Here is a 57671-nt window from a genome sequence, read left to right on the forward strand (position 1 = left end):
GAAGTACATTACAAATGAGCATGTAGTTTTTTCTAACTTGATTTGACAATTCAGGTTTATTTTATTCAGCACCAAAATTACGTCAATGCTTCACATTATCTCACGTTACTCGAAAATTATGACCTGACTGAAAATCTGGTCTACGAAAAGTTGTTACTCACATTTTTTACCAATCTCAAGAAATTATTACTCCATCAACCAGCCAATACTTGGCGCCGTCCATTAACTAAATGCATTGCGACCGCTAAATTTCTCGATATGCCTAATTTGGCTGAAAAATTTGAACAGACCATTTTACAGATAACTAACTAAAAGCAGGTAGCCTCCCGTAGCAAGGAAGGCTACCTGCTTATTTGATCTACCACATAAATAGTGGACCAAAAACCATAAAGATCTCTGATCCACCACTTATCTTATAGTGCACTAAAAACAAACATAGCCTGAGCTCGGACGATCTACTGGATGGGTGTACTGCCCGACCTAGGACCAGCAACGTCACCATTTCTTGTAAGCTACTCAACAAATGTCTCAGTCAAATGCTCATTCATCTCCCTAAGATATTCCCTAATTAGCAATATAGTACTTGCTAACATCTTGATTATAGTCGCTAAAACTTTATTTATCTGCTTTTTCTTCAAAAAAGATACAGGTGTATCATTTTTGAGACACTATCTGCTACTTATTTTGCTTCACTGCCCTTTCCGTAGCCTTACGCATCCAAATCCTTCATTTTTACCCTTAATCATAGTTTTTCATGCTACTTCAAACAATATTTTTGTTTGAACGTGCATTTTACACTTATAAATTCTCGTTTATTCCACTGCCCAGTATCCCTAATACTGCCAATAGCATTAAACTCCCCGCATTTTTGTATATACACAAAAACCCCCAGTCATTCAACTGGGGGAAAAGATTATTTTGTGATCTTTACCTTGCTTACAGTATCCGCTGTCGTGTCTTCTGGGAAGTACACTTGATACCATAAGATGAAGGTGTAGATAGTGAAGATCTTTTGCATTGAAGACTTACCGTTAATATGTTCTTGTAAGATCTCAAGTAAGGCCTCTGGTTCGAAGAATTTCTTAGCTACATCAGAAGTAAAGGCTTCTTCGATCCGCTTTCTGAACTTGTCTTCTTTGATCCAGCTAGCAATTGGGGATGGGAAGCCAAGTTTTTCCTTGTTTGCCACATCTTTTGGTAATTCAGCTGCAGCTGCCGTCCGCAATGAGACCTTGGTTTCATCGCCACGGATACGTGTCTTGATCGGCATTGTAGCCGCAAAGGCAGCCACTTCTTTATCAACTAATGGTGTCCGCACTTCAAGTGAGTTACACATACTCATCCGGTCAGCCTTATGCAAGATATCAAATGGTAACCAAGTGTTGATATCAAAGTATTGCATTTGCGTCATTTCATCTTTATCTTTAACGTCATCAAAAATATGCTTGGTGTAAGCACCGGAATCAACGTTTAAGTCCTTGTTCTTCAAGATCTTGTCTCGATCATGATAGTTAAAGACATAGTTTACCCGGTAGTAGCGTTCGCTCAATGGTTGTGCCCCACGGACCAAGAAACGTTGGCCATGGAAACGAGGTAAGTTGATCACCATCTTAGCAAGTGCGCTCCGCAAACCAGCTGGAACATATTTTTGATATTTTTCAAATGGACGAGCTTCTAAGTAAGTGTTGTAACCACCGAAGAATTCGTCAGCCCCTTCACCAGAAAGCGCAACTTTAACTTGTTTTCTAGTTCCCTTGGAAAGGTAGTAAAGTTGCATTGCTGATGGGTTAGAAAGTGGTTCGTCCATGTAGTACATGATCGTTGGTAAGATGTCGAAGTAATCATCGCCATCCATCGTGATCCGCGTATTTTCTTGACCGATCTTTTTAGCAAAGCGAGAAGACCAATCTAATTCACTATATTTGGAGTTGTTGAACCCAAGTGAAAATGACTTGATCGGTTTTAACTTAGCAGCTTCGTTCAAAACATAACTTGAATCGACACCACTGGATAAGAAACTACCAACCTCAACGTCTGCGACCATGTGAGCCTTGACTGAGTTGTCGACTAAGCCTTGGATCTTCTTAGCATCGCCTTCGATCGTTTGATTTTCATCAATGTGATCGTAGTTGAATTTGTAGTATTGATGGATCTCTGTTTTGCCATCTTTGTGGATAAAGTAATGACCTGGCAAAAGCTTGTAGACATTTTTGAACATCGTTTCCTTAGAAGGGATAAATTCAAAACTCAAATGAATTGGTAAAAGTTTTTCATTAAATTCCTTCACAAATTTTGGATGATCTAAGAAAGCTTTGATCTCAGATGCCCACAAGAAACTTTGGCCATCATCATAGTAATACATTGGCTTGATACCAAAGTGGTCACGTGCCCCAAAGACTTCTTTAGTCTTGCGGTCATAGATCACAAAAGCATACATTCCACGTAGTTTATCTAATAATTTAGGACCCCAAGCATCATAACCATGGATCAAAACTTCTGAGTCAACATCTGTTCTAAATTCGTACCCTAAAGCTTTCAACTCTTCACGAATTTCGCGATAGTTGTAAATTTCACCATTGAAGGTCAAGACTTTAGTTTCATCACTGTTATACATTGGTTGCTTACCATGAGCCAAGTCGATGATCGAAAGGCGACGGAATCCCATTGCAGCCCCTTCGTCTGCAAAATATGCTTCATCGTCTGGACCACGGTGACGGATACGATCCGCCATTTTTTCAATTGTGTTATCTGGAATATCAGTTTGGTTTACATACCCAACAAAACCACACATAATGTTTGTTCTCCTTTTACTCTGTTTACTGCCTTAGATTACCCTTTATTACGCCAATTGTCAAAAACTTACTGCGGTTCTGGCGTATAGGCAATATTGGCAAACTTATTATATGATTTGATAAATAAAAGCTTAACCGTTCCACGCGCACCGGCACGGTTCTTTTCGATGATCAGTTCAACTTCACCGACATCTTGATTTTCCGGTTGGCCATCGTTGTCTGTATCATCGTCATCCCCGTCAGCTCGCTCATAGTAGTCATCCCGGTAAAGGAACGCTACGATATCAGCATCTTGCTCGATCGATCCAGATTCACGGATATCGGACAACACCGGCCGTTTATCTTGGCGCTGTTCGACCCCACGTGAGAGCTGGGATAAGGCGATGATCGGAACTGAGAGCTCTTTTGATAATTTCTTTAATTGACGCGAGATCTCAGAAACTTCTTGTTGACGACTTTCTTTGTTAGAGCCTTCGATCAACTGTAGGTAATCGATCACGATCAGACCGAGATCGCCTTTTTCCTTAGCTAACCGCCGACTCTTGGCACGGATCTCAGACATCTTGATCCCTGGCGTGTCGTCGATATAAATACTCGTTTTTGAAAGGGCCCCGACTGCCACGATCAGATTAGCCCATTCTTGCTCATCTAATTGCCCGGTGCGCAAGTGATTAGCACTGATCGACCCTTCTGCACATAACATCCGGTTAACTAGCGATTCCGCACTCATTTCTAAAGAGAACAATGCGATCGTCTTATCAGTCGAAGTCCCGATATTTTGCGCGATATTCAAGGCAAAGGCCGTCTTACCCACGGCCGGGCGGGCAGCCAAGATGATCAAGTTATCTGGCTGTAGCCCAGCTGTCATATGGTCAAAATCTTTATAGCCCGTTGCAAGCCCGGTGATATCTTCATCTTGTTGCGACAATTTATCGATCTCATCTAAGGAATCAGTCAAAACTTTACTGATCTCTTTAAAGCCACTTTGAGTGCGATTTTCCGCCACTTCCATGATCTGCCGTTCTGCCGATTCTAAGATATCGGCAACGGGCTCATCTTGTTCTTTGGCTTGGGTGATGATATTGGTTGCCGCTGCGATCACCCGGCGGAGGACAGCTTTTTCTGCCACCAATTTGGCGTAATATCCCACATTGGCTGCTGTCGGCACGGATGAAGCCAATTCAGCAATGTAGGCGACCCCACCGACATCATCGAGTTGGTTGTTCATCTCAAGGCGGTTATTGACCGTTAAAACATCAATTGCTTCTCCATCGTCGTTTAAATCGATCATTGCTTGGAACAACAATTGATGGGCACGCCGGTAAAAATCTTTAGCTTCCACAAATTCCATCGCATCAGCTAAAGCATCAGGACTCAAGAAGACAGCCCCTAAAACAGCTTGTTCCGCTTCAATATTTTGCGGTGGTAAGCTGTCATTTAAAAGTTCATTATCCAACCAGCTTCATCCTTTCTGTAATTTAAGTGTACAACTTGAAATTATAACATAAAAAATAGGCTGGTCGAATCTATTGTTACCTATATATCACTGACCCCCAAAATTTAAAAAATATTGCCTTGTTTTATATCACGATCAGTTCTACACTAAAGAAAATACGCAAACGATATCCGACAGCTTATATCATGCCCGATCAAGGAATGTTTGAGCCACCATTTGACAGTAGATGGACTATTATCCAGTTTGAAGATTGCTATCTACTAGTAGCACGTGGTCGACTTCCATATAGTCCTAAACAATATTTCATTTTACCTAGTGTTATTCGCTACTTGGTAACTATCCTACCTAAATCACTTGCACTGAGTAAATTAGAAAATCCGACTATGCAACTTGCTGCCAAAGAACTTATGGTCCCTGATCTTCGTCGAACCCAGTTTTTTCAAATGGCAAAATACCGCTTAACTTTATTGTAAATAAGCTTAGATAGTCCACAAAAAACCAACAGTTCAACTATGCTTTTTATATCCTCACTCTCCCTACCACCTACACAAATAGCCCGCCAGATCTACTCTAGCGGGCTATTATTAAGCTATTTTATTGTTCTGAGATGTGCACGCGGATCTTAGCAGAAACCTCATTGTGCAACTTAACAGGGACATTGGCGTATCCCATCGCACGGATCGGTGCTGCTAATTCCATCTTGCGCTTGTCGATCTTTAAGCCGTGTTGTTTTTCCATAGCTTGGGCGATCTGCTTGGATGTGATCGAGCCAAATAAACGACCATCTATCCCAGCTTTTGCCTTGATCTCAACGACATAATTGCCAGATTCTAATTTTTCTTTGAGGACCTTTGCTTCGGCTAATTCTTCAGCCTCTTTTTTGGCTTCGGCTCTCTTTTGACCACGTAATTGGCTCATCGCTGCTGCATCAGCTTGCTTAGCCTTATTGCTCTTGATCAAGAAGTTTGCGTATCCATCTGGAATTTCCTTAACTTCACCGCGTTTGCCTTTACCGCGCACGTCTTGTGTAAAAATGATTCTCATAAAAAAATCCTCCCATACGTAGTTCTTCTACTCTTTATTTTCCTGCTCTTGTTTAAGAATTGCAAGCAGTTGTTCTTTGACCGCACCCACAGTCGTATCAGCGATCTGGGTCGCAGCATTGGATAAGTGACCGCCACCACCCATTTCTTCCATGATCACCTGCACGTTCTTAGTCCCATTGCTTCGCGCTGAAACGCCGATCTTGCCTGAAGCCCGCTTAGTGATCACAAAAGAGGCCTCCACTCCACTGACATTTAACAGTGAGTCAGCAACTTGAGCGGCGATGACTGGATCATAGACTCGATCTTCTTCACCACAGCAGATCGCGTCTCCCTCAGTAAATTCAGTCCGTTCGACCAAATGGTTGCGTTGCATATAGCTATTGACGCTTTCTTTCATGAAATGCCGTGCCATCACCAGATCAGCCCCAACTGAACGTAAATAGCTCGCTGCATCAAAAGTCCGCGTTCCTGTCCGCAAAGCAAATGATTGTGTATCAATGATGATCCCTGTCAGCATTGCCGTGGCTTCCAATTTATTGATCGGCTCACTGTCTTTTGATTGATACTCAAAGAGCTCAGTGATCAACTCACACGTCGAACTGGCATACGGTTCGATGTAGACCAAGATCGGGTTATCGGGAAATTCTTCGCCCCGGCGATGATGGTCGATCACCATGACACGATTTTTGAGCTTATCGTAGAGCGGTCGTGCGATCGACATTGATGGTTTCGAGTGGTCAGCCATGATCAAAAGGCTATCCTTAGTAGCTTTTTCCAAGGCCATTTCCGGGGTTATAATTGAACCCTTGATATTTGGATACTGTTCCAATTCCTCTAACAAACGCTCAATGTCTGAGTGGAGATCTTCTTGATCTAAGACGATCCAACACTGCTTGCCATTCATCGCCGCGATCCGACGCACCCCTAGGCAGGCGCCCAGAGAGTCCATATCTGGATGGCGATGGCCCATCACAAAGATCTGGTCGGCTTGATTCATCAATTCGGTCAACGCTTGTGAGATCATCCGTGCCCGAACTCGGGTGCGTTTTTCCATCGGGTTGGTCTTGCCCCCGTAGAAACGGGCTTGGCCATCGACCGCTTTGACGACGACCTGATCTCCCCCACGTCCCAAGGCAAGATCTAAGTTATTTTGTGAGAGCTTTGCCAGTTGGGTCAGATCAGAACCACCGTATGCGATCCCTACACTAAGCGTTACTGGCGAATTTTGCTTGGACGTCCACTTGCGCACTTCATCTAGGATCTTGAATTTTTCTTCTTCTAATACTTTGAGCGTCTTAGCATACGTCAAGATAAAGAAGTGATCTTCATCAACACGTTTGAGGTAAATCCCAAATTCGCGCGCCCAATCTGATAAAGCATTCGTCACGAAATTTCCCAGGTTAGAAATATCTTTATCGTTCATCGCACTGGTAACTTCATCGTAATTATCCAAGAAGATCTGTCCGATCACTAACCGCGTATCTTCGTATTCTTGTCGGATCTCGGCATAATGCGTCACATCCATCAGGTACAGCGCATCAATGTCTTTTTGGACCATCAGACTAAAGGCTCGTCCATGCAATTTGACTTCGATATCTTTGTCCTTATTGTCTTGTTTAGCCTCGAGTTGCTCATAGAGCTGATGATCGACCTCTTTTAACGGCTTACCCAGCACCTCTTGATTATCAAAATAGCGTTGCATATAAGGGTTGATCCATTCGATATGACCCTCTTTGTCGTAAAATAAGATCCCGATCGGCATTTTGATCAACGCATCCTGTTCACCGCGTTTGATCCGATAAGACAGATCAGAAATGTATTCAGTTGTATCTTCAGTAATTTGTTTTAAAGTAATATAGGCAACTACGGTCACAATAAGTGTAAAGACCATGCTGATATATCCTAGAATAATATTGGTTCTAAAGGCCAGGATCACACAAATGACCGCTACAAACGCCAACATCCAAGCTAACACACGCAAATGTCTGTCATACATGAATTCAGGCAGTTGCCAAAAATCTTTGTTAAAAAATTTTTTCACTGGTTTATCCCCGCATTCCTTTCCCAATTCTTAACCTAATTTTATACTTCTGCTATTTATTCTATCACAAACGAGTTTGACTCTCAGTAAGTATGACTATAATAGCTTGAAAAATCAAGTTGCTTTGCCCAAAATAAAAAGCCACGGGCTGACCCGTAGCTTAGTGTTATGAGTTAAGTTATTCACTTAGTTTAAGTATACGCCCGCGACTATTTATTGTCAGCCATTCAAAACTAAATTTTAAGCTTTCTTTGAGACTTCCCCTCTAAACCAGCTGTTCTCGCTGAAAAAGGCATACATATCATTTAAGAAAAAGACACTGTAACTAAAGATCAAGGCAAAATTCCCATCACCTTGCAACATCGTTTGGACCCATAAAGCGATCGTAAAGACTGATGCCAGTGTGAAAACATAGTATTGTTCACGTTTACGATTCAATTCCAATAATGCCCCCGTGATCGCCATTGCTAAGTTCAAGCTATCCAAAAAGACCCGGGGATCATTCGTAAAGCTAAAGATCGTATAGGTGCATAACCAAGCAACTACAAAAAATAAGCCATATTTGATCCATTCAAGCCCACTTTCTAGTTTTTCCGCTTGGATATCATCGTTCCATTTTGGATCTAAAATGCAAAAAATATCTAAAAAGATCAAATAACCGATCTGTTCCCAAGCGGTCGCATAATTTTTTGCCATAAAACCTGTTGCTGCGATACAAATAGCTGAGATCGCACCACACCAGCCTTGGATCCCGGATAAGTTCGAGATCCCGATCACACATGCCACGGACAGATTGCCCCCAACAAAGGCTAACAGTGACTGGACTGGCGTTTGGCTAAAAGAATCGACCAACGAGATAACTTGGAGCACAAAGTTGAACGCCAATAAGAAGTAACTAAAATACCCCCAACCTTTACATTGATTCAACAACCATTTGAAATATCCCTTCCGAAATACATTCTTGGAATATTCTGGCAAATGGGTCAATACATCTTGATAACGTTCAAACATCTAAAAACTTCCTTCCGATAGACAATAATTTCTTGCATTTAAAAATTGCAATGTAACTATTATAGCCATGCATTCTGACTAAATTCAACCGAAAAAACACAATATATTGTAATTCTAATTTTATTAAATCTATATATTGTGTGTGATTTGATTTTCAAACGTTGATTTTCCTAAGTTTTTCTTACGATATTTATATCTTTTTCTTAAAAGACAAGAATTGATTTCTGGTGGTAAAATTAAAATGTAGCTAGATATAAAATTAATGAGGTGTTTTAGAGATGAAATTAAAAAAATTAGCAACTGCATTCTTGGCAGGGCTGACCTTTTTAGGGGTAACTTTGACCAGTGCTCCCAAGGCTTTAGCCGAAAGTAGCAGTAATACGCATACGTTAAATTCCGCTTATGTCGTCTATGGAGCCGGCACGAGCCAAGAAGCACGCCAAAATTTAGCTAAAGTATTTGAAACTGATTCTTCGTTCAAGACTTTGACCGCTACCGCCGCTGATTACAACAAATATATCGCTAATGGCTCTAGCAATACGACTGACGCTGCAATGATCAGCTCAGTTGCGATCGCACCCGGAGATCCTGGTTCTGGGGTCAAGGTCAACATCAAAGACTACAATGGTTCTAACAATATCACCCAAGTAACTTCCCAACAATACGCAATGGTCGCTCAAATGGCGGGGGTAACAGATGTCAGCATCGTTGTGACCGCTAATCGTCCTGTTTCAGGTGAATCAGCCTTGACTGGGGTCTACAAGGCCTTAGCCGAAGATGGCGTTTCATTGAACACAGAAAACACAGCGACAGCCAATGAGATGCTTTCAGCGACCCAACCGGCGATCGACGCTAACAAAGATGACAAGACCTATCCTGGGAAACTGATGGCAGCTATTGGTGATGTTTCCAAGCAATTGGCCCAACAAAAACAAGACAACCAAGAACTAGCTACAAAACAAGACATTGAAGATATGTTAAATAAGGCTTTGGCTGACCGTGGCATTCAAAACCAAACGACCTCAGAGCAAGTAACACAGATCTCAGGCGCTTTGGTAAACTTCCAAAATTCACCGATCAGCTCAAGCAAGACATATATCAATAACGTGACAAACACGATCAATAACGTTAAAGATTCGACGGGTAATTTGATGAATAAGGCTAAAGACTGGGCCAACAGTGCTCAAGCTAAAGAAGCCGTTGAACAAGCAAAAGGCTGGTTTGCCCGCTTCATCGAATGGATCAAGAGTCTGTTTAATTAATAAGACCATACGGGAGAGCCCCCCAGCAGATACATTTGCTGGGGGGCTCTTTGCAACTAGGAACTCATATCGCAACCTATGCACCCTGTAATACGCCTAAAGCCGAAAAGATCCCAAGAGCGCACAATAAACCACCACTGATGATCCCTAACCACAAACGGCCACCAGAAAGCATATTTTTTCGATCTGCCACGACTAATTTGTGATAGTAGCGATATGTAGCATAAAGTTCAAACACTCCTAGAACAAAAATTATTGCACTTAAAACCAATCCTTTGACCATTTTTTCACCCTCGTTGCTATTTTATTCCATAATACCACATTTCTTCTATAAAGAGTGCTTGTCTCACCTTGGCGATATCACATATTATTATGGTGGGGCTAGTGTGCAGAAGATGACATTTATAAATTATGCTAGTTAATTCATAGAAATGAGGTCTAAGATGAAAAAAATCATTTTTACCAATTTAGCTACTAATTTGTATGCCGCTCCATTTTTCACTACACTTGAATTTAATGGGCGGACATTTTACGGAACCAATCGCTAACTGCCACTTGCAATTTTATTTCGTAAAAATTCACTTGCTTTTGCGAAAACACAGTTTGAAGCAACACATCTCAAGCTCTTCGATGACCGCGACAATTTAATGCTTACCCTATTACCCGACCAGATCACCCAGGCTTGTCTGGGAATGTATTTGGCTAAGATCACGCTCCGACCGTTACCCAAACTGACTGAGCGTTTTATCTTTTCACTGATACTCGAGTTAGCTGACGACCGCCAGATCCAACTGTTAAATGGCGAGACTCAGGCGATCCCACAAGTGATATCTTGGCTTACCGACCAAAATATCAAAATCAATGATCCAATGCACCTAGCTTCTAAACTTGATGCGTCGACCACGATCGACTTTAGAAACTTTACCGTACTTTCAAACGGAACTGAATTTGCTAGGACTCTCGAGCTAAGCTAATTGAGCTATCGTCATCACTGAGCATGTGAGAACGCGGGATCTACTACAATGCTTTTACATCGTGGTAGATCCCGTGTTTTGTATTCGCGAACATAAAAAAACTCCGTGATCGGGGAAAATCACGGAGAAAAAGGTTATGTTATTGGGGAAATACTATCCTAAAGTAAATCTAAGATAGTTATCACTTACTACATAAAAAGGGGAGAAGATTGATTCATCATCAATCTACATATTTATAATACACCTAAATGACCCAAAATGGCTAACTTTTTTATTGATTTTTTCTTAAGAATTTAAATTATATTTTTTTCATAATAGATAACGTTCGGTTATTACATTTGAGTTTTCCACAACTTTATCCACACATAGGTCTACACCTTCATAAACCAAAGATTTACCACTAGAATCTTTAAAATCATTTTTCACTCTTTAACTTATAAATCGTATAATACCCAATAAAAAAATATAATAGTTCGTCTTTAAAAACGAAATTTTTAAAAACTTTTTTCAAAAAAATCGGCCAAACAAAAAAACGCCTCGCAATGAGACGTTTTTTGATTAATCTTCGGCAACGAATGGCAATAAGCCCATGATACGTGCACGTTTGATCGCAACTGTAAGTTTACGTTGGTTCTTTGCGCTAGTACCTGTTACACGACGTGGCAAGATCTTACCGCGTTCTGAGATGAAACGCTTAAGAAGATCTGTATCCTTGTAGTCGATGTATTCGATGTGGTTAGCAGCGATGAAGTCAACTTTACGACGGCGACGTCCGCCTCTTCTTTGTTGTGGCATTAGATTTCCCTCCTGTCAATTTTAGAATGGTAAGTCATCATCTGAGATATCGATCTGTTGACCACCGGCAAATGGATCAGCAGCATTGTTACTATTGTTTGTATTGGTATCAAAACCATTACCACCAAAAGCATCATTGGTCTGATTATTTGCTGGAGTCCCAAATGGATTAGATGACTGCATATCATTTGAAGGAGCTGAACCTTGCACATTAGCGTTACTGTTGCCGTGTTGGGCACGATACCTTTCTGATTCAGCCTTGGATTCCAAAAGTGAGAAATTCTCAGCTAAAACTTCAGTAACATAAACACGTTGACCTTGCTGATTTTCATAAGAACGGGTTTGGATCCGTCCTTCGATCCCAACTAAGGAACCTTTGTGGGTAAAGTTAGCAAAGTTTTCGGCTGCTTTACGCCACATTACGCAATTGATGAAATCAGCTTCACGTTGACCTTGTTGGTTAGTGAAACGACGGTCGATCGCGACAGTAAAGCTTGCCACGGCTGCCCCTGAAGGCGTGTAGCGCAGTTCAGGATCTCGGGTCAAACGACCTACTAGAACAACTGAATTGATCAAAGTTCATTTCCTCCTTTACTTTATTTATAGTCTATCTTAGTCTTCACGTTTAACGATCATGTGGCGTAAGATACCATCATTGATCTTGGAAAGACGGTCAAATTCGTTGATAGCGTCTGCGTTTTCAGCTTTGATGTTTACGATGTGGTAGACACCTTCTGTGAAACCACCAATTTCGTAAGCAAAACGACGCTTAGACCAGTCTTTTGATTCTACGATTTCAGCACCATCATTTTTCAAGATGTTGTCAAAGCGTTCAACTAATTCATTCTTAGCTGCTTCGTCAAGTGATGGGTTGATGATGTAAGTAATTTCATAATTTGTCATGACTGTTTGCACCTCCTTATGGACTATTGGTTCTTTATCTAATGTAAGAACAAGGAGAATCTAAAGCTAATTTTGTTTAGATACTCACGAAATAGAATTATAACATTATTAAAACTATTTTGCAAGGGATTTTGAACTACGGCTACACTTTATAAATACGCAATTGCTGGCGAAAATTTTTTCTTTTTTCAAAAAAATTTATTTCCGATAATTATAGGTAAACACAAAAAAATAAAATATTTTTTAGTTGTAATGATTGACATTACATTTATAAAAAGATAAACTAAACTCATCAAGCAAATGTAACAAAAACAATTACAACCAAATGGAGGAATTTATTATGACAAAAGTTGCTGTAATTAGTGCTAACGGACGTGTTGGGAGTTTAGTCGTCAAAGAATTAGTCGAGCGTGGTTATGACGTAACTGGTTTTGGTCGTAAAGCGCAAAATACTACGGTCGCTCAAACATATATCCAAAAAGATCTGTTTGAGCTCACTAAAGCCGATCTTGCCGAATTTGAGGTCGTCGTTGATGCTTTTGGGACTTTTGCGCCTGAGACCCTTCATTTACACGTTGAAGTCATCAAGCACTTGACCGCTCTTTTAGCTGGGACCAAGACTCGTTTGCTCATCGTTGGTGGCGCTGGTAGCCTCTATGTTGACCCAGAACACAAGACTCAGTTAGTCGACACGCCAGATTTTCCAGCCGAATTTTACGCTTTAGCCAAAACTCAAACTGATGCCTTGACCGAACTACGCAAACATGATGATGTTGATTGGACCTTCATCAGCCCCGCCGCTGATTTCCAAGTTGACGGAAAACGTACGGGTAAATATATTCTTGCTGGTGAAGAATTGACCCTTAACGACCGTGGCGAAAGCATCATCAGTTATGCTGATTACGCCCTTGCCATGGCCGATGAGATCCAAAACGGTGACCATATCAAAGAACGTATCAGCGTTGTCGGCAAATAATTATCTATAAACGCAAAAAATCCACAGCACTCCTAGGAGTACCGTGGATTTTTTTGTGGATAAATTATTTTTAGAATGAATTTTAGTTATCCACAGTTTTATTCTTCAGTCGTTTCTTCTTCCTCAGTGGATTCAGCTTCAACTTTAGCCATCGTTGAAACCTTAGCATCATCGTCTAAGTTGATCAACTTGACCCCAAGTGTTGCCCGGCCAGTTTGAGAAACATTAGCGAGGTTAAAGCGGATCATGACACCCTTATCTGTGATGACCATGATGTCTTCATCCCCATTGACCATTGTCATACCAGCGAGGTTACCGTTTTTAGCCGTGATATTTGTGGTCTTGATACCTTTACCACCACGCCCTTTAATCGGATATTCGCTAGCCGGTGTCTGCTTACCGAAACCTTTTTCAGAGATGACAAAGACTTTACTGTCAGGCCGTAAGATCGAGGCCCCGACAACATGATCTTCATCACGCAAGCGGATACCGCGGACCCCAGCTGCTGAGCGTCCCATTGGGCGGACAGCTGTTTCGGCAAAGCTGACGGCATAACCACCATGCGTTGCGATGATGATGTTTTGTTCACCATCTGTGATCGAAACATGGATCAATTCATCGCCATCGTGTAAGGAGATCGCCTTTAACCCATTCTTTCTGATATTGCCAAATTCAGTCACGAAAGTCCGTTTAACTGTACCTTTGACCGTAGTGAAGAATAAGAAGTGCGAATCGTCACGCTTATCAGCTTCAACGTTGATCACTGTTTGGATCTTTTCTTCTTTATCGAGATCTAGCAAATTGATCACCGGGATCCCTTTAGCAGCTCGACCATACTCTGGAACTTCATAGCCCTTCATGCGATAGACTTTACCCACATTCGTGAAGAACAACAATTCATCATGGGTCGAAGTCGTGATCAAGTGTTCAATGAAATCATCATCGTGCACGCCCATCCCTTGGACACCACGACCACCGCGCCGTTGTGCTTTAAAATCACTGGTTGGCAAACGCTTGATGTAGCCGTTATGCGTCAAGGTGATCACAACATTTTCTTCTTCGATCAAGTCTTCATCTTCAATGCTCAAGACTTCGCCGACCATAAGCTCAGTCCGACGATCATCTCCAAAGCGCTCTTGGATCTCCAATAATTCTTGGTAAATGATCTGATAGATACGTTCTTCGTGCGCTAAAATATCTTTGTAATCGGCGATTGCTTCCATCGTCTTTTGATATTCAGCTTCAACTTTTTCACGTTCCAGACCGGTCAAGCGAACTAAACGCATATCTAAGATCGCTTGGGCTTGTTTATCACTCAAATGATATTCATTCATCAAACGATCTTTAGCGATATCACCACTCTTAGAATTACGGATGATGTTGATGATCGCATCGATATGGTCTAGGGCGATCCGTAGACCTTCTAAGATATGTGCTCTTGCTTGCGCTTTTTTCAAATCAAATTGGGTCCGCCGCCGGATGACTTCTTCTTGATGCTTCAAGTAATATGTCAAGATCTGCTTTAGGCTCAAGACCCGCGGCGTTCCATTAACGATCGCCAACATGTTGAAGTTGAAGGCAGTTTGCATCAAAGTCAATTTGTATAAATTGTTCAACACAACTGAGGCACTGACATCACGGCGCACATCGATCGTGATGCGCATCCCTTCACGGTCAGATTCATCCTTGATATCGGTGATCCCTTCGATCTTCTTATCGCGCGCTAATTCAGCGATCCGTTCGATCAATTTAGCCTTGTTGACCATGTATGGTAACTCATGCACAATGATCTGTTCACGGCTATTTTTTAATTCCTCGATCTCAACTTTAGCCCGTAAAGTAACTGAGCCTTTCCCAGTCTCATAAGCTTTTCTGATCCCAGATTTGCCCATCACGATCCCACCAGTTGGGAAATCAGGCCCGGGCAAAGCTTCCATCAAGTCAGCCGTCGTTGCATCGGGATTTTCCATCAACACATGTAAGGCTGAGATAACTTCAGCCAAGTTATGGGGTGGGATATTTGTCGTCATCCCGACGGCGATCCCAGTTGCCCCGTTGACTAATAGGTTAGGGAAACGAGCAGGTAAAACTTCGGGTTCACGTTCGGTGCCATCATAGTTTGGCTGAAAATCGATCGTGTCCTTGTTGATATCACGTAACATCTCCAACGTGATCTTAGACATCCGCGCTTCGGTATAACGCATCGCAGCAGCCCCGTCACCATCGACCGAACCAAAGTTACCGTGACCATCGACTAAGAGATAACGGTAGCTAAAATCCTGCGCCATCCGGACCATCGATTCATAGATCGCCGAGTCCCCATGAGGGTGGTACTTACCCATAACATCCCCAACGATCCGGGCTGATTTCTTATATGGTTTATCCGGAGTCACACCTAATTCATTCATCCCGTATAAGATCCGGCGGTGAACAGGCTTCAAGCCATCACGCACATCAGGCAAAGCGCGCGCAACGATAACACTCATCGCATAATCTAAAAATGAGGTCCGCATGACTTTGGATAAATCAACATTGTTAATTCTGTTAGGTACTTCTACCACGTCCTGTGCCTCCACTTCTTTTCTTACTTTTTACATAAATTTCAAACTTATACACAGTTTATTCACACTAAACTGTGCATTATGTGCAGAACTTATTGCTCTGCTCTCATTAAACGTCCAAGTTATCTACGAAAGTCGCATTCTCTTCGATGAATTGACGTCTTGGACCGACTTGATCGCCCATCAACATTTCAAAGACTTCATTTGCTTCCATCGCATCCGATAATTCGACCCGCAAAAGGCGGCGGTTTTCTGGATCCATCGTAGTTTCCCACAATTGTTCAGCATCCATTTCACCCAGACCTTTGTAACGTTGGATAACTGGTTTTGGACTTGGTGGTAATTGACCTAATACTTCTTCTAATTCTTCATCAGTGTCGATGTAACGGATCATCTTGCCTTGGCGCACTTGATACAATGGTGGCTGTGCGATATAGACATAGCCCCGTTCGATCATTGGGCGCATGAAGCGGTAGAATAACGTCAACAATAAGGTTCTGATATGAGCTCCATCGACATCGGCATCGGTCATGATGATCAATTTGTGGTAATTTACTTTATCCACATCAAAGTCATCCCCAAAGCCTGTGCCTAAAGCTGTGAATAAGGAACGAATTTCTTCGTTGGCCAAGATCCGATCTAATGTAGCTTTTTCCACATTCAAGATCTTCCCACGGATCGGTAAGATAGCTTGGGTCAAACGTGAACGCCCTTGCTTAGCCGAACCACCCGCGGAGTCCCCTTCGACGATGAATAATTCTGAGATCTCAGGGTCTTTGCTGGTGTTATCCGCCAATTTTCCTGGCAAGTTTGAGATCTCGAGACCATTTTTCTTGCGTGTAACTTCACGTGCTCGTTTAGCTGCTACCCGCGCTTTGGCTGCCAACATCCCTTTTTCCACGATCCGGCGTGCTACATTTGGATTTTCCAGCATAAATTTGCTGAAAGTTTCGGAAAATGTCTTATCGGTCGCCGCTCTAGCATCGGAGTTACCCAATTTAGTCTTAGTTTGTCCTTCAAACTGTGGATCAGGGTGCTTGACGGAAACGACTGCGGTCAAACCTTCACGTACGTCTTCACCCGACAAGTTCGGTTCATTTTCCTTTAACTGCCCAGATTTGCGCGCATAATCGTTGATAACACGCGTCAAAGCAGTCTTGAACCCCGATTCATGGGTCCCACCTTCATAAGTGTGGATATTGTTGGTAAAGGTCAACAAGTTGGAGTGGAAATCATCTGTGTATTGTAATGCTACTTCAACTGTGATGCCTTTTTGTTGGCCTTCCACATAGATCGGTTCATCAAACAGAACTTCTTTGCCCTTGTTTAAGAATTCCACATAGTGTTTGATCCCACCAGCATAGTGGAATTCTTCGTGGGTCGGTTCTTCGGGACGCATGTCATCGATCGTGATCTTTAAGCCCTTGTTCAAAAAGGCTAATTCCCGGATCCGCGTCGTCAAAACTTTGATGTCATAGACAGTCGTTTCTGTAAAGATATCTGGATCAGGCAAGAAATGCACGGTCGTCCCGTGTTCATGTGGTTGACTTTGCCCCACGACTTCCATCACATGGTCGACTTTACCGAGTTTAAAGTCCATTCCATAGACGTTCGTATCGCCTTCACGTCTAACTTGAACATCTAAGCTCGTTGAAAGGGCGTTAACAACTGAGGCCCCGACCCCATGAAGACCACCGGAGACTTTATAACCGCCACCGCCAAATTTACCACCGGCATGAAGCACAGTAAAGACGGTTTCTAACGCTGGCCGGCCCGTTTTTTCTTGAATATCGACCGGGATCCCACGTCCATTATCTTTGACCGTGATACTGTTGTCTTTTTCCACGATCACATTGATCTCGTCGGCAAAGCCCGCTAAAGCTTCATCGATCCCATTATCAATGATCTCCCAGACTAAGTGGTGCAGACCTTGTGAGCTAGTCGAGCCAATGTACATCCCAGGACGCTTGCGCACGGCTTCTAAGCCTTCAAGGACTTGGATCTGACTGGCATCATATTCTTTGGCTTTTTCTTCCTTTACTTCTTCAAGCGTTTCTTTTTCTGTCACGTTTAGTACCCGCTACATCTCTTATGTAGACTGTCCTTTCTTGGATTTTTCATTTTTTGGATAAAATGTAACAACTTTATTTTTGTCTTCTGAAACCCAGTCGATATGATTTTCAGCCATTTCTGAATTTTCAGAAATCTGGCCATCATCAATATGAAAAATCTTTGGTTCTTTGATCAACTGTTGCGTAATATCATTTAATCCAGGTGTCGTTAAAAAGGTCTGGACGCGCCCTTGGATCGTCTTTAACAAATGAGTTTGACGATTGCCGTCAAGCTCAGACAACACATCATCAAGTAATAAGATCGGATATTCGCCCGTCTTATTTTTCATCAATTCGATCTCTGCCAATTTGACCGATAAAGCTGTGGTCCGCTGTTGTCCCTGTGAACCATAGATCTGAACATTTTGTCCGTTGATCTTAAAAACAACATCATCGCGATGTGGGCCTAAAAGGGTCGTCCCTTGAAAAATTTCTTTTTGTTGTAAATCTGCAAAACCTTTTTTTAATGCTTCGGTAATTTCATTTTCAGTAGCCTCGCTTGGTTCTTTCAAGCTACTTTCATAACTAAAAGCTAACTGCTCTTTGTCCTGTGTTATCTGACTATGGATCTCTTTTGCATAGCGCTCAAGTTCCGCTAAAAATTCTAGTCGTTTCACAATGATCGCCCCAGCAAATTGGGCTAATTGTTCCGATAAGACCTCTAAATAGAGCGTATCCGTCGCCTTTTTTTGCTGGAGTTGTTTTAGATAATTATTTCGTTGCTTTAAGATCGTGCGGTACCGCGTTAAATTATAGAGGTAGCGTGGATCGATCTGACCAAATTCCATATCGATGAACCGCCGTCTGATCGCAGGTGATCCCTTGACCAAGCTGAGGTCTTCGGGCGCAAATAAGATCACGTTCAAGTTACCGATATACTGAGATAAGCGAGCTTGCTCGAGATGATTGACTTTGGCCTTCTTACCCTTACGGCTCAAACTGATCTCTAAGGGTAAGCAGCCTAACTTCCGCATCACCCGTCCACTTAAATATGCCTCTTTTTGTTTAAAGCTGATCAACTCACGATCATTATTGGTCCGGTGGCTACGCGCCATTGCTAAAACATAGATCGCCTCTAACAGATTAGTTTTGCCCTGAGCGTTTTTTCCGATCAAGACATTTATCTGGGGTGAAAATTTGACCGCTACCGTTTGATAGTTACGGAAATTGCGAAGTTCCAGCTCTTCTAAATACATTGTCTTAGCTAGCTTTCTTTCAATAGATAGCTGCCTTGATCTTTGATCTCAACACTATCCCCAGGATAAAGCTTGCGTCCACGGCGGTTTTCTGGCTCACCATTGACCAAGATGTCAGCAGCGTATTCTTGTAAGAACCACTTTGCCTGACCGCCAGAAGAAACTAGATCCGCAATTTTAAGCAACTGGCCTAAGGTGATATGCGGTGTTTTTAAGTGAATTTCTTCTTTCAAAAAAATGCCTCGCTTTCCTTTTAGTACTCATTAAATTATACCTTTTTTAAAAACTAAACACAATCATGGAAACCAATTAAACGCGTTCTGAGCTAATTTGACCTATCTGAGTGTTATGACACCCTAGACAGTAAAACCTGCCCAGAAATTGAATATATGCGTTCTAAATTCCATTTATACCTTTCAGAGAAAAATAAAAAGCGAGCGGTCAAATTACCACTCGCTTTTGGCCTCTAAAGCATAAATATTTTAGACTGTTCGAACTGGGGTGATCAATTGGATGAATTCGCCTTGAGCTTCACTTGGGACCAAGATAAATGGACGCAATGGCATCGTGAAGTTCAATGTCACTTCACTTTGACCAAAGGAGCGCAAAGCATCTTTCATATAGTCAGGGTTAAAGGAGATATCTAAATCATTTCCTTCCAATTTGTTGAAAGTCAATTCTTCTTCAACATTCCCGACTTCAGGAGAATTGCTGTAAAGCGTTGCTTGGCTTGTACCAGCTTGCATCGACAATTTGACCACATTATTGCGACCTTCGTGGGAAAGCAATGAAGCACGTTCGATTGCACGTAAGAAAGCAGGCGCGTTGATCTCTAAAGTTGTTGTTGAGTTTTGTGGGATCAAACGTTCAGTGTCAGGGTAATTACCTTCAAGTAAACGCGAGTAGAAGGAAGTATTGCCCAAGATGAAGAGGATCTGATTTTCTGAGATCTGGATCTCGATGTCTTCACTTAGATCACCTAACATCTTAGCTAATTCATTCATTGATTGCCCTGGGACGATGATATCGTAATCAGCAGCACTATCACCATTTAAAGTGAGTTTTCGTTGGCTCAAACGGTGTGAGTCAGTTGCCACAGCTAAAAGTTGACCATCCTTGATCGCTAAATGGATCCCTGTCAAGATCGGACGTGTTTCTTGCTTGGAAGCTGCGATCACAGTTTGGTTGATAACTTGTTTTAGCACATCACCTGGTAACGTCAATTGTTCCCGTGAATCGATCTCTGGTAAATGTGGATAATCATCGGGATCTAGACCGTTGATGATAAATTCTGCTGAACCAGATCTGATCGTGGCTTGGAAACGATCATTTACTTCAACACTCAAGCTATCTTCTGGTAACTTTTTAACGATCTCATTGAAGAAACGAGCGGGTAAAACTACGCTTCCTGTTTTTTCAATGTTCAAAGCTGCATTTTCATCTGCGATCGAGATCACTGTTTCGATCGAGATATCCGAATTACTACCTGTCATTGTCAAACCGTCTTCAGATAGATCGAGCTTGATCCCAGATAAGATCTCTAAGGCTGCTTTGGATGAGATAGCACGTTGAACATCATTTAGATATTGGATGAAAGCTGTTCTATGTACCGTAAATTTCATAAGGCAAAATTCCTCCTGGTGGTTAAATATATATTATTAATAAAGTTAGTAGTAATAGTAGGGGCTGTTCATACTGTGGAAAAAGTCCAAACCCTTTGAAAAGCTAAGAAATCGCTTGTTGATAACTTGTGGATAACTGTTGAGGTTTATCCACATTGATCCACAGGTCGTTGTTAACTGCGTAATTCAGCTCGTAATTTATCGACATCTTTTTTGAGCTCGTCATCGCTCTTGAGCGCTTCACTGATCTTTTCATGTGCATGAATGACCGTGGTATGATCTTTGCCCCCAAATTCCTGTCCGATCTTAGGTAGTGAGGCTTCGGTCAATTCACGCGCGAGATACATTGCGATCTGGCGTGGGATCACGATCGTTTTGACCCGTTTTTTTCCTTTGAGTTCCGCCACAGTCACGTGGAAAAACTTCGCAACTTTTTCTTGGATCATCGCGATCGAAAGTTCTTTGTCCTGTGGGGCACCATTTAAGCTTTGCAAAGCTTCTGCAGCTAAGCTCGTTGAAACGGGCTGACCATTTAGCTTAGCATAAGCTTGGACGCGCATCAATGCTCCTTCCAATTCACGGATGTTGGAGTCGATCTGCCCGGCAATATAGCTCAAGGTATCGTCAGGGACTTGTAGGTGTTCGGCTTCGGCTTTGTTACGTAAAATCGCGATCCGAGTTTCCAAGTCGGGTGGGGTGATATCAACCGATAAGCCCCATTTAAAACGTGAGACTAAGCGTTGTTGCAGCTTAGGGATCTCGTTTGGTAGGCGATCTGAAGAAAGAACGATCTGCTTTTTATCATCGTAAAGAGCATTGAATGTATGGAAAAATTCCTCTTGTGTCCCAACTTTATCTGAGAAAAATTGGATATCATCGACCAATAAGAGATCAACATTGCGATATTCTTGGCGAAACTCTTCCTGATGCTTAGACTTGATCGAGTTGATGAAATCATTGGCGAAAGATTCGCTAGTTACGTATTTGACACGGGCGTTAGGGTTATTTTCTAACATCTGATGTCCGATCGCATGCATCAAGTGGGTCTTACCTAAACCAACTCCCCCATAAAAGAACAACGGATTATAGAAGACACCAGGCTCTTCAGCCACTGCAAGTGCGGCTGCGTGGGCCAATTGATTACCTTTGCCGACCACAAATGATTCAAAAGTATATTTGTCATTTAGTGGAGTGCTTTTTTTAGGTACAGGTTGCTTTGCTTCAAGTGACCTGACTTCGGGTTCAGTCTCAGCTTCGGCCAAGGGATTGGGCTCGTCAACCGTCTTAACTAGGATCGTGATCTTAGTTGAAAGATTATCTGCAAGCAGTGAAGTGATCTGAGGAATAATGTTTTGTTTCCAGTAGTCTTGGTGCAATTTAGAAGCCACTTCAACGACCAAAGTATTATCGGTGAGCTGTAGTGGTCGTGCAGATGCGATCCAAGTGGTAAATGCGATCGGCGAAAATTCAGCTTCGAATTTATCGCGAATATACTGCCATAAAGTTTCAAGATCGAGCACTAAGATCCCTCCTTTTTGATAAATTTTGCATGCTCCTATTGTAGCATTAAAAAAAAATGTTTTCCACAGGTTGGGTAAAAAAAGTAAAAAATAAATCACAGGTTGTTAATTAAGTTATCCACAAGTTGTAAAAAGTGTGGATAGTTAAATTATTTTAAAAAGTTATGCACATAAAATTTCAAAAGCTATAAACCTTGGTATCAAAGAGATATATGAGTTATACACATAGGGTTATTTACAAATTGACAGGGAGAAATTGACAGGCTGTGATTTGTGGATGCTTTTGGGGATTACGCTGTGGATGTAAAAATTTTATCGACAGCCAAAAAACGCAAAAGTGGATAAAATGTGCATAAAAATCAGCTACTTTTTTGCCGAGAAAACTGAAAAAAAACTTTGAATTTTAGCTAAGATATGGTAGTATTACAAAGTAAGTCTGAACTTGACATCAAGCTACTTTTTTTGTAGGATATTAAGTAACATTGTATAAAAGGAGGTGTTCTGTTGTGAAAAGAACTTACCAACCTAAGAAACGCCATCGCCAACGCGTACACGGTTTCCGTAAACGCATGAGTACAAGCAACGGTCGTAATGTGTTAGCACGTAGACGCCGTAAAGGTAGAAAAGTATTGTCTGCATAGGCCACTGGACCGTCAGTGGTCTTTTTTAGTGTATGCGGACTTTTCAAATCATTTGGAGATGGGTTATGAAAAAATCATACCGCGTCAAGAAGGAAGCGGAGTTCCAAGAAGTCTTTACCCAGGGTAAGTCATGTGCGAACCGCATGTTTGTGGTCTACATGATCGAAAAGCCCGAGCAAAAGCATTTTCGCGTCGGAATTTCCGTCGGCAAGAAAATTGGGAATGCTGTCGCACGTAACTGGGTCAAGCGTCGGATTCGTCAGAGCTTGACCGAATTAAAGCCGCAGCTAAAACAAGATTGCGATTTTATCGTGATCGCGCGCCCAAGTGCTGCTGGAATTTCAACAGCTGATGCAAAGAAGAATTTGATCCATGTCTTGCACTTGGCAAGAGTATTGTCGGATGACCAATTTGCGAAGTGAGGTAAATGCAAATGAAGCAAGGGAAAAGACTAGCCGCTGTCATTAGCGTTTTAGGTTTAATGCTCTTTTTGAGCGGCTGTAGTACTGATCCAGTCAATGCCCAAAGTACTGGGATCTGGGATCATTACATCGTATGGAACTTTATTCGGGCGATCGAAGCCTTGAGCAACATTTTTGGCCATAATTATGGCTGGGGGATCGTGGTCTTTACGATCATCGTACGGATCGTGATCTTACCGTTGATGATCTATCAAATGCGCAGTATGCGTAAAACAAGTGAATTGCAACCAAAATTAAAGGAATTGCAAGCTAAATATCCAGATAGAGATGTTGAATCCATGCAAAAGATGCGGGAAGAACAACAAAAGCTCTATGCTGAGGCTGGAGTCAATCCAGTCGCTGGATGTTTACCGATCTTAGTTCAAATGCCGATCTTGATCGCCTTGTATCAAGCGATCTACCGGTCAGAAACTTTGAAGACGGGGCATTTCTTGTGGATGCAATTAGGTGGGCGTGACCCATACTTCATCTTGCCAGTGTTAGCAGCGTTATTTACGTTTGCAACGTCTTGGTTAAGTGTTAAATCTCAACCAGAGCAAAACATGATGACAACGATGATGACTTATGGGATGCCACTGATCATCTTCTTTACCGCGTTAAACGTGCCTGCAGCCCTTTCATTGTACTGGGTGATCACAAACGCCTTTTCAGTTGTTCAAACACTTGTGATCAATAATCCGTTTAAGATCCAACGTGAACGTGAAGAAAAGAAACGAGCTGAAAAAGCCCGTCAACGTAAACTTGAAAAAGCTAAACGCAAAGCTCTCAAGAGTAAAAAGAAAAAATAGTAGTATCATAACCGAGCTGCTCGCAAGTGCGAGGGGCTCGGTTTTTTGTATAAAGCAAACAAGGGAGCTACTACGATGAATTTACATCGTGGTAGCTCCCTTATTGTTTATTCAGTGATATTTTATTTAAATTCTAACTTAAAAGAATCATCTAATAGAAAAACATCGGCTGGCTCAAGCCCACAGATCTGGATCGTTCTATCTTTAGTAATAAAAATAGCACCATAGACTTCGGAGGTCGGTTGCCAATCGGGTTGCGGACCGTCGGCAAAGAAAAGTCGCGTCGTTTCGATCTCGGCTTGGACCGATGTTTTAGTAAAAACAGTGACACTAGCTAAGTTATTCTCATGTGGATAACCTGTTTTAGGGTCAAGAATGTGATGATAAGTTTTGCCGTTAGTTTTCAACAGGCGTTCATAGATGCCACTGGTGACAGCTGAACAGGGACCGTATTTGACTGAGAGGATCGAATTGCCCCGTTTAGTGAATGGATCTTGGATACCGATCCGCCATAACCCATCTGGATGATGTGGTGCCAGTCCTTTGAGCAATAGATTGCCACCAAGATTGATCATCCCACTGCTGATCCCTTTGGCAGCCCAGAGATCTTGGATCCGATCAGCGATATAGCCCTTAGCGATCGCACCAAGGTCAAGTTGCATGCCTGCTTGTTTTAAAAAGATCGTGAATTTATCATCATCTAATTCGACTTGGGTAGGATCGATCAAAGAAAGCTGTGAGGCGATCGCTTCTTTAGGTGGAACATTGGCCCCACTAAAACCGATCTTCCACAATTTGACGAGTGGTCCGATCAAGGCGTTAAACCCAAAATTTTCTTGGCTGGTCTTGATCGCAAGTTTAGTCAGCTGATAAGTTGAGTCACTGACAGCAACGGGCTTGATCCCAGCTGCATCATTGACGTCCATCAGTTCTGAAGTAGAGCGATTAACAGTCAAGGCAGTCTCGTAGGCCTGGAGAAGAGCGTAACTATCATCAAGGTCACTTACTTTAGCACTCCCAAAAGCAGTTAAGTAGATGTTTGTCCCCAAGCCACGATAAGTTTTGTGGATAGTTTTATGTGCTAGATCTTCCATCAGCCTTCAGATGCCCCCGTTGTTGTGTCAACTTGGGCAGGAGCGGGAACTGGCTCTTCTTTTGGCGCTGGAGTCGATTCTGAAGCGCTAGTCAAGGCATCTTCAGTATAGATCAAAGCTGGCGGTTCTTCGGTGACCGTTTCTGGTTTTGTAGCTGTTTCTGAGGCGCCCGTTTGTTCATCTGGGAAACTAAACTCGGTATCGTCGTCTAGGACAAAATTGATCCCATTAGCTTCTTCAAAACTCATATCGGCAGTTTCTGAAGCGCCAGTAGTAGTATCGATCCGATCAAGTGCTTGTAAGGCACTTTTAGCTTCTTGCTGTTTAAGTGCTGGAGTGGTCGGGATGTGTTCGTTTTTGGCCTGTGCTTGTTGAGCATGTTGCAATTTTTCAAGCGCAGTTGCATAGTGGATGAAGCCATTAAAGCATTGTTCTAACCAGGAAATCGTCCCTTGATCGATCAAACATCCTTTTTCATCAAAGGCATTTTCCGCACGGCCAAGTAAAAATTGGAAGCCTGGCAATACAAAAGAACCCAGACCAGGAGAATCAAGGATCCGCCGCAAACTCTCTTGGGCTTGGACGGTACCCAAATTACCTAGGGAAGCACCGACGATCATTACCGGACGTTTTGTTAGCGGGTGGACTTTCCAAGAGAGCCATTCGATCACTGATTTTAAAGCTGCTGGAATATCATGGTCATATTCAGGGGTTCCAAAGATCACTCCATCAGAAGCTTCGATCTTTTGAGCTAAATCTAAAACACTTTGGGGCGTCTGTTCGTAATCTTCGCAAAAGAGTGGGATGTCTTTTATCTCAGTCACTTCGATCTGCGCTTGCGTAGCAAAATGTGAACTCATGAACTGAAGGAGCTTACGGTTGTAGGATTTTGTAGCGTTAGTACCAACGATAGCGATGAATTTCATAATTAGCCTGCTATATAGAATGTAAGCAAACAACACGTGTTTGAGAGAGAAATATAGCTTTTCCTTTCGTAATGAAAATAATTGTCATTGTGGTCTCTTACATTTTAACTTTCTGTGACCCGACTTTTTATAATTACCTATATATAAAGATAAGGATATTTGCCAGTAAGAGCAAGTCTTTTATAGATTTATCGCAATTTATTTACAGGTCGATAAACGTAAATTTATTTAGATGATATACATTGAACGCAAAATAATAAAAGTTTATTTTAATTAAATTTACAAATGAACACTTATCTCTTTTCTAACTTAATTTGACAATTCGGGTATGAAAAGAAACGTGAAAATGAGCAACGAAAGCAGATCTTTATCCTGACTAACAGCGATCAACTCGAGCAGATGGTCCAAAAGCTAAAACGAGCAGCAAGTGACCGAGCATATTTAGATACCCTCTTGGCAGCCCAAAGACAGCAAGCTGAGATGGGATCGGTGGCAATGTATCAAGAAGTGTTAGGGAGCTAAGCTGATGAGTGAAGATCCGTTAAGAGAAGGGATCGCAAAACGAATGGAAAAGGTCAGAAAAGACATTCCCGTCGAAAAAAAGCCTAATTGGCGCCGGCGAGTGATCGTCTTAGTGATGACATTGGTCTTGGCTGGAGTAATGTTATTTTCGATCCTGCGCTATTTTTGGTAATAAATAAGCAAATAACGAGGACTCAGCATAGTGGTTCTTGTTTTATGATAAAATGATTATAATTTGTTTCAAAGGACGATATTACTTTTTTTAATATGAAGTAGATAGAAAAAATCAATTTTGGTAGTTGGCTAAAATTTTTGCTAGAATTGAATAATGTGTTAAAAAATAATAGAAACGAGGGGCGAAAGTGTTAGCTAATTTTAAAAATTTGACTAAGCAAGCAAAAAAGACGGAGATCATTGCGGGGCTAACGGGCTTTTTTGCGATCTCATATATCATCATCGTAAATCCACTGATCTTGGCTGATGCCCATATCCCAGCAACTTTGAGTGTGTTTGCGACGATCTTTTCTTCGGCGCTAGGGTGTTTGATCATGGGGCTTTGGGCAAATGCTCCGATCATCATCACTCCAGGAATGGGGATCAATGCCTTCTTCACCTATACTTTAGTGGTCGGAATGCACTTAAATTGGCAACAAGCGATCGCGATCTCGATCATCAGTAGTGTATTGTACATGCTGGTAGCCTTCAGCAAGGCGAGCGAGAAACTATCTGAAGCGATCCCCCAAGAGTTAAAGATCGGGATCACAGCGGGGATCGGGCTGTTTTTAGTTACTTTAGGCCTAGAGAAAGCCAAATTGATCCAACAAGGTGGCTCCCGCTCACTCTTAGCTGTAGGACACCTAACTGATCCAGAAGCGCTTTTAGCCTTATTTGGTTTAGCTTTGACCCTAGTTTTATATCTAAAGAGAACTAAGGGAAGTTTTATGATCGGGATCGTTGTAACGAGTGCCTTGGGTGTGGTCTTTAAGGTTGGACTTCAAGATCCGCCTAAGGTCAGTTTAGCTGATCTGGGTAAGTACAGTGCACTCTTATTTCAAGGTGATTTTAGTAGCTTGTTTTCTTTGAAATTCCTCTTGGCAGTTTTTTCGATGTCGATGATCTTGATCTTTGAATCGATGGGGATCTTAGAAGGTTTATTACCAGATGCGAAGAAATTTAAAAAGACGTTTGAAGCTAGCTCGGTAGCGACATTTTGTTCAGGCTTCTTAGGTACAAGTCCGACCGTTGCCGCAGCTGAAAGTGCCGCCGGGATCGAATCTGGTGGCAAGACGGGCTTGATGACGCTCGTCAGTGGCGCAATGTTTGTCTTGTCATTATTCTTTATCCCACTGCTCAGCTATGTTCCACAAGCGGCGATCGCACCGGTGATCATCATTACAGGAGCGATCATGATGCAACAGTTGAAAGCCTTGGATTTTGACGATTTTTCAGAATGGTTCCCGGCCTTTTTGATCATCGTGTTGATCCCGTTGACCGGCTCGATCTCAGTTGGTTTAGCCTTTGGGTTTGCAGCTTATCCATTGGTAAAATTTGCGGCACGTAAAATGGATAAATTAAATCCATTATTATGTTTATTGAGTGTCTTATTTATTTTGCAGTTGATCTGTGAAGCAGTCTTACTATAGTAAAATTAGGTTTTAAGCAGAGCATTCTGTTTAAAACCTTTTTTTATTAAAAAAGTATTGTTTTTAGATGTGAAGACTTGCTATGCTTAGGGATGAAAATGGTCTAAATTGAGGGTGGTGAGTTAGGTGAAATTTTTCCAAAAGCTCAGTTGTGTAATGTTGCTTTTGGCATTAGTTATTTGTTTTTATTATCGTAATGGCTTAGTGAGTAAACCGATCGGACATACGGGCGAATTTGCGTTGAAGCATGAACAGGCTGGGTATGCTGTTTCTTTGTATTACCCTAAGATCGATCTAACTAAAGCGCACCAAAAAAATGTCAGCGTCGGTATCATTGACTCAGGGATTTCACCTAAAGTAGGACATGAATTAAATATCGCAGCTGCTTACGATCTTTCGGGGCAAAATGAGCCATTTGATCAGACCGGTCAGGGAACTAAGATCGCGAGTATTATCGGAGCTAAAGATAACCACTATAAAATGATCGGTTTAGCGCCTAATGTTAAACTCTATTCATATAAAGTAGATACCACTAGTCACGCGCTACAAGCCGCTTTGCAACAGGCTTTAAGTGATCGCGTTGAAGTTTTAGATCTCAGTTTTAAAGTCGACCAAATAACGCCACAGATAAAAGCACTGGTAAATAAGTATCTCGCGCAGGGAGGCTTATTTTTTACTGCGGACAAGCGTTTGGGGCAGATAAGAGGAGTTGACACGGTCGGAACGTTTAACGAGTATTTCGAGCTACTGGACAGGGGGCGGACCTACTATGCTCCAGCTGAACAACTAGCATTGGGAATGGATAATCGGATCCAGAAGGTCACTGGTGATGCGTATAGTACGGCGTTTGTCAGCGGGACGGCTGCCAGTCTGCTGGCGCAAAGAGTAGCACCTGCGCAAGTCAAACAACAACTCGCAGTGTATTTTAGTCCACAGGCGATCGAAAAACACCATAATATCAGTCATGTGATCGCTAAAACTTTTAACAAAAGTGATATATATCTGGGTATTTCCCTGGTTATTTTGACTTTGATAACAGCTGGCCTAGCCTTGATGTTGGCCATCAGACGGCGTAAGAACAAGTATTTGCTAGGGGTAAGTATCAATACTTTGTTGCTTTTGATCTTAGCGTATTTGTTGGTGCCGATCCAAGCCAATGATCAGACGATGAAATATTGGATCTTAGGCTTATTAGTGATCTTTACGCTCTTTCAGTTGTATTTTAGTTGGCGTTTAGATATGGCAAAGCCTTTTAGACTGAATCGCCTATTCAATCTGAGTTATAATATCTTTTTACTAGTCTTTTCGCTTTGGCTGATCATGTTTGTGATGTTAGGCTATGCGGGCAGTACGCATTTTTAGATAAATAAACGCGGGACCCACGATGGATGGATCCCGCGTTTATTTATTTAGCGCTGACCGGCTTATTTTTGCGCTAAAGTTTGCAGTTTATCGAACAATTCATTAGCTTTTTCACTCAATTTTGGGGTTGAACGTTTGATGACTGGCGCCATATTGGTGAATTTATGTAATTCAGCTTTAAAGGCTTCGTCGGAACTGTTCTTAAAGGCTGTAACGGTCTCTTCGATGTATTCGGTAAATTTGGTACCGGGTTGGGTCTGTTTGAGTTCGGTAACGAATTTTTCTAAAGTTGCGACGATATTTTCTTTTGTACTCATAATAGATTGCCACCTTTACTATGAATTTTATTTACACTTAGGAGAATACGCTTACATAAAAATGAATGCAACAAAAAAAGACCGCAAAACTCGGTCTTTTTTAGCTAATAAGTTTCACTATCTAAGTAGTGGTTGTAGTATTCGACTTTGACATCATCGTCAGTCACAGTCAATTTTGTGACAGCACCGTTTTTAGGACCTAATTTTTCAGCGCCTAGATCAGGGGCAAAATGATCGACAATACTTCTGATCGTGATGCTGTGGCTGACTAAGAGCACTTTTTGACCGTCCGCTGTATTTTTACGTAGGTGCTCAAAACCGGCATTGATTCGGGCCCAATATTGTTCATCATTTTCGGCATCCTTGAAAGGATCGGTCTCATGCAAGAGATCGCGCGTTTTTCCTAGGTTATATTTTTCTAAAATATCGTTATATGTGCGACAACCGTGTAATGCTCCGACCATGAGCCAAGTTTGAGCTGCGTCGTTACCTTCGAAATAGCCAAAGCTTTGTTCGCGGAAGTTTTTGAGCTCACTTGGCACGATATCTTGGGAGTGTTGGTTATTTTCTAAGATGAAATGGCAGGTACGCATGGCACGTGTCGTATCGGAATGATAAGCTTTGTCGAACTTGATGTCGGCTAAATGCTTACCCGCACTTTTGGCATCGTTGACCCCTTTTTGCGTTAAAGGTGAGTCACACCAGCCTTGGAGACGGTTATAACTATTCAAGATCGTTTGCCCATGGCGCACCATATAAAGTGTAAATGTCATTGTAATATTCCTCACTGTTTTTTCGATACTTTAAATAATAACATGCACAGACTAGCTTTTAAAGCGTTGTTACGGGTATAATTAGGCTAGAGTAAAAAATGAGCGTAATCTTAGAAAGGAAATTACATTTGAAAAAGACACGACATATCAAGCTTTTTTCGCATAACGACTTAGACGGATTTGGAGCTCCCGTCTTGATCACGACGCTAGCGCCTTACCTTTTTAAGGACGTTGAATTTGACCTAACGACTTGTTCGGCAGGCAATCTTGATCGCGAATTATCCTATTGGTTCCGACAACCCGATATTTCTCGCTTTACCGATGTCTACATTATGGATATGACACCGGATAGCGATTATTCGTTCCAACAGCTCGAGCAACGCTTCGCTAATCATTGGTTGATCTTTGACCATCATGAAAGCGAAGAAGAATTACGGAACAACTATGCGCTAAACTGCATCAAACCACTAGATGAGGGGAAAAATCCGAGTGCGGTCAGCTTGGTCTATGATTGGTTGAGCCAAAAGCCTGATTTTATGAAGATCCCGGAAAAGAAACGGGCGCAAGTGGCGGAATTGGTAGAGTTGATCCGGGCGTATGATACTTGGGATTGGCAAAATGATCCATTGATGTCGGTCGAAGAAAGACAAGCAGCTGATGAATTGAATCAACTATTTTGGTTCTATCCGTTGAGTAAATCGTGCAATTTTGTCGAAAGTGTCTTTGCTACAGGCTGGGAAGATTACCGGCAAGCAAACGAACTGTTGATCCACACCTTAGCTGGCAGACGGACGCGTTATTTGGAAAAACACCTTAAAAATGTTGAGACCTGTGAGTTGGATGGGCACAGCTTTGGCGTTGTCTATGCCAGTGATTATAAGTCGGAGATCGCGCATGCGTTGTTGAAACGTTACGATGTCGATGCAGCCTTAGTGATCGATGGCCACAGTGTTTCTTTACGCTCTAATGGACGGCTCGATGTGGCTAAATTTGCCGCTGAATATTTTGGTGGTGGTGGGCATGCCGATTCCGCTGGTGGAAAATTAGAAGTTGAACCCCTTAAAGTTGCCGAACAAGCGGTGATCGAATCGATGCGCCAACGCTCCACGCTAAATGCTGATGTTGCTAAACAAAATAATAGTGATAAAGCTTCATTAGCTGATCAACTCGATCCAGAAATGGCAGCCAAGCTCGCAGTCTTATTTGGAAATGCTGATTAACTAAATCCTGCTCTGCAAGTGCTAAATCCTGTATTGCACTTGCGGAGCTTTTTTTGTTGCATTAAGCTTAGTGACAAAAAAAGGGGGCTGGGCACATGATCGAGGTCAAACATGCAACGTTACAATACACCACATTTACGCGGGCTCAAGGTGTAAATGGCGTCATCCGTGATTTTTTCAAACGGAGAAAGCAACAAGTCACGGCAGTAGCTGATGTCTCATTTACGATCAGAGAAGGCGAGATGGTCGGCTTGATCGGGCGCAACGGTGCGGGCAAGACGACTCTAGTCAAATTGCTGACGGGGATCTTACCCTTGGCCCAAGGAACGATCGTGATCGACCAGGCGCTCCCTAATGAACGCAGACCCCATTTTTTAAAACAGATCGGGGTCTTATTAGGCCAACGCTCGCAATTGATCTGGGATCTACCACCGATCGATACATACGATATGTTGGCAGCGCTGTATGAACTTGGGGCTGAGCAATACCATGCACGGCTCAACTGGTTGAGTGAACAGCTGGCTGCGACCGACCGGATCTATCTGCGGTCAGAAAGCTATCTTTAGGACAAAGGGTCAAGTGTGAGCTGATCACGGTTTTGCTACATGAACCCAAGTATCTTTTTTTAGATGAACCGACATTGGGCCTTGATCTAGTGACCCAAAAGGCGATCTACAAGATCTTGCGTGCCGAAAATCAGCAAAATAAGACGACGATCGTGACGACTTCTCACTATGTCAAAGATATGGAACAGCTAGCTGATCGTCTCTTGATCTTAAATCAAGGAGCGCTGATCTTTGATGATGACTGTGATCAGTTAGTGAACAACTTGGTAACTAGAAAACTCTTTGATGTAGAGTATTTGGCTAAAGGACAGATCGTTAAAGTGACTTGGAGTGCAGCTGAACTTTTTTCAAAGGTAGCTGAGCTTGAGCCCGAAAATATTTTAACGATCAAGCAACGTGGGCTCAGCTTAGAAGAACTGATCAGTCAATTGATCGAGGAAGCAAGATGAAGTATGCGGTTATTTTTTGGACGAGTTTAAAAGAAAAAGTGATGTACCGGACAGATCTTTGGTTGCAATACATTTTGCTAGGGTTACAGCTAGTAGTCAATATTTCCGTATGGCAGGCGCTATACACCAATGATGCTCTTATGCTCAAAGGCTATTCGCTCAAACAGTTGAGTCTGTATCTTTTGAGTACTAATCTTTTAGAGTTGTTATTTAGCGTGGCGCCAGCTTTTAGATTGGCCGATCAGATCAAAAGCGGGCGTTTATCAACACTGTTATTGCGCCCAGTTTCCCTATATGGTGAGAGTTTAGTGCATTTTTTAGGGGCGCAAGTGCCGAGTCTATTACTGGAATTAGGTGTGATCGGGTATTTGTTATGGACACTAGAGCTGTCGTTGTGGCGCTTGCTGTGGCTATTAGTTTATTTGGCACTAGCCCTGCTGATGTTTTATGGTTTGATGCTATTATTTGGGATGCTGGCCTTTTGGTTATTGGAATTGTGGCCTCTGCGCGCTTTTGTGACGGCTTGTTATCTTATGCTAGGTGGGCGGTATTTTCCACTGAGCAGCTTACCCGAAGCGATATTTAGGTTTCTCCAGTACAATCCTTTTTCGCTGGTGACCGATGTCCCGACGCGGATCATGACTGGCCAACTAGCGCTAGAGAGATCAAGTAATTACTTTTTAGCTGTGCTTGGGTGGATCATGTTACTGACTATGATCTATAAGTTCACTTTTTTACGGGGAACAAAGCGGTATGAGGGGGTCGAGAGTTGATGCGGATCTTGCAATGTGTTTGGAGTAGAAGTTGGAAACAATTCATGATCTACCGTGCGACGGGATGTTTAACGCTAGCTTTAGCATTAGTATTTTATTAGTATGGTATTTTTTAGCGTGTTTATTAGGTGTTTGTGTCGTTTTTTTATTGAATCAATTGTGTATCGGCTGTGCCTTTTGGATCGTGCGGACCAGCGCCTTGAGTGGGATAGTTGAAGATCTAGTCGGGATCTTTAGTCGTCCCCGCGCATTTTTCCCAGTGAGCCTGCAGATCATTTTTACTTGGCTCATTCCCATCCTTACAGTGACCAATTTGCCGATTTTATTGCTCAAAAGGCATGCTGGACTAACAAGTTTATCTCTATTAGCTGGACTGACGTTGTTTTTGTACATTGTTTCACGGTGGCAGTGGAAATTAGGTTTGAAGCGGTATTTTTCAGCGGCTTAGAAAAATTCATTCAAAACATTTTTACCCACGGGGATGATTTTGCGTTAAAATTACGCTAAAGGGGGAATGAAAAATGGAGGTTATGTATTTTGTGCCAGCATTGTCGTTAGATGCAAATGCTAAATTAAAGGATTATCTGTCGAAGGTTCCTTGTTGTGACGAACTTCAGGCGTTAGAGAAGATGTCAGCTCAAGTCTGGATCGTAGTTTTGACCCAGAAGTTGTGCCAACAGACTTTGGCGACCTGTAAGTTGCGCCAGCAGTTGAATCCAGGTCAGAAATTTATTTTCTTAGTTGATCAAAAAGAGCTTTGCTTTTGGATGTATCGCTATCAATTACAGGCAACTGCAGTTATTTTTTGTTATGCCCAAACGTGGTATCAAGAATTGATGGCCGCCTTGCAGGAGCTTGAAAAAGCTACGGATCTTTGTTTTAAATGTCGGGGAAAGATCATCAAGGTCGAACTTGAACAGATCTGTTATGTGGAGTCGCATTGCTCTAACACGCATGCTGCTGTTTTGTGGCTCGTAGATAAACAAACGATCCAAGTACCTAAGAATTTGCATGTTTTGGAAAAAGAAAATCCGCGTCTCTGGCGAAGTCATCAGAGTTATCTTCTTAACCCGGGAAATGTCTACATGTTAGATAAGTTGAACGCGACTGCGACATTTGTTAACGGACTGAAATGCCCAGTCTCACGGCAAAAATTCAAGATACTAGCCGAACGTTTTGCGTAAACTACTCAATTCTTAACACAATAATAGCTAAGAAAAAGAACAACTACGATCTTTTCTTGGCTATTATTGTGTGGAGCTATTGATCGGGGTGACTGAGCAGTTGGAGTGTGGCAATGAAGACACAGCTCATAAAGACCAGTTGATCTCTTGCATAGAATGTGAGCATAGCATAGATCGCAAAGGCCAGAATACATCCTTTGAAAAACTTTGGCCATGCGAAGGTCCACTTATGTTGCCTATACTCTAGACCGCACAGCATACTGATGGTAAGCGTTGATAGGACTGGAGATAGCCAAGATGAGACTGGATCAAGGCTAGCCCAAGTGCTAATGAACGTTAAGCAGACATAGCAGTTAGCTTTGCCCCACCAAGAGATGCTGGCTTTTTTCAAAACTGACATTGCTATTCACCGACCCTCATTAAAATAATTTTAGGGACTGCTTATGCGAACTATTTGAGCTTAGCGAGTTTATCGAATAGCCGGCAAGTGATCACAAAGGCAAAAAGTACCATAACTTCTCTGTCGGCTAGGTAATAAAAACACATGGCATAGACGGCAGTCGCGAGGATGATCCCTTCTAAGAATTCGAGCTGCGAAAAAAATAATTTATTGTTTTTACATTCTAGGCTGGATAAACCGCTAAAAACAAGAACTAGTAAGCCAGGTTCTAACCAAGATGAAAATGTGTTTAAGCTAGCTAAAAAGCTAACAAGTGATAAGCAAGCATAATCGCCACTTTTGATCCATACAGAAGTAGTAACTTTTTTTAAAACCAACATGTATATTCACCGACCTTTACCTAAAAATTAGCGATTTAACGTCGCTTTTTACGTCTTTTTTTAGGAGTATAATTGGCATCTGCAGCGAGTGAACCAAGAAATGCACCAGCACCTAAGGCAGTAAAGAAAGTTCCTGCATTTCCGGAATTCTCTTCATCGGAGATTGGTCTGGAACCGCCAATCGAGGTTTGAAGTTCAGCGATTGATAAAATTGGAAAATTTAATTTACTTACCATATCGTTTCTTCTCCTTTCGATGTTCATAATAGTAAGCAACAGCGAATTCTGTTGCAAATCCCACAGACCCCACAACCCAATCACCGCGGATCTTAGGGGAAATTGTTGCCCCACCTGAAATTGATTCGAGTTCATTTTCGGGTAAAGCTGTATATTCTGCTAAATTTTTCATATACCATACCTCCAATGTTTTTTAGGAAAGAGCGATCTTTCCTTGCACCTAAAGATAAACTCCTTACTAACTAAAATCAATTGGGTTACAGGATTTTGCCTACTGGTAGCAGGATTTTTTCAAAATAGAGAATGTTACATACGATACTAGTTTTTTCATGTTGCTTTACATAACAAGTTTGGAATTTTGGTAGGTTGTTGTTGAGTAGTGTAAATGTTTTATCCTAGACTAGAGAATGCAGGAAACATCTTAGCTAGTTTTTGAATTCAGGTCAGTGGAAAAATATACAATTTGCTTGTGCTTAATAGAAATAAAGCATATAGCGAACCAAGAAAAGAATTATATTATGCAGTTAATGATAAATTTAACTTGTAGATTTAGACCTATATATTTTATTTTACTCAAATTGGATACAAGAACACCCAAATACGACGATTTTCGCGGTTTGCCCCATTTTTGCGTTATCTTAATATTGTGAAAATTAAGAAATTTAGGAGGATCGTGATGAAAAAGCATAAAAAACGTAATGTGGTCATCTTGTGTAGTGTACTCGTAGTATTAGGTCTAGTTGCTTATCTGGCTTTGAGTGGTAACGATAATGGGGATGGCTTTATGCAAGGAATCAGAGATGGTATGAGAGAGGCGCAGAACCAAAAATAGCAATATATCTTCTTTGTTGTACGAGAGGGCGATAAAATGAAAAAACATAAGCTAACTATTTTAGGTGGCGTATTATTATTGTTGGTCGTTGGGGCCCTTTTTCTATCTGGACTCTTGCATTTAGATGACATAACACATGGCTTTGAACGGGGCTTTCAAAGCGAACAGACAAAGTAAAAAGCACGACCGAGGTCAACTCGGTCGTGCTTTGGTGTTAACGGGGCATAAGGTTTTTAACCCGGGTTATTTTGCGGGTTTATTATCGAATAAAACGTGATCAGTGGTCGTGACATACCGTGTGCCCATGGGAACCTCATACATGGGATTCTTATCCTTGTCGACAAATAACTTCAGATCAGCGAGTTGTTGCATCGCTTGTTTGACCTTTTCCGTGTCAAGATCGGTATCGACAAAGTTTAGCTGCATGTGGTGTGTCGCATGCTTAGCAGTGGATAAGAAGATGAGATCTAATTTTTTCATAATGTGTTACCTCCGTGCTTAATTAGTGTGGCTTGTGGTCATGACATAAACTTCTTTTAGCTGTTCGCCAGTCAACATAGCGATGAGTTGTCCAAATTGATGGAGTTGATCGGGAGTTGCACCTTGGATCACATTGTTAAAGGAACGTTGTCGTGTTGTCCCGTCCTTTTTTACAAGTTTTACGCGAATTTCATTTTTGTCCCAGATTGCTTCAGTCATTGGTTAGTCCTCCTTAGATTTATTCTGTAAGTCGATCGCCCTTACACTACTAATAACGAAATGAGTTGCTGATATGTAACCCTAAAAAATAATTTTTTTGAAAAATGACCACTTACTGAAAAATAGGACCATTTACTGTTTGGAGATACTTTTTCAACTTTTTTGATAGCATGATCGGATTATAGAAAGGAGCTAAAAGATACGTAAGAAAGAATTTAAGGTGTTGGACAAAGATGTAAAATGCTCTATCGTTGATGGTGGAATTTAAATCACCGATACTTTAGGATTTGAAGTGTTAGGGAGGAATAACAATGGAAAAGAAAAGGGTCTAAAAGCAAAATTTGCGCTTGTCGGGATCATTGTGTTGGGAATTATTGTTGGTTTTTCATTGTGGACACATCGGGCAGATAATATCAATATACATAAAAAAAGACAAACACTCATTAAATAAAATAAGGTTTGTCTTCGATCTGGGCAGTACTACATGTGCTGCTTTTTTTTTGCGTGTACATATTTGTCATAAAAAAGACCACATCTGATAAATACCATTTCTGCGCCAAAGATAAGTTATACTTACAGTGAGGTGGTACAGATGATCGAATTCAAAGGTGTAACTAAAAAATATGATAATGTGATCGCTTTGAATAATTTGAACTTGGTGATCCCAGCGGGAAAGATCTTTGGCTTTTTAGGCCATAATGGAGCGGGAAAATCAACGACCATAAAGAGCTTAGTCTCGATCTTAAATCCAGATGCGGGGCAGATCATAGTTGATGGGAAAGATTTGGCCGAGCAACGCTTTTTGGTCAAGAAAATGATCGGCTATGTTCCCGATTCACCCGATATCTTTTTACAGCTAACGGCAGCTGAATACTGGGACATGCTAGCGGCTGCTTATGAGATCAAGGCAAGTGAAAAGGCTACTAGGATCAAAGAATTAGCTGGCTCATTTGGGATCTTAGAACGCCAAGATGAAGTCATGGAGAGCTATTCACACGGGATGCGCCAAAAAGCGATCATCGTGGGAGCTTTATTATCTGAGCCAGATATCTGGGTCTTAGATGAACCACTACAAGGACTAGACCCGCAAGCTGCTTATGATCTAAAAGAGATGATGAAAAAGCACGTTGCGAAGGGAAAGACGGTGATCTTTTCAACACATATCTTAGATACGGCTCAACAATTGTGTGATGAACTAGCGATCTTGAAGAAGGGTTCACTGATCTACAATGGTACCGTGGCGGAACTGTTAGCCAAAGAACCAGGGAAATCTTTAGAACAGATCTATCTAGAGTTAGCCGGCCGGAAAGAGGGTGAATGAGATGATCGATCTGCATCGGTTATGGGCTTTGATCAAGGTAAGTCTGATCTACCGTCAACCTGAACTGACGCTAAGAGAGCGGAAGAATCACAAGAGTGGGGACCAACTGATCAAGAAGTTTTTATTGATGGATCTAGGTAGTGGGGCCCTATTAGCTGTCGTCTTTGGGTGGATATTTTTAGCAAGTGACTTTATACGATCGCCGGGACTATTTACGCTGATGGTCGTGTGGTTTGGAGTGGTCACTATTTCCCAGGAAATAATGTTTATTTACAACATCTTTTTTGATAGTCGCGATCTGAATGCTTATTTGCCGTTACCATTTAAGATGAGTGAGCTTTTTTTGGCAAAAATGCTGACGGTATTTTGGTCGACACTACCAGTAACTTTGCCACTTTATGTCATGATGTTATTGACTGCTTGGCAAGCACAAGGCTTCTTTTGGTTAAGAGTCTTGGCTGCGAGTTTAGCGTATCTTTTATTAGTTATTTTGTTGTGCCTTTTGGGAAATTTACTCGTCTTTTCTTTGACTAGAAGTAAATTCTTTCAGCACCACAAAAAGATCATTACTTTTGTCTTGTTGGGATTTTCAATGGTGATAATCGTATTTAGCTATGCTCTTTTCAAAGATGTCTTTAAAGTAGCTGAACATGTCAAAGTGATAGCGATAGCATTACCATTTTACAAATTGATCGTGATGCCAAGTTGGCAAGCGGTGATCTTTAGTTTACTAGAGATATTAGGTGTTATCGGAATCTTGGGCTGGGGCTTGAGTAAGCTCTTCTTGAGGGATCTAAATGCTCAATTGATGAGTGATAAAGTTACTAAAGTCGTCAAAAAGCACCATGAGTTTAATAATTTGGATCGGGTTTTACAGCATTACAATATAAGATTATTGAGTGATCCCACTTTATTATTGCAGGTGATCTTGGGGAGTTTGATGATCCCACTAATGTTTATGTTACCTGGCTTATGGGGACAAAACCTGGCGCTACAAAATATTACGGGGAGATACTATGGGATCTTTTTACTAGTGGGCGTATGTTTAACACCATTAATGTATGGAATAACTTCATTAGGAGCGATCATCATCTCACTAGATCGTGAAAATCTATATTTTATTGAGAGTCTACCACTTAGTTTGAAACGATATCTCAAGAATAAGTTTAAGATCGTCTGTTGGCTACAAATGAGTCTATCATTTGTAGTAGCTGTTAGTTTAGGGATAATCACTCATTTTCCGTGGTGGGGGTGGGTATATTTTTTGATAGGGATCCTAAGTGCAACTTATGTATGTACCATATATTTTTTCGTTAGAGATTGGCGAAAACGATATCTAGAATGGGTCGACATCTCACAACTTTTTACACGCGGTGGCGGACAGATCGTACTATTTTTGCAAGGGGCAGTATTATTATTAGTTGAAGGGATCATTATGGGAATCGCTATTTTCTTGGCTACGGTATTACCTGCTTGGGTAACAAATACTGTAATACCGCTTGTTATTTTAGGGGTAACGATTTGGTGTCATGGGTACTATCGCAAGACTTTTTGGCAACAGATCGAATAAATATGTTAGCCAAAGGACCACTTATGAGTGTTTGCACTATTTTTTGAGTTTTTAGCATAAAATAGTTTTGGAATTATTATAGTTATTATGGGGTGAGTAGCGTGCAGGGGATCTTGGATTCGATCGCAGAATTTTTTTGGTTCACGGTAGGAACAGGGGTAGGAATATTTTGGACTCTGTGGTATTGGATGGATAAATATATTCTGAATCTTAAAGTATTAGTAGCAATATTTGTAGCTATCTTATTATTTTGGATCAATCTTGAAATGGGCATTTCATTTGTATTGGTCGTATTTTGTGCCATGATTATTGATCTAACAAGAGCATAGGCTAGCCTGTGCTTTTTTAATAGGGCTTTTCCCCTTATAGACCCAAATAGCTCGAATAATTAGGTATATCATGATTCCGACGAGGATCAATAATAGAAGCGAATAGCAAATTTCGGTAACTATATCCCTTGGGGTAGTTACTAGTCGATAAACGCCAAGCGCCAAGCGCTATTGCTAAGAGAACTTGTACCATGACGTAGAAATAGCCTAAAAGATAAAAAATTTTAGATGCAAGCAACTTCTTGAGCCTCACTAGTGTCCGATGAAATAGAATAACAGCGAGGGCCCAAATAACTAATAACAGAGAATTGATGATAAAGGATAAACGAAAAATTACTTTTGTCATCGTCAACGTCAAAAAAGCTAAGAGTATTAAACTTAGTAATGAAGCAAAGAAATAATATTTTTTCATATTGAGCACCTTCGATCCTTCCTAATAAAGGATAGCATCAATATGCTGGCGCTAACTGAAAGTATCATAACTGGGCTATTTTTACTCATATTCGGGAAGCAAAGACGAGCTCAACTGAAATGTGTTAGTATGGCAACTTTTTTCGAGTATTTGAGTATAGTCCAAATATTGTCTTATGTTAAGATGAAATCAAGAATTTTGATGATAGAAGGGATCGGATATGCTGTATCGATGGGGCTTTAGCCTGATCGCAACGATTATTGAATATAGTGCGATCTACCTTTTGATCAAGCCTAACAAGAGTCGGTCACAGACGGTGCTTTTTATCGCAGTTACTTTGCCACTCCTGGTCAGTTTAGATCAAGCGGGGATCGTTGGGAAATACTGTTCCTTGGCGTTAGAAATGCTCGCATTTTACTTCTTTTATCGGACCAAACCACGTAATTATGCACTACTAGGGCGATTAGTGCTGGCAAATTGCCTAACATTCATTGCAGTTTTAGCAAGTGATATTCTCTGGCGTTATTATTCTGCAAATTATTTTGCTTTAGGGCATTTAGCAGTTGAGGCGTTGTGTGGTGCGATCTTGGTTTACATAGGAGTGCATCTTAAAGTTGATAGTGAGCTGGATAGCGAGACCGGAAAACCCTTCTTTTTGCTTATTTGCTACATGGGGCTTGCTTTGAACTCGTTTCTTTTTATCCGGGATGTGAGTCAAAGTAAGTTTGTGACGGGGATCTTATTTGGTTTTACCGTGATCCAGTTGATTTTTGTCGGGATCATTTACTCTTTGATCAAACAGTATCAGCATAAAAAAGACCTCGAAGAACAGCGGCGCGATCTGGAAGCCTATATGCGTGAATTAGAGCTAAATCAGCGTAAGTTGCGCAAATTCAAGCATGATTATCAAAATATGTTGCTCAGTCTAGAAGAAAGCATTCGGGCGGGCAAGAGTGCACAAGCTTTACAGCAGTTAGCTAAATATTCGCAAAAAAATTTTACGGATAAACTTTTGTGGCGTTTTAATGATGTAGATAATATCAAAGATCTACAGTTAAAGAGTATCTTTATCAATAAGTTAAACATTTTATTCAGCTATGATATCAAAGTCGATTTTGAATGTCGGCAAGAGATCAAGACGCCTGCGCATTTAGATACCTTTGATCTAGTGCGGATCATCGGGATCGTTTTAGATAATGCGATCGAAGAAAGTCGTCTTTTAGGGGCAAGTGCTTATGTCCAAATGGCACTCTATCAGACAGAGGGCGTGTTAGAGATCATGCTGAAAAATCGTTGCCGACATGAAAAAGTTGAATTAGCTCAGATCGAAAATGCGGGCTATTCGACTAAAGCCGGACATTATGGGGTGGGACTTACGACTGTGCGTGAGATCGTATCAGACTACAACAATATTTTTATCGAGTATACGTCAGCCAAGCATGAATTTACCTTTGAGATGAAGGTCGTTTTGGAAGAAAGGTGAGAGAGATGAAACATCAAGTGCTCGTATGTGATGATGAATTAGCGCAAGCCCAAGGCCTAGCCGAGATGCTTGAGCGGGCGATCGTGATCCAAGATGATGAGCGACAGGGGAAACTAGGATTTTTAGGGTACTACACCTCATATGCTGCGACGCTACAAGCGGTCACCGACCATCAAGTGACGGGAGGAATCTATTTTTTAGATATCGAACTTTCGCCTAAACAGTATGATAGGACAGGTTTGGATCTAGCCGAAGCGATCAAACGACAAGATCCTAAAGCGCAGATCATTTTTGTAACAACGCATGATGAATTGGCACTAATGACTTTCCATCGGCGGATCGGTGCTTTGGATTATATCATCAAAGATTCGACGCGCTCGGAATTTCAAGGTCGAATAACAGAGGCCTTGGCCTTAGCTTTAGAAAATATCGCTACAAGTCATACAGCACAAAAATACACCTTTACCTATAAGATCGGCCACAAGATATATAACGAAAATATTGATGATGTCGTCTGCATCGTAACGACTGAGCGCCCACATCGACTGCGCCTCTATAAAGTTGATGGGATCGCTGAATTTAATGGCAATTTAAAGGAGCTAGTCGAGCAATCCGAGTTTTTACATCCGATCTCACAATCGTGTATCGTCAACGCCAAAAATATCAAGTCGATCGATCTTAAGGAAAGAAAGATCCTGTTTGTTAATGGTGAGTTCGAGTATTTTCCACGTCGTTCGCTCAAGCAAGTCAAGCACTTGATCGATGAACTGGGAAAGATACAATGAATAACATTAGGGACCAAATTTTTTTAAACAAATAATTATTTTTGGCGTATACTAGAGCTGGGAAGTGAGCAAAATGCAAGCTAAATTACACGGAAAAACAGTGGAAGTTTGGCAAGTAAGTCGGACTAATGAACAGCCCCAATGGGTCAAAGAAGCTTTTGCTAAGCATTATTTGACTTGGGTCGGTAAGCGTTTACGCATCGTGATGCCAGCGCTAGATACCTCGACTATGGTAAACCTAAAGTTGGAGATGATCGGGACTTTAGGTGGTGGCTTTTGCGGTTATACGATGTATGTCATGGCCGACTAAGGTGACTATTTAGATGTGACCGACCATCGTGTTGTCAGTGAACAGCAATTTTTACGGAAATATCAAGTGGACTAATAAGTATGTGATAATGCGGTTAGTGCCGTATGAATAACGCGGGCTCCACCAAGATATGGTGGAGCCCGCGTTTGCTTTATCGCTTATTCTTTATTTGTACTTCTTTGCACTGTGAAGTCGTGCTGCGAAAATCTGAGCCTAGCGTATAGCTACGGATAGTCAATGATGCTAAGCCCGCATCATCGCCTATCCTAGGCTATCCGTACGGCTCATCCCGATTTTCTCCGCACTGTGTAAAGTCGTGCTGCGAATTGCAGCTCCTAGGAAATAACCCCATCACAACTCCGAGGCAAAAAGCGCCTCAAAGTTGCGCTGCAGTTATTTCTACGGAGCTAAGCGCAATTCTTCGCACTGTGTATTTATAGCATGATCCCGACGGTGTAGTGGATGATCATAGTGATGATCCCTACTATCAAGTTGCGTAGGATAGCAGTCTTGACCATGCCATTGCCCAATTTAGCACTTAAATAGCCGGTCAGTGCGACTGAGACACAGACCGCTAAGATCGTGGCCGGCCATTGATATTGAACTGGACTCAAAGTCATGGCTGCTAACGGGAAGATCCCACCGATCGAAGCCGAGACTAAAGACGAGAGAGCCGCATTCCACGGATTCATATATTGCCCGAGATTTAGGTTGTATTTGATGCTGATGATGGTCTCAAGTGGCTTTTTTGACATCAGATCTTGGGCGATCAAAGCAGCAGTTTGTTCGCTTACGCCCCGTTCAACGTAAAACATTTTGACAGTTGCTAATTCACTTGAAAAATCAGTCTTTAATAATTGCTTTTCTTTAGCGACTGCCGCTTTTTCGGCATCTTTTTGCGTGCTGACCGAAGCGTACTCGCCAGCTGCCATCGAAAAAGCACAGGCTAGTAGATCAGAAAGCCCCGCGATAAAGATCGTAAATTGATCAGTCGTTGCCACCGCCACACTGAACAATACGCCGACCACGGTCAAGATCCCATCATTTGAGCCTAAGACCCCAGCCCGTAAGGTATTGAGCCGTTCACTCATTGAACTTGTCTTTTTCATCTGCGTCTACCCCCCAATAATTTTCCCGATCAAATATGTAACTGCCATCGTCAGTGTCCCCGAGATGACGTTGCGGATGATACCTTGCTTTTTATCAGCCTTACTTAAAATAGCTGCGCCCCAGCCAGTCAAAGCTAAAGCGATCAAAACAGCGATGAAGGTCGCAATGATCTTGATCTTTTCGGGAAACAGCGTGATCGCAAGCATCGGCAATAATGAACCAGTTGGAAATGAGACCATTGAAGCGATCGCTGCGGCATACGGGTCGATGATCTCATTGATATTTAAGCCATAGCGTTCGCGAACTGTGGTCACGAGTGGATCTTTTTGCATCATTTCTTCCGTTGCTTTTTGTGCTAGATCGGGTCTGATCCCTTGAGCTAAATATTTTTGTTTGACCATTTCAAATTCATGCTCATAGTTCAATTTTAAGCGTGCTTTTTCCTCAGCGACGGCTTGCTTTTCAGAGTCTTTTTGCGTACTAACTGAAACATATTCGCCCATTGCCATCGAAACGGTCCCCGCTAGCATTCCGGCGATCCCTGAGATAAAGATCCCATAGTTACTGGCAGAAGCCCCAGCTACCCCGACAACGATCCCAGCAACTGAGATGATCCCATCATTTGCACCCATGACACTCGCACGTAAAATATTGACGCGCTGAGCTAAAGTCAATTTACTATCCATAATTGATAACCTCTTTTTTTAGAATGATTCTAAACTATATTCTACCGTAGAATTTAAATTTGTAAACAAAAAATTTAAGTTACCCAAAAATATTTCATCTGTATACCTATAATTATAGATCTAATGCTAATCTTTGTCTTAAGTTAACAATTTTGAGATAATTAAGAAGAGACAGTATCAGGCAAAGGGGGCAATGAAAATGAACAGGATAGGTAAATTGATCGTAAGTCTGTTGGTTGGTCTAGGCTTATTCTTCACTGCGAGTAGTACGGCTTTAGCAGATGGTGATTATCAAATAACTGACTATGATGCAACGGCAATTGTACGTGAAGGTGGCGAAATATTTTTTACCCAACGAATAACCTATGAATTTGATGGCGATTTTAATGGGGTATATTACGACCAAAACCTGACTAAAGTTACTGATGTCAGTGGAATTGAGGTCTCGATCACCCAGAATGGTCAAACGACTCAGTTGACTGAGAGCTCAACAGGGGAGAACAATACATTTACGCAAACAAAGACGGCAGATAATTTAAAGCTCAAAGTCTATCATAAAGTCAGTGATGATAAGTTGACGGTGAACTATCACTATGTTTTGAGTGGCTTGATCACGAACTATCAAGATACGGCTGAGTTGAATTGGAAGATCCTCGGTGCTGGTTGGGATGTGCGCTTGCATAATGTCAAGGTGACGGTGCAATTGCCCCAAGCTCCGATCAATGATCTGCAAGCTTGGACGCATGGTCCTTTGACCGGCTATACCGATGTTGATCGCAAGCAGGGTAAAGTGACGCTGACACTTGATGAACTTGATACCGATGAGATGTTGGAGACACATATGCTTTTCCCGACCTCGGTCACACCTATTAATCCGCAAGTGTCTAACGAAAAGGCAAAAGAAAGGATCCAGCAAGCCGAGGCTAAGTTGGCTAATGAAGCTAATCAAAAACGTAAAGCTGAGGAAAAAAAGGCACGAATCATCAAAAATATTTTCAGTGGGCTTGTGTTCACCCTTTCACTAGGCTTTATCGGGATCTTGGTGGCAAACCCGGGAAATAAAAAGACCAAATTACCGCCACTTAAGCATAGTTATGAGATCCCTAAGTATGCGCCTGAAGTAGCTTTTGCGGTATTAAACCAAATGCAGCCGAATAATCAAGCATTCAGTGCACATTTATTGGAGCTTGCGGGTCAAGGAAAGTTGGAGATCGTTGAAGCTTCAGACAAAGAAAATTATGTGATCAAGTTGAAGGATAAGGCAATTTTAGAAGATAGCTTATTGCGTTTTCTCTTTAAGAATATCGGAAATGGGACTGAATTTGATCTAAAGACCCTTAAGCAGGTAAAAAACAAGCGCAGTAAAGCCAAGGCGCTTAGTAAAAAATTTGAGCAATGGGCTAAGCGGGTAAAACGTCAAGCTGATGCCTATAACTATATCGATAAAAAGACGCATACTTGGTGTATTACTGTTATGCTAGGTGCTTTTGTCAACTTAGGGATCTTATTGTTATTGGGAGTTATCTTTAGTGGAACGATCAGATGGGTCTGTTTAGGTTTAGGGATCGTGATCATTTTATTGAGTGCCAAGTATTTGATGACGCACTCGGGTTATACGCCAACGGGAGACAGAGAGATCTATGAATTACGGTGTTTCAGATCGATGTTAAAAGATGTTGGGCGTTTTGATCTGCGCGAAGTAGGCGACATTGTTTTATGGGAGCAGATCATGCCGTATGCAGTTGCATTTGGATTAGCGAAGAAGGTCATCAAGGCCTTGAAAGCCGAGTTTAGTGTGGCTGAATTAGAGACTGGTTTTGGTATTTACTATGCATTGTATTTTGCAGGTAGTTGGAATGACAGTTTCACCTCAAGTTTTGAACAAAGTATTGCGGCAGCCAATGTTGATTCATCGTCTAGTGGTAGTTCAGGTGGTTTCTCCGGTGGTAGTTCCGGTGGCGGTGGCGGCGGAACCGGCGGTGCATTCTAAGGCAGAGTGTGAGGCAAAGCGTTTAGCGCCGTAGAAATAACGGTATCCCAGCCATGAGGCGTATTTTGCCTCATGGCTGGGACATTGTTATTTCCTAGGAGCTGCTTTGCCGAACACGTTTCGGCTATGTGGCTCATGAGGCGTATTTTGCCTCGAAGCTAGGGGGCAGTTATTTCCTAGGAGCTGTGCTGCCGAACACGTTTCGATTCTAGTGCAGTGCTAAGAAATCTTAAGGTTTTCTTAGCACTGCTTTATTATTAATTTAAGTAAAAAAACGGATAATGATAATCAGGAATTATTGTAGCAGTTGTTCTTTGCTTAGTCAGAAAGAAAGCGTTATACTGATTAAGTAAAGTCATATTTTTAAAAGAGTATACTTTATGGGAGGCTTATGAAACAAATATTGTATTTAATGCGACACGGTGAAACATTATTCAACCAATTGGGTAAGATCGAAGGTTGGAGTGATTCACCACTTGCTGAAAACGGTATCAAGAAAGCCAAGCGAGCAAGCGAATATTTTAAAGAAGTCGATCTTTCGGCGGCTTATTGTTCAGCTTCTGAGCGCTGTTGTGATACTTTGCGTCAAGTTACGTCATTACCATATATGCGTCTAAAGGGATTGAAGGAACAAAACTTCGGTCTGCTTGAAGGTGAGCATAATTACCTACAACACTTGCGCCCGTATGGTGATCTTTTTGTTAAGTACGGTGGCGAAAGTGATTTTGAAGTTCAAGATCGGATCGTTACGACCTGTACTGAATTGATGCACCGTTCCAGCGGTCACACCGTTTTGGCAGTCACACATGCTAATGCGTGTTTACAATTTATCAAACGCTGGGATGACCAGCTCGAGCTCTCCTATATCCCAAATGGGGCGATCTTTAAATATGGCTTCGATAAAGAAAATGATACGTTTGAACTGTTAGAACAGGTAGAGTTGACGGTTTAGACAAGAAAGGGTGAGCTGATTGGCTTTTAAGAAAGATTTTTTGTGGGGTGGCGCAACGGCTGCCAACCAATATGAAGGTAGCTTTGCTGAAGATGGTAAAGGTCTAAATGCGGTCGATGTTTTAACGAACGGCTCAGCAACTGAACCACGTAAAGTTACGTGGAAAAGATCTGACGGCACGACGGGAGCAACTCCACTTGAATGGGGGAGCGATTTTGAACTGCCAGTGGGTGCAAAACCAGCGTTAGTCGACGGGTATTACTATCCAAGTCATACAGCGACAGATTTTTATCATCACTATGAAGAAGACCTTAAATTGATGGCAGAGATGGGATTTAAGTGTTATCGGCTCTCACTCAATTGGTCACGGATCTTTCCAAATGGCGATGAAGAAACGCCAAATGAAGCTGGGCTAGTCTTTTATGATAAGATCTTTGACCTATGCAAACAGTATGGGATGGAACCGCTGGTAACTCTTTCGCACTACGAGACGCCTCTTGGTCTGATCAATGACTATGGTGGCTGGAAAAATCGCAAGTTGATCAAGTTCTTTGAAAATTATGTGCGAACTGTCTTCACACACTATAAAGGCAAAGTGAAGTATTGGTTGACCTTTAATGAGATCAATGCCGTTGATCTAGCCCCATATATGGGAGCAGGCTTGTTGGATTCGAGTTTGCAAAGCCGGGCGCAAGCTGCGCATGATCAATTTGTCGCTAGTGCTTTGGCAGTCAAGCTAGCCCATGAGATCGATGAAAATATGCAGGTCGGCATGATGTTAGCTTATCAGCCGGTATATCCGTATACTTGTGATCCCGCCGATCAGATCAAAGTTATGGAATACAACCAAAAGATGCTTTTCTATGCCGATGTTCAAGCCGGTGGCCGCTATCCTGACTATAAATTAAAAGAATATGAACGTGAAGGTATCAAGCTTGATATTGCGCCAGAAGATCATGCTTTGCTCAAAGACTATCCGGTCGATTTTGTGAGCTTTTCTTGTTATGGTTCAAATGTCTTGACGACGCATGAACAAGAAGCTGTTGATAGTGGGAATTTAGGGATCAATGGGATCAAAAATCCTTACTTAGAGACCAATGCTTGGGGCTGGGCCACTGATCCTGATTGTTTGCGACTAGCTTTGAACGTTTTGTGGGATCGATACCACAAACCACTTTGGGTCGTGGAAAATGGCCTTGGTTGGAGTGATGAGCTCACAAGTGATGGTAAAGTTCACGATGATTATCGGATCAAATATTTAAATGCAAACATCCGGTCGATGAAAGATGCGGTCGAGCTAGATGGCGTCGATCTTATGGGCTACACGATGTGGGGCTGTATCGACCTTGTGTCCAATGGGACGGGTGAGATGAAGAAGCGCTATGGCTTTGTCTATGTCGATCGTGATGATTTTGGTAATGGTAGCTTGAAGCGGATCCCCAAAGATTCATTTTACTGGTATCAAAAAGTTATTGCTTCAAATGGTGAAGATCTGACGATTTAAGCAATTTCCCGGGTTATTTTTGCTATAATTAAGTGAAAATAGGGAAATGAAGTGATGCAGTGGGCAAACGAGCAAACGAGTTGATGGTAGGTACTTTACCGGATGTAGCTGGCTTTATCCGCGAAATGGCTGCCAGTAAACAGGCGATCTTAGCCAAAGCAGCGCAAAAAAAGCGCCAGTTACAAGCTTTTACCACCGAGGAACAGGGCGATCAACATACTAATTTCAATGCTAAAATGATCGAATTGACCCCTGAACAAAAACAAGCCTACCGAGTTCGTAATCTACAAGTAGATTATCAATTTGCAGTCCGAAAATTACGGCAAGAAATGGGGCTAGATCAGCCACATTTTGCATATAAAGCAGGCTTTAGCTGGGAACGGCTAAAAACGATCGAAGCTGGTGAAGCTTTGCCGACAACAGATGAATTATTGCGGTTAGCTGAGATCAGTGGGCGTTCAGTCCACCTTCGCTTTGATTAGAGTGTGATCCAAAGCGGTCAGCGCCGTACGGATAAGACAGCCTTCACCAGAATGGGCATTTTTGGTGAAAGCTGTCTTATTTGTTATGCGTTGCTTTAGTGAATAGATTTTCATTCGGAATTTAGTTGACTTTTGTCTTGTTGATGGTATTATATTAGATAAAATTTTACCAAAAACGAACGATGGAGGCTGTATCATGACTGAAGTGACCCGTGATTTTACGCATAACTTACCCAAAGCTGAATTGCATGTGCATATCGAAGGGACCTTAGAACCCGAACTAAAACTCAAATTAGCTCAGAAAAATAACATTGATATCGGTCAAAAGACGATCGCTGAAGTAGAGGAGAATTTAAAGTATGATGATCTTGCGTCATTTTTAGCGGTCTACTATCCAGCAATGGAAGTTTTAGTGCACGAAGAGGATTTCTATGAATTGGCAATGGCCTACCTCAAAAAAGCGGCTAAAAATAATGTGCGACATGCTGAAATCTTCTTTGATCTCCAAGCGCATACTAGTCGTGGCGTCAAATTTGAAACAGTCATCAATGGTTTATATCGCGCAACTGTAGATGCACGGGCGTTAAACATTGATGCGCGTTTGATCATGTGTTTCTTGCGCGATCTGTCCCGGGAATCGGCGCGTAAGACTTTACTTGAGGCCTTACCTTACAAGGATAAATTTATTGGGGTCGGCCTCGATTCAGATGAACACAATAACCCACCGATGAAGTTTTTCAATCAGTTCTGTACCGCTCAAGAGCATGGCTTACACGTTACAGCCCACGCCGATGTCGATCAAGTCAACTCATTAGAGCATATTCGTGAATTGTTAGAGGTTATCGGCGTTGAACGGATCGATCACGGAACTAATATTGTTGAGGATCCAGATCTAGTTGAATTTGCCGCTAAACAAGGGGTTGGTTTTACTTCATGTCCACTCTCAAATGACTTTATCGCGTCTGATATGAAGGGCAAAGAAGTGCTCGAATTGTTAGCAAAAGGCGTTAAAGTTTCGATCCATTCTGATGATCCGGCCTATTTTGGAGGCTATATTGGTGATAACTACTACGCACTAGCTCAAAAGTATGACTTAACTAAAGAACAGATCGTGGCCTTAGCTAAGAATTCCTTTGCCGCTTCCTGGATCAGCGAACAACAAAAAGCTTTTTATCTAGCAGAATTAGATGAATATTTAGCAAATAACTAGACAAGGTGAGTAAAATGGGCCAAAAAGTTGATGTGGGGCATGTAAAAGAAGTGATTCATGAATTGTATAATAGCTTAGCTGAACGTCCAGAACAAAGTGCGCGGTTATTGGATATTTTAGATGTGTTGGCACAAGTCTATAAGAAGATCGATCAAGAAGAATATCCAGAATATTTGGTGGATCGGCTTGTTAAATACATTTATGCAGTTGGTTTTAACAACAAAATTCGCTTTTTAGGGCAGGACGGGAAACTTCTAGTCGAGCTAAGTGATGTTGCCAAAAAAGCGGGGCTAAATAGTCGCTATCGGGCTGATTATAGCGATAAATCCCAATTCTATGGCTTTTTTGAAGAATTTCCGCGGCGCTGATCCGTGTATATAGTCGTGCATCTCAAAGCAGTGCCTAGCGGATGACCCGCTTGGGGGAGCACTGTGTTTTCTGATTGACAAATCAAAAGTTTAACATTATATTATAGATAATCATTCTTATCTTAATTGATAAAGTAGTCAAAGTGCTTTATCCACATGAGAAGCTTGTCTTGGGGACAAGTTTATTTTGTGTGGAGTAGGCGCTTTTTTTATGCTTAAAGATAAATTTTACGGAGGGAAATAATGGCAAATACAGTGACTGAATTTGATACGATCGCGGCGATCGCTACCCCACCTGGAGAAGGGGCGATCTCGATCGTGCGTTTGAGTGGCGATGATGCAGTGACGATCGCTAACCAAGTATTTAAAGGCAAGGATCTGACTAAAGTTTCTAGTCATACGATCAATTATGGTCATTTTATCGATCCTAAAACCCGGGAAATAATCGATGAAGTAATGGTCTCTGTTTTGCGAGCACCTAAGACGTTTACGTGTGAAGATACGATCGAGATCAACTGCCACGGTGGGATCGTGCCCACCAATAAGATCTTACAAGTCTTATTGACCAATGGTGCGCGGTTAGCTGAACCGGGTGAATTTACTAAGCGTGCTTTCTTGCATGGGCGGATCGACTTGGCGCAAGCTGAATCAGTGATGGATCTGATCCGCGCTAAGACCGACCGCTCGATGAAGGCTGCGTTGAACCAGCTTGATGGAAATCTTTCGCAATTGATCAAGAATTTACGGCAAGAGATCTTGGATGTACTGGCTCAAGTCGAAGTCAATATTGACTATCCTGAATATGATGATGTTGAAGAGATGACTTCTAAGCTGTTGCGTGAAAAAGCGATCGATGTTCGTGCAAAGATCGAACAACTTTTAGTTACCGCGCGCCAAGGCAAGATCTTGCGTGAAGGGTTAGCGACTGCTTTGGTTGGCCGGCCTAATGTTGGGAAATCCAGCTTATTGAATCATTTGTTACATGAAGATAAGGCGATCGTGACGGATATTGCTGGGACGACGCGAGATGTGATCGAAGAATACGTCAATGTTCGCGGTGTACCATTAAAATTGGTCGATACAGCCGGGATCCGCGAAACCGATGATATGGTCGAAAAAATCGGGGTCGAGCGTTCACGACAAGCGATCGACCGCTCTGATCTGGTGATGTTATTGTTAAATGCCAGTGAGCCTTTGACTACTGAAGATATCGAGTTATTGCAACTGACGCAAGCTAAAAAGCGGATCATCGTCTTGAATAAGATGGATCTTGAACCAAAACTCGATCCTAATGAATTATATCAATACGTTGATAAAGCTGAAGTTCTCAAGACCTCAGTGCTAAAAAATGAAGGGATCAGCGAATTAGAAGAGCATATCGCTGCGCTTTTCTATGGCGGGATCGAAAATTCGCAGGCGACAGTTTTAGTGACCAATGCACGCCATATTGCTTTGTTAGAACAAGCTAAGGCTGCTTTGGAAGCAGTTTTAACTGGCTTGGATCAAGAATTGCCAGTTGATCTAGTTCAGATCGATATGACCCGTGCTTGGGAACTATTGGGTGAGATCACAGGTGATAGTTACCAAGATGAGTTATTAGATCAGTTATTCAGTCAATTCTGTTTAGGAAAATAAGGGAGTATTTATGCAATTTGGAGAAAAATACAAGGCAAAAGATTATGATGTGATCGTAGTAGGTGCTGGCCATGCGGGCTGTGAGGCAGCTTTAGCTTCAGCACGGATGGGTAATGAGACCCTTTTGATCACGATCAACTTAGAAATGGTGGCATTTATGCCATGTAATCCTTCGATCGGTGGTCCAGCTAAGGGGATCGTTGTGCGTGAAGTTGATGCACTCGGCGGTGAAATGGGTAAAAATATTGACAAAACTTACGTGCAGATGCGGATGCTAAACACCGGTAAAGGCCCAGCTGTTCGAGCTTTACGGGCTCAAGCAGATAAGAGTCGCTATTCGATCGAAATGAAGCATACGTTGGAAAATCAACCACATTTGACTTTACGCCAAGGGATCGTCGATGATCTGATCGTTGAAGATGGTGAAGTCAAGGGAGTTGTGACTAACACGGGAGCTTGTTATGGTGCGAAGGCCGTTGTCTTAACAACTGGGACTTCAGCTCGCGGTAAGATCATCATTGGTGAATTGATGTATTCTTCCGGCCCTAACAATACGCAAGCTGCGATCGAATTATCTAAGAATCTAGAACGTTTAGGGTTTGAACTCAAGCGTTTCAAGACTGGTACACCGCCACGAGTAGATGGTAATACGATCGATTATGCTAAGACAGAGGAACAACCAGGTGATGTAGAGCCTCATCTATTCAGTTATGAAAGTGACGATGCCAACTATTTAGATGTAAAACAACAGTTATCTTGTTGGTTGACTTATACACAAGAGATGACACACAAGATCATTCGTGATAATCTCGACCGGGCACCGATGTTTTCTGGTGTGATCGAAGGGGTCGGCCCGCGCTATTGTCCTTCGATCGAAGACAAGATCGTCCGTTTTTCTGATAAACCGCGCCATCAGTTATTTATCGAACCAGAAGGCCGTGATACCGATGAATACTATATCCAAGGGCTGTCAACTTCTTTACCAGAAGATGTACAACAACAAATGGTCCATTCGATCCCAGGCTTAGAGCAAGCTGAGATGATGCGCCCTGGTTATGCGATCGAATACGATATCGTTTCACCATACCAGTTACGTCCGACCCTTGAGACTAAGTTGATCAAAGGGCTATACACTGCTGGACAAACTAACGGGACTTCAGGTTACGAAGAAGCGGCTGGCCAAGGGTTGATCGCCGGTATCAATGCGGGTCGTCATGCTTTAGGCAAAGAAGAGATCGTCTTGAAGCGTAGTGATGCTTATATTGGGGTCATGATCGATGACTTAGTAACTAAGGGGACAAATGAACCATACCGTTTGTTGACGAGTCGAGCAGAATATCGCTTGATCTTGCGTCATGATAATGCCGATCTACGTTTAACAGAACTTGGTCACGAGATCGGCTTGATATCAGATGAACGTTTGGCAGCTTTTGAAGCTAAGAAAGCTGAGATTGCTGCTGAAAAAGAACGGTTATCCAAGATCCGCATCAAGCCATCACCAGAAGTAGATGCATATTTAGAAGCTCATGGCGATCGTCCTTTGAAAGATGGGGTCTTAGCAAGTGATTTCTTGCGTCGTCCGTACGTGACCTATGCCGATCTGATGCAATTTATTCCAGCTGCACCAGAAGCCCTTGATCGGCGAGTGATCGAGCAGATCGAGATCCAATACAAATATGAAGGCTACATCAAGAAAGCCTATGAGAAAGTTGAAAAATTAAAGCGGATGGAAGCTAAGAAGATTCCAGAAAATATTGATTATATGGCGATCGAAGGCTTAGCTACTGAAGCTAAACAAAAATTAGTCAAGATCCAGCCTGAGACCTTGGCGCAAGCAAGTCGGATCAGTGGTGTCAATCCTGCTGACTTGTCGATCTTAGCGGTGTATATCGAACAAGGCAAGATCGCTAAAGTGAAAGATTAAGCGAAAAGACGGATAACTCCGGGAGAATGTTCCTGCTGAGTTATTCGTCTTTTTTGGTTTAAATTTCTAATGAGCGGATGCGCTCGATCTCCTTTGTGACGTCTTGGGCCCCACTGGGATCGCCCATCTATTGGAGAATATCACGATATTTTTCAACGGTAGAAAAATCTTGTTCACAAAGTGCTAAGAAGGCATAGGCAGTATTCAAAGAGTCGAATTGAAATAGTTCTTTATACAGAGGGCTCCCCCTTTTCTATCCAGAGCTTTGCTTGGGGAAAGTCATTATTTGTGATGAGTAAAAGACTACAATTTTCGATAAGAGCGAACTTTAAGTGCAGTAAGTGAGGATAGTTAGTATTGATCGCTTGGAGTGCCATTTGAGCAATTGAGGCAGCAGTGTCTAAATCAAAGAAATAGAGAATATTGTTGAGCAAAAATAAGTCAAATTTTGTCCAAGTATCGATTTTTTTCAGACTTTGCCAAACCACACTGGCTTGTTCTTTAGCTGCAGAATAGTGACCGCGTTCAAATTCATAGATAGCGGCTAGAATCGTCTTAATATGGTAAACGTCTAAATCTTTATGTTAGGTATTGCTGATCGGAAATTTGGAGGTTAAGTTCATATTTATACTGAGGCAAGAGTTGTTTATCAGAATTTGATGACAGCTAGTTTGGCAGAAAAAAATAGAATTTCTCCTAAAAGTGAACGGTTATTGAAGCAAATTGACGATTTTTCAAGATCTAGAAGCATATGGTCAAAAATCAATGATCTTATGACGGCAAAAACTTGGCTTGGAAAATAAATATATGGAAATTTTTATAGAAGGTATAGTTAACATAGTATTCGTAAAGTATTTTTCTAAACCGGAATACTAGGTGAGTTCAATAAAAATTATGATATCCCTGCTTTTTATGGCTAAATTTGTTATGATTTAGGTATTGTAAAAAGAGAAGGGGTATTTTATTTATGGAAACATGGTTATTTTTGCTGCTGATCCTGGCAGTTTCTTTTTTTGGTAAGAACAATTCTTTGATCATTGCAACACTTGTAGTTATGGCGATCAAATTGATCCCGGCGTTATCTGAAAAGTGGTTCCCAGTGATCCAAGCAAGGGGGATCAATTGGGGGGTCACGATCATTTCAGTTGCGATCTTGATCCCGATCGCGACTGGTCAGATCACATTTCGCGATCTGCTAGATGCTTTTAAGATGCCGGCTGGCTGGATCGCAGTCGGGTGTGGTATCTTAGTTGCGATCTTATCCCGGTATGGCGTTGATCAGTTGGCGGCTACTCCACAAGTTACTGTTGCCTTAGTCTTTGGAACTATTTTAGGTGTAGTTTTCTTGCGTGGGGTCGCAGCTGGACCCGTGATTGCCAGTGGGATGACTTTTGTGATCATCAGTTTATTAGGTCTTAGTTTTAAATAATGTAAAAAACTCCTGTAATAAAAAATAATTGCAGGAGTTTTTGCGTATCTATATAGTGGAGGCACTTAAAGCAAGGTGGAATTATTCTTCAGATAATTCAGGTAAGCTACCGCGGCGAACGAAGTGGAGAACAAGTCCCACGACAAGGCCGACGAGTGCTGGGACCGCCCATGACATTCCGATGCTTGCGAGCGGTAGGTATGAACGCATATCAGCCACGACTAGCCCAACTTGGCTTTGGCTGACTACTTTTGGAAAAGCAACGATCATATCAAAGAAGGCTGGAACAACGGTACAAACAACGACTGTAAGATAAACGACCCCATCTCGTTTGAAAAGTGGTGAGAAAACTGAGAGTAAGATCAAAACCATTGAGAGTGGGTAGAGGAACATCAACATTGGGGTTGACCAAGCGATGATCGTTTCGAGCCCAAAGTTAGCTGTTAAGAATGAAGATAAGCAACTTAAGAATAACCAAACATGGTAGCTGACCTTTGGAAAATGATTATGAAAATCTTGCGCAAAAGCAGCAACTAAGCCAACTGCAGTCGTTAAACAGGTCACTGTCAAAAGTGCGGCTAAAACAGCTTGACCCACTGGACCAGCGTAAGCATTGAC

At 41.9% G+C, this 57671-nt stretch carries 60 protein-coding genes and 2 pseudogenes (1 of these 62 running past the window's edge); 34 read left to right on the forward strand and 28 right to left on the reverse strand.

What is annotated here, in order from left to right; translation table 11 throughout:
• Positions 1-42 precede the first annotated feature (42 nt).
• The gene (locus tag FC30_RS09870) at positions 43-312 is read left to right on the forward strand and encodes an Rgg family transcriptional regulator (RefSeq protein ID WP_338131917.1); all 270 of its coding nucleotides are present in this window, start codon (positions 43-45) and stop codon (positions 310-312) included.
• A gap of 601 nt (positions 313-913) precedes the next feature.
• On the opposite strand, the gene asnB is transcribed toward FC30_RS09870, so the two are convergent.
• Together asnB and dnaB are read right to left on the reverse strand one after the other, a co-directional pair.
• On the reverse strand, positions 914-2791 hold the full coding sequence (gene asnB, locus FC30_RS02805; RefSeq protein WP_010690116.1) for an asparagine synthase (glutamine-hydrolyzing): 1878 nt from the start codon (positions 2789-2791) through the stop codon (positions 914-916).
• 68 nt (positions 2792-2859) lie between these two features.
• Positions 2860-4248: a replicative DNA helicase gene (dnaB, locus tag FC30_RS02810; RefSeq protein ID WP_010690115.1), complete on the reverse strand. Its 1389-nt coding sequence runs from the start codon at positions 4246-4248 to the stop codon at positions 2860-2862.
• A gap of 185 nt (positions 4249-4433) precedes the next feature.
• On the opposite strand from dnaB, the gene FC30_RS09630 reads away from it, so the two are divergent.
• Positions 4434-4721, forward strand: a complete 288-nt coding sequence (locus FC30_RS09630) for a hypothetical protein (protein ID WP_010690114.1) — start codon at positions 4434-4436, stop codon at positions 4719-4721.
• Positions 4722-4842: 121 nt separating this feature from the next.
• Here the strand turns inward: FC30_RS09630 and rplI are convergent, their stop codons facing one another.
• From rplI to pnuC, 3 genes are all read right to left on the reverse strand, one after another.
• Positions 4843-5292, reverse strand: a complete 450-nt coding sequence (gene rplI, locus FC30_RS02820; RefSeq protein WP_010690113.1) for a 50S ribosomal protein L9 — start codon at positions 5290-5292, stop codon at positions 4843-4845.
• A 27-nt stretch (positions 5293-5319) separates the two neighbouring features.
• Positions 5320-7335 carry a DHH family phosphoesterase gene (locus FC30_RS02825; RefSeq protein WP_010690112.1) on the reverse strand — a complete coding sequence of 672 codons (2016 nt, stop codon included), beginning with the start codon at positions 7333-7335 and terminating at the stop codon, positions 5320-5322.
• A 240-nt stretch (positions 7336-7575) separates the two neighbouring features.
• Positions 7576-8346: a nicotinamide riboside transporter PnuC gene (gene pnuC / locus FC30_RS02830; RefSeq protein WP_010690111.1), complete on the reverse strand. Its 771-nt coding sequence runs from the start codon at positions 8344-8346 to the stop codon at positions 7576-7578.
• Between the two features lie 278 nt (positions 8347-8624).
• On the opposite strand from pnuC, the gene FC30_RS02835 reads away from it, so the two are divergent.
• A complete protein-coding gene (locus FC30_RS02835) occupies positions 8625-9608 on the forward strand; it encodes a DUF1002 domain-containing protein (RefSeq protein WP_010690110.1) in 984 nt (327 codons plus the stop codon).
• Between the two features lie 76 nt (positions 9609-9684).
• Here the strand turns inward: FC30_RS02835 and FC30_RS02840 are convergent, their stop codons facing one another.
• Positions 9685-9891, reverse strand: a complete 207-nt coding sequence (locus FC30_RS02840) for a hypothetical protein (RefSeq protein WP_010690109.1) — start codon at positions 9889-9891, stop codon at positions 9685-9687.
• Positions 9892-10255: 364 nt separating this feature from the next.
• On the opposite strand from FC30_RS02840, the gene FC30_RS02845 reads away from it, so the two are divergent.
• Positions 10256-10582 carry a hypothetical protein gene (locus FC30_RS02845; protein ID WP_036687233.1) on the forward strand — a complete coding sequence of 109 codons (327 nt, stop codon included), beginning with the start codon at positions 10256-10258 and terminating at the stop codon, positions 10580-10582.
• A 558-nt stretch (positions 10583-11140) separates the two neighbouring features.
• Here FC30_RS02845 and rpsR read toward each other — a convergent pair.
• The 3 genes from rpsR to rpsF are packed head-to-tail and all read right to left on the reverse strand — an operon-like array spanning position 11141 to position 12280.
• Positions 11141-11377, reverse strand: a complete 237-nt coding sequence (gene rpsR, locus FC30_RS02850) for a 30S ribosomal protein S18 (RefSeq protein WP_003695889.1) — start codon at positions 11375-11377, stop codon at positions 11141-11143.
• A gap of 21 nt (positions 11378-11398) precedes the next feature.
• Positions 11399-11953, reverse strand: a complete 555-nt coding sequence (gene ssb / locus FC30_RS02855; protein WP_010690103.1) for a single-stranded DNA-binding protein — start codon at positions 11951-11953, stop codon at positions 11399-11401.
• 36 nt (positions 11954-11989) lie between these two features.
• Positions 11990-12280, reverse strand: coding sequence for a 30S ribosomal protein S6 (rpsF, locus tag FC30_RS02860; RefSeq protein ID WP_004049701.1), 291 nt, complete (start codon positions 12278-12280; stop codon positions 11990-11992).
• A 340-nt stretch (positions 12281-12620) separates the two neighbouring features.
• Between rpsF and FC30_RS02865 the strand changes: the two genes are divergently transcribed.
• On the forward strand, positions 12621-13256 hold the full coding sequence (locus tag FC30_RS02865) for an NAD(P)-dependent oxidoreductase (RefSeq protein ID WP_010690102.1): 636 nt from the start codon (positions 12621-12623) through the stop codon (positions 13254-13256).
• Positions 13257-13354: 98 nt separating this feature from the next.
• Here the strand turns inward: FC30_RS02865 and gyrA are convergent, their stop codons facing one another.
• From gyrA to dnaA, 6 genes are all read right to left on the reverse strand, one after another.
• Entirely contained in the window at positions 13355-15817 is a 2463-nt protein-coding gene (gyrA, locus tag FC30_RS02870; protein WP_010690101.1) for a DNA gyrase subunit A, read from the reverse strand.
• Positions 15818-15926: 109 nt separating this feature from the next.
• The gene (gene gyrB / locus FC30_RS02875; protein WP_010690100.1) at positions 15927-17885 is read right to left on the reverse strand and encodes a DNA topoisomerase (ATP-hydrolyzing) subunit B; all 1959 of its coding nucleotides are present in this window, start codon (positions 17883-17885) and stop codon (positions 15927-15929) included.
• Between the two features lie 21 nt (positions 17886-17906).
• The gene (recF, locus tag FC30_RS02880; RefSeq protein ID WP_010690099.1) at positions 17907-19124 is read right to left on the reverse strand and encodes a DNA replication/repair protein RecF; all 1218 of its coding nucleotides are present in this window, start codon (positions 19122-19124) and stop codon (positions 17907-17909) included.
• Between the two features lie 8 nt (positions 19125-19132).
• Positions 19133-19357: a S4 domain-containing protein YaaA gene (gene yaaA, locus FC30_RS02885; RefSeq protein WP_010690097.1), complete on the reverse strand. Its 225-nt coding sequence runs from the start codon at positions 19355-19357 to the stop codon at positions 19133-19135.
• Between the two features lie 249 nt (positions 19358-19606).
• Positions 19607-20746: a DNA polymerase III subunit beta gene (gene dnaN / locus FC30_RS02890; protein WP_010690095.1), complete on the reverse strand. Its 1140-nt coding sequence runs from the start codon at positions 20744-20746 to the stop codon at positions 19607-19609.
• 173 nt (positions 20747-20919) lie between these two features.
• On the reverse strand, positions 20920-22266 hold the full coding sequence (dnaA, locus tag FC30_RS02895) for a chromosomal replication initiator protein DnaA (protein WP_010690091.1): 1347 nt from the start codon (positions 22264-22266) through the stop codon (positions 20920-20922).
• 506 nt (positions 22267-22772) lie between these two features.
• On the opposite strand from dnaA, the gene rpmH reads away from it, so the two are divergent.
• The 3 genes from rpmH (at position 22773) to FC30_RS02905 (ending at position 24177) form a co-directional block, all read left to right on the forward strand.
• Positions 22773-22907, forward strand: coding sequence for a 50S ribosomal protein L34 (gene rpmH / locus FC30_RS09295; RefSeq protein ID WP_003701411.1), 135 nt, complete (start codon positions 22773-22775; stop codon positions 22905-22907).
• A gap of 65 nt (positions 22908-22972) precedes the next feature.
• Entirely contained in the window at positions 22973-23329 is a 357-nt protein-coding gene (gene rnpA, locus FC30_RS02900) for a ribonuclease P protein component (protein ID WP_004049716.1), read from the forward strand.
• Between the two features lie 11 nt (positions 23330-23340).
• Positions 23341-24177, forward strand: a complete 837-nt coding sequence (locus FC30_RS02905) for a YidC/Oxa1 family membrane protein insertase (protein ID WP_010690081.1) — start codon at positions 23341-23343, stop codon at positions 24175-24177.
• A 122-nt stretch (positions 24178-24299) separates the two neighbouring features.
• On the opposite strand, the gene FC30_RS02910 is transcribed toward FC30_RS02905, so the two are convergent.
• Together FC30_RS02910 and FC30_RS02915 are read right to left on the reverse strand one after the other, a co-directional pair.
• Positions 24300-25271, reverse strand: a complete 972-nt coding sequence (locus tag FC30_RS02910; RefSeq protein ID WP_010690080.1) for an FAD:protein FMN transferase — start codon at positions 25269-25271, stop codon at positions 24300-24302.
• On the reverse strand, positions 25271-26197 hold the full coding sequence (locus tag FC30_RS02915) for an NADPH-dependent FMN reductase (protein WP_010690079.1): 927 nt from the start codon (positions 26195-26197) through the stop codon (positions 25271-25273). The genes FC30_RS02910 and FC30_RS02915 overlap by 1 nt, the downstream gene beginning before the upstream one ends.
• Before the next feature lie 399 nt (positions 26198-26596).
• Between FC30_RS02915 and FC30_RS09825 the strand changes: the two genes are divergently transcribed.
• The 4 genes from FC30_RS09825 (at position 26597) to FC30_RS02925 (ending at position 29724) form a co-directional block, all read left to right on the forward strand.
• Positions 26597-26719 carry a hypothetical protein gene (locus FC30_RS09825; protein ID WP_010690077.1) on the forward strand — a complete coding sequence of 41 codons (123 nt, stop codon included), beginning with the start codon at positions 26597-26599 and terminating at the stop codon, positions 26717-26719.
• 4 nt (positions 26720-26723) lie between these two features.
• Complete coding sequence (locus FC30_RS09580; RefSeq protein ID WP_010690075.1) at positions 26724-26891, forward strand: hypothetical protein; 168 nt, start codon at positions 26724-26726, stop codon at positions 26889-26891.
• A gap of 190 nt (positions 26892-27081) precedes the next feature.
• Complete coding sequence (locus FC30_RS02920; protein WP_010690073.1) at positions 27082-28362, forward strand: NCS2 family permease; 1281 nt, start codon at positions 27082-27084, stop codon at positions 28360-28362.
• A gap of 126 nt (positions 28363-28488) precedes the next feature.
• Positions 28489-29724, forward strand: coding sequence for a S8 family serine peptidase (locus tag FC30_RS02925; protein WP_010690071.1), 1236 nt, complete (start codon positions 28489-28491; stop codon positions 29722-29724).
• 62 nt (positions 29725-29786) lie between these two features.
• Here FC30_RS02925 and FC30_RS02930 read toward each other — a convergent pair whose 3' ends face one another.
• Both FC30_RS02930 and FC30_RS02935 read right to left on the reverse strand, forming a co-directional pair.
• Positions 29787-30041, reverse strand: a complete 255-nt coding sequence (locus FC30_RS02930) for a hypothetical protein (RefSeq protein ID WP_010690069.1) — start codon at positions 30039-30041, stop codon at positions 29787-29789.
• 104 nt (positions 30042-30145) lie between these two features.
• A complete protein-coding gene (locus FC30_RS02935; protein WP_010690057.1) occupies positions 30146-30814 on the reverse strand; it encodes a histidine phosphatase family protein in 669 nt (222 codons plus the stop codon).
• A gap of 128 nt (positions 30815-30942) precedes the next feature.
• Between FC30_RS02935 and FC30_RS02940 the strand changes: the two genes are divergently transcribed.
• From FC30_RS02940 to FC30_RS02960, 6 genes are all read left to right on the forward strand, one after another.
• Positions 30943-32034: a DHHA1 domain-containing protein gene (locus tag FC30_RS02940; RefSeq protein WP_010690055.1), complete on the forward strand. Its 1092-nt coding sequence runs from the start codon at positions 30943-30945 to the stop codon at positions 32032-32034.
• Positions 32035-32129: 95 nt separating this feature from the next.
• A complete protein-coding gene (locus FC30_RS09585) occupies positions 32130-32600 on the forward strand; it encodes an ATP-binding cassette domain-containing protein (RefSeq protein ID WP_050778956.1) in 471 nt (156 codons plus the stop codon).
• A 32-nt stretch (positions 32601-32632) separates the two neighbouring features.
• Positions 32633-33049: a P-loop NTPase family protein gene (locus FC30_RS09590; RefSeq protein ID WP_050778955.1), complete on the forward strand. Its 417-nt coding sequence runs from the start codon at positions 32633-32635 to the stop codon at positions 33047-33049.
• On the forward strand, positions 33046-33822 hold the full coding sequence (locus FC30_RS02955; RefSeq protein WP_010690052.1) for an ABC-2 family transporter protein: 777 nt from the start codon (positions 33046-33048) through the stop codon (positions 33820-33822). The genes FC30_RS09590 and FC30_RS02955 overlap by 4 nt, the downstream gene beginning before the upstream one ends.
• A gap of 31 nt (positions 33823-33853) precedes the next feature.
• A complete protein-coding gene (locus tag FC30_RS09305; RefSeq protein WP_143828602.1) occupies positions 33854-34270 on the forward strand; it encodes an ABC-2 family transporter protein in 417 nt (138 codons plus the stop codon).
• A gap of 73 nt (positions 34271-34343) precedes the next feature.
• On the forward strand, positions 34344-35006 hold the full coding sequence (locus FC30_RS02960; RefSeq protein ID WP_010690048.1) for a LytTR family DNA-binding domain-containing protein: 663 nt from the start codon (positions 34344-34346) through the stop codon (positions 35004-35006).
• A 450-nt stretch (positions 35007-35456) separates the two neighbouring features.
• On the opposite strand, the gene FC30_RS02970 is transcribed toward FC30_RS02960, so the two are convergent.
• Genes FC30_RS02970 through FC30_RS02980 form a run of 3 tightly spaced genes read right to left on the reverse strand, consistent with a single transcriptional unit; the run spans position 35457 to position 36194 of the window.
• Entirely contained in the window at positions 35457-35786 is a 330-nt protein-coding gene (locus tag FC30_RS02970) for a hypothetical protein (protein ID WP_010690046.1), read from the reverse strand.
• A 35-nt stretch (positions 35787-35821) separates the two neighbouring features.
• Positions 35822-36022, reverse strand: a complete 201-nt coding sequence (locus tag FC30_RS02975) for a hypothetical protein (RefSeq protein WP_010690044.1) — start codon at positions 36020-36022, stop codon at positions 35822-35824.
• A complete protein-coding gene (locus tag FC30_RS02980) occupies positions 36012-36194 on the reverse strand; it encodes a hypothetical protein (protein WP_010690042.1) in 183 nt (60 codons plus the stop codon). Before FC30_RS02980 ends, FC30_RS02975 begins: the two co-directional genes overlap by 11 nt.
• Positions 36195-36698: 504 nt before the next feature.
• Here FC30_RS02980 and FC30_RS09450 point away from each other — a divergent pair.
• Positions 36699-36854: a hypothetical protein gene (locus FC30_RS09450; protein WP_010690041.1), complete on the forward strand. Its 156-nt coding sequence runs from the start codon at positions 36699-36701 to the stop codon at positions 36852-36854.
• Between the two features lie 36 nt (positions 36855-36890).
• Entirely contained in the window at positions 36891-37031 is a 141-nt protein-coding gene (locus FC30_RS09455) for a hypothetical protein (RefSeq protein ID WP_010690040.1), read from the forward strand.
• A gap of 66 nt (positions 37032-37097) precedes the next feature.
• On the opposite strand, the gene FC30_RS02985 is transcribed toward FC30_RS09455, so the two are convergent.
• Positions 37098-37334, reverse strand: a complete 237-nt coding sequence (locus tag FC30_RS02985) for a DUF2922 domain-containing protein (protein WP_010690039.1) — start codon at positions 37332-37334, stop codon at positions 37098-37100.
• 18 nt (positions 37335-37352) lie between these two features.
• Positions 37353-37553, reverse strand: a complete 201-nt coding sequence (locus tag FC30_RS02990) for a DUF1659 domain-containing protein (RefSeq protein WP_010690038.1) — start codon at positions 37551-37553, stop codon at positions 37353-37355.
• 592 nt (positions 37554-38145) lie between these two features.
• Between FC30_RS02990 and FC30_RS02995 the strand changes: the two genes are divergently transcribed.
• The 5 genes and pseudogenes from FC30_RS02995 (at position 38146) to FC30_RS03030 (ending at position 43838) form a co-directional block, all read left to right on the forward strand.
• Positions 38146-38874 (forward strand): ABC transporter ATP-binding protein, encoded by a 729-nt coding sequence (locus FC30_RS02995; protein ID WP_010690037.1) that lies wholly within the window; start codon positions 38146-38148, stop codon positions 38872-38874.
• 1 nt (position 38875) lies between these two features.
• Positions 38876-40444: a hypothetical protein gene (locus tag FC30_RS03000; protein ID WP_010690036.1), complete on the forward strand. Its 1569-nt coding sequence runs from the start codon at positions 38876-38878 to the stop codon at positions 40442-40444.
• Positions 40445-41405: 961 nt separating this feature from the next.
• Positions 41406-42668, forward strand: coding sequence for a GHKL domain-containing protein (locus FC30_RS03020; RefSeq protein ID WP_010690030.1), 1263 nt, complete (start codon positions 41406-41408; stop codon positions 42666-42668).
• A 5-nt stretch (positions 42669-42673) separates the two neighbouring features.
• Complete coding sequence (locus FC30_RS03025) at positions 42674-43453, forward strand: LytR/AlgR family response regulator transcription factor (RefSeq protein ID WP_010690029.1); 780 nt, start codon at positions 42674-42676, stop codon at positions 43451-43453.
• A gap of 73 nt (positions 43454-43526) precedes the next feature.
• Positions 43527-43838, forward strand: a pseudogene (locus tag FC30_RS03030) (hypothetical protein).
• A gap of 359 nt (positions 43839-44197) precedes the next feature.
• On the opposite strand, the gene FC30_RS03035 reads toward FC30_RS03030, so the two are convergent.
• The gene (locus tag FC30_RS03035; RefSeq protein ID WP_010690026.1) at positions 44198-44872 is read right to left on the reverse strand and encodes a VIT1/CCC1 transporter family protein; all 675 of its coding nucleotides are present in this window, start codon (positions 44870-44872) and stop codon (positions 44198-44200) included.
• Between the two features lie 6 nt (positions 44873-44878).
• Entirely contained in the window at positions 44879-45559 is a 681-nt protein-coding gene (locus tag FC30_RS03040) for a VIT1/CCC1 transporter family protein (RefSeq protein WP_010690025.1), read from the reverse strand.
• 199 nt (positions 45560-45758) lie between these two features.
• On the opposite strand from FC30_RS03040, the gene FC30_RS03045 reads away from it, so the two are divergent.
• The 8 genes from FC30_RS03045 (at position 45759) to mnmG (ending at position 55624) form a co-directional block, all read left to right on the forward strand.
• Positions 45759-47549: a DUF2207 family protein gene (locus FC30_RS03045; protein WP_010690024.1), complete on the forward strand. Its 1791-nt coding sequence runs from the start codon at positions 45759-45761 to the stop codon at positions 47547-47549.
• Positions 47550-47940: 391 nt separating this feature from the next.
• Complete coding sequence (locus tag FC30_RS03050; protein ID WP_010690023.1) at positions 47941-48501, forward strand: histidine phosphatase family protein; 561 nt, start codon at positions 47941-47943, stop codon at positions 48499-48501.
• 19 nt (positions 48502-48520) lie between these two features.
• On the forward strand, positions 48521-50005 hold the full coding sequence (locus FC30_RS03055; protein ID WP_010690021.1) for a family 1 glycosylhydrolase: 1485 nt from the start codon (positions 48521-48523) through the stop codon (positions 50003-50005).
• A gap of 59 nt (positions 50006-50064) precedes the next feature.
• Complete coding sequence (locus tag FC30_RS03060; protein WP_010690019.1) at positions 50065-50487, forward strand: helix-turn-helix domain-containing protein; 423 nt, start codon at positions 50065-50067, stop codon at positions 50485-50487.
• A gap of 196 nt (positions 50488-50683) precedes the next feature.
• A complete protein-coding gene (gene add / locus FC30_RS03065) occupies positions 50684-51697 on the forward strand; it encodes an adenosine deaminase (RefSeq protein WP_010690017.1) in 1014 nt (337 codons plus the stop codon).
• A 14-nt stretch (positions 51698-51711) separates the two neighbouring features.
• Positions 51712-52065, forward strand: coding sequence for a bacteriocin immunity protein (locus FC30_RS03070; protein WP_010690016.1), 354 nt, complete (start codon positions 51712-51714; stop codon positions 52063-52065).
• 243 nt (positions 52066-52308) lie between these two features.
• Positions 52309-53700: a tRNA uridine-5-carboxymethylaminomethyl(34) synthesis GTPase MnmE gene (gene mnmE / locus FC30_RS03075; RefSeq protein ID WP_010690013.1), complete on the forward strand. Its 1392-nt coding sequence runs from the start codon at positions 52309-52311 to the stop codon at positions 53698-53700.
• A 10-nt stretch (positions 53701-53710) separates the two neighbouring features.
• Positions 53711-55624 (forward strand): tRNA uridine-5-carboxymethylaminomethyl(34) synthesis enzyme MnmG, encoded by a 1914-nt coding sequence (gene mnmG, locus FC30_RS03080; RefSeq protein ID WP_010690010.1) that lies wholly within the window; start codon positions 53711-53713, stop codon positions 55622-55624.
• Between the two features lie 230 nt (positions 55625-55854).
• Here the strand turns inward: mnmG and FC30_RS09885 are convergent.
• Positions 55855-56190 (reverse strand): annotated as a pseudogene (locus FC30_RS09885) (Rgg family transcriptional regulator); the annotation flags it as partial.
• A 401-nt stretch (positions 56191-56591) separates the two neighbouring features.
• Here FC30_RS09885 and FC30_RS03090 point away from each other — a divergent pair.
• Positions 56592-57053: a DUF441 domain-containing protein gene (locus FC30_RS03090; RefSeq protein WP_010690008.1), complete on the forward strand. Its 462-nt coding sequence runs from the start codon at positions 56592-56594 to the stop codon at positions 57051-57053.
• A gap of 81 nt (positions 57054-57134) precedes the next feature.
• Here FC30_RS03090 and brnQ read toward each other — a convergent pair whose 3' ends face one another.
• Positions 57135-57671, reverse strand: partial view of a branched-chain amino acid transport system II carrier protein gene (brnQ, locus tag FC30_RS03095; protein WP_010690007.1) — the 3' portion only. Its footprint extends 837 nt past the window's final position; only the last 537 of its 1374 coding nucleotides appear in the window; its start codon lies off the right edge, out of view; its stop codon occupies positions 57135-57137.

The organism is Ligilactobacillus animalis KCTC 3501 = DSM 20602, assembly GCF_001434535.1.
Classification (GTDB): domain Bacteria; phylum Bacillota; class Bacilli; order Lactobacillales; family Lactobacillaceae; genus Ligilactobacillus; species Ligilactobacillus animalis.

Excerpts from the sequence above, each read along its gene's own strand:
- asnB (WP_010690116.1), bottom strand. The coding sequence starts at position 2,791 with ATGTGTGGTTTTGTTGGGTATGTAAACCAAACTGATATTCCAGATAAC.
- FC30_RS09630 (WP_010690114.1), top strand. The coding sequence starts at position 4,434 with ATGCCCGATCAAGGAATGTTTGAGCCACCATTTGACAGTAGATGGACT.
- rplI (WP_010690113.1), bottom strand. The coding sequence starts at position 5,292 with ATGAGAATCATTTTTACACAAGACGTGCGCGGTAAAGGCAAACGCGGT.
- pnuC (WP_010690111.1), bottom strand. The coding sequence starts at position 8,346 with ATGTTTGAACGTTATCAAGATGTATTGACCCATTTGCCAGAATATTCC.
- FC30_RS02835 (WP_010690110.1), top strand. The coding sequence starts at position 8,625 with ATGAAATTAAAAAAATTAGCAACTGCATTCTTGGCAGGGCTGACCTTT.
- FC30_RS02840 (WP_010690109.1), bottom strand. The coding sequence starts at position 9,891 with ATGGTCAAAGGATTGGTTTTAAGTGCAATAATTTTTGTTCTAGGAGTG.
- FC30_RS02845 (WP_036687233.1), top strand. The coding sequence starts at position 10,256 with ATGCTTACCCTATTACCCGACCAGATCACCCAGGCTTGTCTGGGAATG.
- rpsR (WP_003695889.1), bottom strand. The coding sequence starts at position 11,377 with ATGCCACAACAAAGAAGAGGCGGACGTCGCCGTCGTAAAGTTGACTTC.
- rpsF (WP_004049701.1), bottom strand. The coding sequence starts at position 12,280 with ATGACAAATTATGAAATTACTTACATCATCAACCCATCACTTGACGAA.
- FC30_RS02865 (WP_010690102.1), top strand. The coding sequence starts at position 12,621 with ATGACAAAAGTTGCTGTAATTAGTGCTAACGGACGTGTTGGGAGTTTA.
- recF (WP_010690099.1), bottom strand. The coding sequence starts at position 19,124 with ATGTATTTAGAAGAGCTGGAACTTCGCAATTTCCGTAACTATCAAACG.
- dnaN (WP_010690095.1), bottom strand. The coding sequence starts at position 20,746 with ATGAAATTTACGGTACATAGAACAGCTTTCATCCAATATCTAAATGAT.
- rnpA (WP_004049716.1), top strand. The coding sequence starts at position 22,973 with ATGAAAAAATCATACCGCGTCAAGAAGGAAGCGGAGTTCCAAGAAGTC.
- FC30_RS02905 (WP_010690081.1), top strand. The coding sequence starts at position 23,341 with ATGAAGCAAGGGAAAAGACTAGCCGCTGTCATTAGCGTTTTAGGTTTA.
- FC30_RS02910 (WP_010690080.1), bottom strand. The coding sequence starts at position 25,271 with ATGGAAGATCTAGCACATAAAACTATCCACAAAACTTATCGTGGCTTG.
- FC30_RS02915 (WP_010690079.1), bottom strand. The coding sequence starts at position 26,197 with ATGAAATTCATCGCTATCGTTGGTACTAACGCTACAAAATCCTACAAC.
- FC30_RS09825 (WP_010690077.1), top strand. The coding sequence starts at position 26,597 with ATGGTCCAAAAGCTAAAACGAGCAGCAAGTGACCGAGCATATTTAGAT.
- FC30_RS09580 (WP_010690075.1), top strand. The coding sequence starts at position 26,724 with ATGAGTGAAGATCCGTTAAGAGAAGGGATCGCAAAACGAATGGAAAAG.
- FC30_RS02930 (WP_010690069.1), bottom strand. The coding sequence starts at position 30,041 with ATGAGTACAAAAGAAAATATCGTCGCAACTTTAGAAAAATTCGTTACC.
- FC30_RS02935 (WP_010690057.1), bottom strand. The coding sequence starts at position 30,814 with ATGACATTTACACTTTATATGGTGCGCCATGGGCAAACGATCTTGAAT.
- FC30_RS09585 (WP_050778956.1), top strand. The coding sequence starts at position 32,130 with ATGATCGAGGTCAAACATGCAACGTTACAATACACCACATTTACGCGG.
- FC30_RS02955 (WP_010690052.1), top strand. The coding sequence starts at position 33,046 with ATGAAGTATGCGGTTATTTTTTGGACGAGTTTAAAAGAAAAAGTGATG.
- FC30_RS02960 (WP_010690048.1), top strand. The coding sequence starts at position 34,344 with ATGGAGGTTATGTATTTTGTGCCAGCATTGTCGTTAGATGCAAATGCT.
- FC30_RS02970 (WP_010690046.1), bottom strand. The coding sequence starts at position 35,786 with ATGTTGGTTTTAAAAAAAGTTACTACTTCTGTATGGATCAAAAGTGGC.
- FC30_RS02975 (WP_010690044.1), bottom strand. The coding sequence starts at position 36,022 with ATGGTAAGTAAATTAAATTTTCCAATTTTATCAATCGCTGAACTTCAA.
- FC30_RS02980 (WP_010690042.1), bottom strand. The coding sequence starts at position 36,194 with ATGAAAAATTTAGCAGAATATACAGCTTTACCCGAAAATGAACTCGAA.
- FC30_RS09450 (WP_010690041.1), top strand. The coding sequence starts at position 36,699 with ATGAAAAAGCATAAAAAACGTAATGTGGTCATCTTGTGTAGTGTACTC.
- FC30_RS09455 (WP_010690040.1), top strand. The coding sequence starts at position 36,891 with ATGAAAAAACATAAGCTAACTATTTTAGGTGGCGTATTATTATTGTTG.
- FC30_RS02985 (WP_010690039.1), bottom strand. The coding sequence starts at position 37,334 with ATGAAAAAATTAGATCTCATCTTCTTATCCACTGCTAAGCATGCGACA.
- FC30_RS02990 (WP_010690038.1), bottom strand. The coding sequence starts at position 37,553 with ATGACTGAAGCAATCTGGGACAAAAATGAAATTCGCGTAAAACTTGTA.
- FC30_RS02995 (WP_010690037.1), top strand. The coding sequence starts at position 38,146 with ATGATCGAATTCAAAGGTGTAACTAAAAAATATGATAATGTGATCGCT.
- FC30_RS03000 (WP_010690036.1), top strand. The coding sequence starts at position 38,876 with ATGATCGATCTGCATCGGTTATGGGCTTTGATCAAGGTAAGTCTGATC.
- FC30_RS03020 (WP_010690030.1), top strand. The coding sequence starts at position 41,406 with ATGCTGTATCGATGGGGCTTTAGCCTGATCGCAACGATTATTGAATAT.
- FC30_RS03025 (WP_010690029.1), top strand. The coding sequence starts at position 42,674 with ATGAAACATCAAGTGCTCGTATGTGATGATGAATTAGCGCAAGCCCAA.
- FC30_RS03035 (WP_010690026.1), bottom strand. The coding sequence starts at position 44,872 with ATGAAAAAGACAAGTTCAATGAGTGAACGGCTCAATACCTTACGGGCT.
- FC30_RS03040 (WP_010690025.1), bottom strand. The coding sequence starts at position 45,559 with ATGGATAGTAAATTGACTTTAGCTCAGCGCGTCAATATTTTACGTGCG.
- FC30_RS03045 (WP_010690024.1), top strand. The coding sequence starts at position 45,759 with ATGAACAGGATAGGTAAATTGATCGTAAGTCTGTTGGTTGGTCTAGGC.
- FC30_RS03050 (WP_010690023.1), top strand. The coding sequence starts at position 47,941 with ATGAAACAAATATTGTATTTAATGCGACACGGTGAAACATTATTCAAC.
- add (WP_010690017.1), top strand. The coding sequence starts at position 50,684 with ATGACTGAAGTGACCCGTGATTTTACGCATAACTTACCCAAAGCTGAA.
- FC30_RS03070 (WP_010690016.1), top strand. The coding sequence starts at position 51,712 with ATGGGCCAAAAAGTTGATGTGGGGCATGTAAAAGAAGTGATTCATGAA.
- mnmE (WP_010690013.1), top strand. The coding sequence starts at position 52,309 with ATGGCAAATACAGTGACTGAATTTGATACGATCGCGGCGATCGCTACC.
- mnmG (WP_010690010.1), top strand. The coding sequence starts at position 53,711 with ATGCAATTTGGAGAAAAATACAAGGCAAAAGATTATGATGTGATCGTA.
- FC30_RS03090 (WP_010690008.1), top strand. The coding sequence starts at position 56,592 with ATGGAAACATGGTTATTTTTGCTGCTGATCCTGGCAGTTTCTTTTTTT.